The sequence below is a fragment of the Streptomyces sp. NBC_00376 genome (assembly GCF_036077095.1).
Classification (GTDB): domain Bacteria; phylum Actinomycetota; class Actinomycetes; order Streptomycetales; family Streptomycetaceae; genus Streptomyces.
Genome location: NZ_CP107960.1, coordinates 5,165,440 through 5,222,779, shown reverse-complemented (window position 1 = coordinate 5,222,779; position 57,340 = coordinate 5,165,440). Strand labels below are relative to the sequence as shown.

Genomic DNA, 57,340 nt, shown 5'->3' with positions numbered 1-57,340 from the left:
CGTGGTCGTCGCCGACGACGAACTCGGTGGAGCCGCCGCCGATGTCCACGACGAGATACGGCTTGGCGAGGTGGTCGCGGCCCGCGAGCTCCTTGGTGGCTCCGGTGAAGGAGAACTCCGCCTCCTGGTCACCGCTGATCACCTCGGGCTCGACGCCCAGGATCTCCAGCACCCCCCGGACGAAGTCGTCCCGGTTCTCCGCGTCGCGGGAGGCGGAGGTGGCGACGAAGCGGAGCCGCTGCGCCCCGTGCTCCTTGATCACCGTCGCGTACTGCCGGCAGGCCGCGAACGTCCGCTCCAGCGCCTCGGGAGCGAGCCGCCCGGTACGGTCGACGCCCTGCCCGAGCCGGACGATCTCCATCCGCCGGTCGAGCTCGACGAGCTCACCGGTGGACGGGTCGGCGTCGGCGACGAGCAGACGGATGGAGTTGGTACCGCAGTCGATGGCAGCCACGCGAGTCATGAAGCACTCCCAAATCAAGCAGACAAAGCCCCCGATTCAAGCCCCTCCGGGGATCGGGGAGCAGTTCAAGCCCCTCCGGGGACGAGGAGCCATTCAAGCCCCTCCGGCGATTGAGGAGCGGGGTTCGGGGGGCAGAGCCCCCGAACCAAGCCCCTCCGGCGATTGAGGGGCAGGGGTCCGGGGGCGGAGCCCCCGGGGAACGAACGGTCAGTCCTCGTCCGGCGCGCCGCACGGCGAAACGCACGGCCCCTTGCGCCACCACTCCGTCAGCATCGCGATCGCCTCGTCGCCCAGCGGATTCACCCCCGGCCCCGCGGCCAGTGAGTGCCCCACCAGGACGTGCAGGCACTTCACCCGGTCCGGCATGCCCCCCGCGCTCGGAAAGCCCTCCAGCACCTCGATCGCGTCGCGCCGTGCGATGTAGTCCTCGTGCGCGGCCCGGTACGCGGCGGCCAGCTCGGGGTCCGTACCGAGGCGCTCGGTCATCTCCTTCATGACCCCGTTCGCCTCCAGCGTGCCGATCGCGGAGGCGGCACGCGGGCACGTCAGGTAGTACGTCGTCGGGAACGGCGTACCGTCCTCCAGCCGGGGCTGCGTCTCGACCACGTCCGGGTTGCCGCACGGGCAGCGGTGCGCGATCGCGCGCAGACCGCGCGGCGGACGGCCCAGCTGCTGCTGGAACGCGGCGATGTCCGCCTCGGTGGGCGCGGTGGACTCGGTCTGGGGAGGGGGCGTTTCCATGCCTGCCTAGGTTCTGATCGGGCTGCTCGAACTGCGGTTCTGCAGATGGATGGAGAAAGTCAGTCGCGGTCGTCGCGGTCGGCGCTGTCCACGCCGTCCCAGAGGTTGGAGTGCCACGGCCGGCCGGACTTGTCCGTCCTGCCCTCGCGCTCCTTGACCGCGTCGGGGTCGATCACGGTGTAACCGGTCTCCCCGGGAAGAAGGTAGTGCAGGTGCGTGCGGGCCAGCTGCCGGATGTACGCGTCGTCCTGGAGGCGCGCCTTCTCGTCGCGCAGCTCCTCGGTACGGGCCTTGGCCTCCTGCGCCAGCCGCTCCTGGTCGGCGATCTCGTCCCGCTGCGAGACGTACTGCCGCATCGGGTACGCGAGCGCGACCACCAGCGAGCAGACGACGAGCGCGAGGAAGGCCGCACGGCCGGTGAGCCGTGAGCGGCGGGCCTGGCGGCGGTTCTGGGACCGGTAGACGCGGGCCGCGGTCTGCTCGCCGAGCAGCCGCAGCCGGGTCGCGGTGGAGAACCGGTCCCGGTCCTTCACGGCCATGTCCCCGCCTCCCCACTACGCACGTCCGTCCCCGCACACGGTACGGGACCGAGTGCGGGGACGGACGGAGGCCGGGGCACAAGACCCCCGCCGGGCTTGTCAGCCCTTGCTGTGCTTACTGGTTCGCAGAGCGAAACCGCGGGAACGCCGAGCGGCCCGCGTACACCGCGGCGTCGTCGAGGATCTCCTCGATGCGCAGCAGCTGGTTGTACTTGGCGACGCGGTCCGAGCGGGCCGGGGCGCCGGTCTTGATCTGGCCGCAGTTCACCGCGACCGCGAGGTCGGCGATGGTGACGTCCTCGGTCTCGCCGGAGCGGTGGGACATCATGCACTTGAAGCCGTTGCGCTGGGCCAGCTCGACCGCGTCCAGGGTCTCGGTCAGCGAGCCGATCTGGTTGACCTTGACGAGCAGGGCGTTGGCGGAGCCCTCCTCGATGCCGCGGGCCAGGCGCTCCGGGTTGGTGACGAAGAGGTCGTCGCCGACGATCTGCACCTTGGCGCCGAGCTTGTCGGTGATGACCTTCCAGCCGGCCCAGTCGTCCTCGAACAGCGGGTCCTCGATGGAGACCAGCGGGTACGCGGAGACGAGCTCCTCGTAGTACTCGGTCATCTCGGCGGCCGAGCGGGCCTTGCCCTCGAACTCGTACTTGCCGTCCTTGTAGAACTCGGACGCGGCGACGTCGAGCGCGAGCGCGATGTCCTTGCCCGGGACGTAGCCGGCCTCCTTGATGGCCTCGACGATGAGGTCGAGGGCGGCGCGGTTGGACTCCAGGTTCGGCGCGAAGCCGCCCTCGTCACCGAGACCGGTCGACAGGCCCTTGGTCTTCAGGACCTTCTTCAGCGTGTGGTAGACCTCGGCACCCCAGCGCAGCGCCTCGGAGAAGGACTCCGCGCCGATCGGCGCGATCATGAACTCCTGGATGTCCACGTTGGAGTCGGCGTGCGAGCCGCCGTTGAGGATGTTCATCATCGGAACGGGCAGCAGGTGCGCGTTCGGGCCGCCGAGGTAGCGGAAGAGCGGCAGGTCCGAGGCCTCGGAGGCGGCGTGGGCGACGGCCAGCGAGACGCCGAGGATGGCGTTGGCGCCGAGCGAGCCCTTGTTCTCGGTGGCGTCCAGGTCGAACATCGCCTGGTCGATCAGCCGCTGCTCGGTGGCGTCGTAGCCGACGAGCTCCGGGCCGATCTGCTCGATCACGGCGAGGACGGCCTTCTCGACGCCCTTGCCCTGGTAGCGGTTGGGGTCACCGTCGCGAAGCTCAATGGCCTCGAACGCACCGGTGGAGGCGCCGGACGGAACGGCAGCACGGCCCGTGCTGCCGTCGTCGAGGCCGACCTCTACCTCGACCGTGGGGTTTCCGCGGGAGTCGAGGATTTCCCGGGCTACGACGACGTCGATGGACGGCACGAGGCATCTCCTTCTGGGATATGACGCTGGTTGTGCAGGGTCGCTTTGGCCTTGCGACAAGAGCCTAACCGGCCCGGCCCGATCAGTCGGCCGACCGCCCGACCCCTGGGACGAAAAAGGACCCGGGGGCACACATTGCCGGACAAACGGTCAGATTTTTACCGGTCAGTAACTACAACAGTTGAACGGTCCGCCGCTCCCCCGAGCACGAATGGCAGGACCCCGGCCGGGCGCATACGGGGGAATGCGCGCCGGGCCGGGGTGGCACTCGGGGAGGAGCGAGCCGCGACTACTTCGTCAGGTGCAGCTGCTGACCCGGGTAGATCAGGTCGGCGTCCTTGACGATGTCCTTGTTCAGCTCGAACAGCTTCTGCCAGCCGCCCTTGACCTTGTGGTCGGCGGCGATCTTGCTCAGCGAGTCGCCGGAGGCGACCTTGTACTCGCCGTCGCCCTTCTTGACCTTCTCGCCGGTCGGCGTGGTGACGGTCTTCTTCGACTCGGCCTGCGGGGCGGCGGTGCGGTCCGAGCGGGAGGCGGCGGGGGCCTCGGTGCGCTCGGCCGGCTTCGGCTGGGCCTGCTGCTTCGGGGCGGCCGGGGCGCTCTGCTGCTCGGAGGCGCCGGAGCTCGCGGTCGAGTTGGAGGAGGAGTTCGAGGACGAGCCGGTGTCGACGCCCGGGTCGACGCCGTCGTTGGTCAGGTTGCCGGCGCCGGCACAACCCCAGGCACCGGGGCCCTGCATGTCGAGGAGCTTCTCGGCGGTGGCGATCTGCTGGGCCTTGGTGGCCAGGTCGGCGCGGGGGGCGTACTGCGTACCGCCGGCGGCGGCCCAGCTGGACTGCGAGAACTGCAGACCGCCGTAGTAGCCGTTGCCGGTGTTGATGGACCAGTTGCCACCGGACTCGCACTGGGCGACGGCGTCCCAGGTGGCGACGGAGGCGGCGGAGGCGCCGGTCGCGCCCATCAGGGGCACGGCGACTGCGGCACCGGCGACACCGGCGAGCGTGGCGATGCGGACGGCCTTGGACGGGCGGCGGTGCTTGCCCTTGCTGGAAAGCAGCATGGTTCTCCTCACCGACGCCTACGAGGTGAGCTGTCGGGTTCGGGCCAAGTGAGTTGCCCGGTCGCACGTCCTAGCACGCGACTTCACCCCAAGCCGGTCCTGATGCGTCTTTCGACGATCGGGCCCGGCGCTTACCTGGGTCCCCCGCTCCTGCCTACGGCGCTTTACGCGTCTGTTCCCTTCGACCGACGGCAGGATTCGGCGTGACGGTCGACGGGGCCCGCGGTGCGAGCGGTTCCGACCGTAAACATACGCAACCCTCACATTCAAAGATGGACATATCCGACAATCAACACGTAATCGCATCTGAAGAACTGCCGTTTCCGCAGGTGGGACCGGATGCGGAAGGGACCCCCAGGCGCGACACGCCAGTTGACGCAAAGAGACCCATGTCTCACTTACACATAAGTGGACATAGGTCCCTGAACTACCCCAGTTTTTGGGGCGCTTTTAGTCGATTATCAGACTTACCTCAGTTGGGTTTCACATCGAGATCGAGGCTCTGGCCAGGGAGGATGAGGTCCGGGTCGGCGCCGACGGCAGCCTTGTTGGCCTCGTAGAGCGCGGGCCAGCCGCCGGGAACCTTCTGTGCGTCAGCAATCGACCAGAGGTTGTCGCCGGCGTGGACGGTGTACGTGCCGTCGGCGGCCGGGGCGGCCGTGTCGCGCGCGTCCTTGCCGCCGCGCGATGCGTGACGGCCCGACTCGCGGCCGTCGGCGTCCGCGCCGCGCCCCTTCTCGGCGGCCGGCGCGCCGCGGTGCTTGCCGCCCTTGCCGCTGGACGCGTCGGGCGAGGCGGGCGCTCCGGGGGACGGGGTGGTCGAGGCCGAGGGCTTCGGGGACGGCGAGCTCTTCCCCGACGGCTTGCCGGACCCCTCCGAGCCGTCCGCGCCGTCCACGGCGTCCGTACCGTCCGAGGCGCTCCCGGAGGGCGTGGCGTCGCCCGACGGGTCCGCCGACGCGTCGTCAACCGGCTTCTCGCTCCCGGCCGGGTCGTCGGCGGGCACCGAGCCCGGGTCCACCCCCGGCAGCTTCCCGTCCACGGCCAGGCCGGAGATGACCGCGCAGCTGGGCCAGGCCCGCGGGCCCCGGTCGTCCAGCACCTTCTCGGCCACCTGTATCTGCTGCGCCCGGCTGGCGAGGTCGGCGCGCTCCGCGTACGCCTCACCGCCGTACGCCTTCCAGGTCTCCTGCGAGAACTGGAGGCCGCCGTAGTAACCGTTCCCGAAGTCGGCGCTCCACGCGCCGCCGCTCTCGCACTCGGCCACCCGGTCCCAGGTCGTGGCGTCGGCCGCGTGGGCACCGGACGCGCCGAGCAGCGGGATGGCGATCGCCGATCCGGTCACGCCCGCGGCGACGACGATGGCGGGTGCCTGACGGGGGCGACGGTGTTTGCCGTTCGCGGAGCCCATGGGGTTGCCTTCCGGGTAGCTGACGTGTGACTGGTGAGTCGAACGGTGAACCTAGCCGGGTTCGAACGGGAGTCACAAGTCGATGCAGCGCAGATCACGTGAAAGTCACAGAATTGACGGAGTGTCACTTTCTGCGTGGGCGGACCCGGGGGTGAACTCCACGGGAAGCGTGCGGAGTCCGCGCATGATGAGCCCGCCACGCCACCGCAAATCGGTAGGTTCCACCGCAAGTCGCAGGTCCGGAAGGCGGTTCATGAGCGTGGCGAGCGCGGTCTGTCCCTCCAGCCGGGCGAGCGGCGCGCCCAGGCAGTAGTGGATGCCGTGCCCGTATCCGAGGTGCTGATTGTCACGCCGTGCGAGGTCGAGCGTGTCGGGGTCCTCGAAACGCTCCGGGTCGCGGTCGGCCGCGGCGAGCACCACGAGTACCGGGTCCCCGGCCGCGATGTCCTGTCCGCCGAGCGTCAGCGGTTCGGTGGCGAACCGCCAGGTGGCCAGTTCCACCGGGCCGTCGTACCGCAGCAGTTCCTCGATGCCGGTCTCCAGCAGCCCGCTCTCCCCCGCGTCCAGGGAGAGCTGGAGCCGTTCGCGCTGCGCGGGGTTGCACAGCAGGGCGTAGACCCCGTTGCCGATGAGGTTGACCGTGGTCTCGAATCCGGCGAAGAGCAGGATGAAGGCCATGGCCGCGGCCTCGTTCTCGGTGAGGTGCTCGCCGTGGTCGCTGGCCCGGATCAGCCCGGAGATCAGATCGTCCCCGGGGTTCTCCCGCTTGCGGTGGATCAGCTCGGCGAGATACCCGCGCATCTTCTTCACCGACCTGGCCACCCCGCCGCGCGGGCCGCCGCCGTGGCGGATCATCATGCCCGCCCAGTCCCGGAAGTCGTCCTGGTCCTCGCGCGGAACGCCGAGCAGGTCGCAGATCGCGTAGATGGGGAGCGGGAAGGCGAAGTCGTGGATGAGGTCCGCCTTCCCCTCCGCGATGAAGCGGTCGATGAGGCGGTCCGTCAGTTCCTGTACGCGCGGTGCGAACTCTGCGACCCGGCGCGGGGTGAACGCCTTGGAGACGAGGCGGCGCAGCCGGGTGTGGTCCGGCGGGTCGATGTTCAGCAGATGCGTCATCAGCTCCGCCTTGCGCTCGCCCGGGATGCCCGTCTTCCCCTTGGCGTGCGCCGGCTCGGCGTGGTGCGCCGGGTTCTTGGAGAGCCGGGTGTCGGCGAGCGCCTGCCGCGCGTCCGCGTACCGGGTCACGAGCCACGCCTCGACGCCGCTGGGCAGCGCGGTCCGGTGCACGGGGCTGTGCTCGCGCAGCCAGGCGTAGGCCGGGTACGGGTCGGTGGCGAACTCCCAGGTGAAGAGTTCGGGGCCGCCGACGGGGCAGGCGGCGGGCGCATCGGCGGGACTGTCGGCGGGCTGATCGGCGGGGCGGTCGGCGGGGCTGTGGTTCACCCCCCGACGTTATCCGTCGCCCCCGGGCGCCATCCCCCGCCCTCCGGCGCACTCGTCTCCACCGGCGGTTCCCGTCGCCCTCCGGCGCTGCTCGGCTCCCTCCGGCGCTCCTCGTTCCCCTCCGGCGCCAGGCGTCGCCCCGGCGCTACTCGTTGCCCTCCGCCGCCCTGATGGCGTCCCGGTAGGCGCGGCCCGCGGCCCGCAGGGCGGCCTCGGGGTCGATGCCGTCCTGCTCGGCGCGTACGGCGAGGGCGAGGAGCTCGTAGCCGATGCCGTCGCCGGTGGGGAGCGGCACGTCGAGCTTCGCGGTACGGACCCGGCCGGCCAGCTTCGCCGCCAGCGCCAGGCCGGGCTGGCCGAGCGGGACCCCGTCGGTGACCGAGTCGCGCTGCTTCTCGATGGCCTTGGTGCGCAGCCAGTGCGCGTGGACGTCCTCCGGGGTCTCGGCGCTCTCGTCGCCGAAGACGTGCGGGTGGCGGTGGATCAGCTTCTCGACGAGGGTCGCGGCCACGTCGTCGACGGAGAACGGCTCCTCCTCGTCCTCCTCGGCGATCCTGGCGTGGAAGACGACCTGGAGGAGCACGTCGCCGAGTTCCTCGCGCAGCTCGTCGCGGTCGCCGTCCTCGATCGCCTCGACGAGTTCGTACGCCTCCTCGATGGCGTACTTGGCGAGGCCCTTGTGGGTCTTCTGCGAGGTCCACGGGCATTCGACCCTGATCCGGTCCATGACCTGGACCAGATCGAGGAGCCGGGCGCCCGGCAGGTCGTACGAGCCGGGCAGCAGCTCCAGGTCCGGCATCCGCACCCGGCCCGAACCGGCGAGCCGGGCGAGCCCGTCGGTCAGCGGCTGATCGCCCTCGCCGCCCGCGAGGACGACGACGGACCGGCCGCCCGCACAGGCGTCGACGAGCTCCTGCGCGGTGGGCGCGGCATGCTCGACGGTGACGCCCGCCTCGCGCAGATACGGCAGCTGCGGGTGGTCCGGCTCGGCGCAGAGCACCCGGTCGGCGGCGTGCAGTGCCTGCCAGGCGGGCCAGGACAGTAGTCCTGGCGCGACGCGGTGGCTGGCGGTGAGCAGAACGATACGGCCGGGGTCTTCAGCATTCACCGTTCGAATCTACTCCGGTCGCTCCCACCGCCCCTTCCGCGGCCGGTCAGGCCCCGGCCTCGGCGGCCGCACCGGCCGGCTTGGTGACCGGGTTGAGCCAGGGGGCCTTGTAGTCGGCGAGCTGGGTCTGCTTGTCGTCCCAGGTGCCGTAGCGCGGATTGACGTCGACCCGCAGGGCCTTCGACGCCTTGCCGAGCGCCTCGCCGACGGCCTGCTGGCCGGCGGGCTGCTGGAGGTCGGCGCCGAGCGCCTGGGCCAGCTTGGTCAGCTGGACCTGCTCGCGCAGGACGGCGTCGATCTGGCCGGGGGCTACCCAGCTCTGCTGGAGCATCGCCGTCCGCAGCCGCTCCTCCCCGCCGGACTGGGCGGCCGCCGCCTTGCGCATCTGCTGGATCTCGCTGCGGCTGACGGTCACGCCCGCGTCCTGTGCGGCCCGGTCCAGGACCCGGTCGAAGATCATGCCGTGCAGCTTGGCCCGGCCGAGCTGCCCGGACTTGTCGATGAGCTGGGAGGCATCCTTCGAATCGCGCTGCGCCTCGCGTACGGCGGCCACCTGGCTCTGCAGCGTGGAGACCTCGATCCGGTCCCCGCCGACGACGGCCGCGGCGCCCGGGTGGGCCTCGCTGCCGCAGGCGGTCAGGAGTGGGGCGCCGGCGAGCAGGGCGGCGGAGACGGTGAGCGCGGTGCGACGGCGGCGGTGCAAAGGAACCTCCCGGGGAGAGTTTGTGCATCAGTGCACAAGACCTTGCGGTGATCGATGTTAGGCAGTGGACACGGCTGGGGCCACCGATTCGACCAACGATTCGGGAGGAGTTGGGGATATGGCCCCGGCCGGGACGGCTCAGGGCACGCGCTCGGCCGCCGGGGCCGGGGTGTCCGGCCGCAGCATGATCGTGCGCGAGACGACGAAGGTGATCGGGATGGCCGCCGCGGCCGCGACCAGCGGCGCGTACCGGCTGCTGAACCCGGCGAGGTCGACCAGCAGATAGACACCGCCGGTCGTGATGACGAAGTTGGCGGCGTTGGTGAGCGGGAAGAGCAGGAACTTCCGCCAGGTGGGCCGGGTCCGGTAGGTGAACCAGGAGTTCAGGAAGAAGGAGCCGGTCATGCTCAGCGCGAAGGCGATCACATGGGCGGCGATGTAGGGCAGCCACATCAGCAGGACGAGATAGCAGCCGTAGTACGTGCCGGTGTTCACCACTCCCACGAGGGCGAATCGGGCCATCTGCGCGGTGACCGTCATCGGCGTACGAACTCCTGGGGTTCCCGCATCTGTCGCGTCTGTGACGTCTGTGGCGTCTGTGGCGTCTGTCGCGGTGCCTCGGTGTTGGTGGCCTTCACCAGGAAGTGCGGGCGTCGCTTCACTTCGTAGTAGATGCGGCCGACGTACTCGCCGACCACCCCGACCATCACCATCTGGACCCCGGCGAGTGCGGTGACCACGACGATGAGCGTGACATAGCCGGGAGTTTCCACTCCCTTCACCAGGGCGACGCCGACGATCCACGCAGCATAGGCGAAGGCCACCGAAAGCAGCAGCATGCCCAGGTAGAGCGCGGCACGCAGCGGTTTGTTGTTGAAGGAGAGCAGCCCGTCGAGACCGTAATTGAGCAGCTTTCCGAAGGTCCAGGCGGAACTTCCCTGTTCACGGACGGCATTCTCGTAGGAGAAGGTCGTCGTACGGAATCCCACCCAGGCGAAAAGGCCCTTGGAGAACCGGTTGTATTCGGTGAGTTCCAGTACCGCGTCGACGGTGCGGCGGGACAGCAGCCTGAAGTCCCCGACGCCGTCCACCAGCTCCACGTCCACCAGGCGGTTGATCAGCCAGTAGTAGGCGCGGGCGCTGAGGGTGCGGGTGACCCGGTCGCCCTTGCGGGTGCGGCGGGCGATCACCTGGTCGTGGCCCTGCTCGTGCTCCTGGAGCATCCGGCCCACGAGCTCGGGCGGGTGCTGGAGGTCGGCGTCCATGATGACCACGGCGTCGCCCTCGGCGTGCTGGAGACCGGCCAGCATCGCGGCCTCCTTGCCGAAGTTGCGGCTGAAGGAGACATAGCGGACCCGCGGATCGGCGGCGGCCAGTTCCTGGAGGATCACCAGGGTCCGGTCCGCACTGCCGTCGTCGACGAACACCAGCTGGAATTCATGTCCCAGCCCGGCCATTTCTTCCGTGACGCGTTCATGGAAGCGTTCGAGGATCTCTTCCTCGTTGAAACAAGGCACCACCAGCGAGATCAGCACGGAAGTACATCAGCCCGGCCAGATGTCGGAACCCGATGCAACACGTGACCGGTGGGCGTCCATTGCGTGAACTGACCCAATTCGGCCGGGGGTTGTACGTTCGAAGCTGGCATATTCCTGCGTATGCCGACTTTCCGTCCCCGCCTGCGCGCGGGCTCGCTCGCCGCGCTGCTCACCGTCGCCGCGGTCTGCGCGGGCGACGCCGTGGCGCGCGTCTTCCCGTTCGGGCCGCACACGCGCAGCGTCAACGACCTGGGCAATCAGTTCGTGCCGTTCCACGCCCGGCTGTGGGACCTGCTGCACGGGAACGCCGACGGCGGGCTGCTGCTCAACTGGTCCTCCGGGTACGGGACGAGCTTCCTGCCGGATCTCGGCACCTATCTGACCAGCCCGTTCGCCCTGCTCGTCGGGGTCTTCCCGCGTGACCGGATCGATCTCGCGGTCTATGTGGTGACGGTCCTGAAGATGGGCTCGGCGGCGGCGCTGATGGCCCTGTTCCTGCTGACGCTGCGCGGCGGGCGCTGGTGGGTGGCCGGCGCGCTCGGCGGTTCGTACGCGCTGTGCGGCTGGTCGGTCGCCGAGGCGTCGTACAACCCGATGTGGCTGGACGGCCTGGTCGCGCTGCCGCTGCTCTGCCTGGTCGCCGAGTGGGCCCGTACGGGACGGCACCGGATCGCCGGGCCGCTGCTGGTGGCGGTGGTGTGGGCGGCCAACTTCTACACGGCGTACATGGCGACGCTCGGTGCCGCTCTGGTGCTGGCCGTCCGGCTGTTCACCGAGCGGGACGACCGGCGGGCGGTGGTCCGGGGGCTGGTGCGGGCCGTCTGCACGGTCGGGGTCGGTGTCGGTCTCTCGGCGCCCGTCCTGCTCCCGGTCTATCTGGGGACCAAGCACGCCTACCCGGGCTGGGACCGTCCGTTCGCTCCGGCCGCCTGGCCCGATGTGCTGGCCCGGCTGCTGCCCGCCACGTACAGCTTCTTCACCCCGGCCCTCTTCCTCGGCACCGGCACCCTGCTGCTGGCCGTTGCGCTCGCCTTCCAGCGGTCCATGCCGGGGCGCGAACGGTGGGCGTGGGCGGGGCTGGTGGCCGGGGTCGCGCTGTCGATGCAGTGGGAGCCGACCCATCTGCTGTGGCACGCCTTCGCGACGCCCAACGGCAGCCCGTACCGGCAGACGTTCGTGCTGGCCGGGCTGGTGGTGATCGCCGCCTGGGTCTCGGTCTCGTACGGCTGGCCGGAGCGGCGGGCGCTGCTCGGCGGGGCCGCGGTCCTGGTGCTGCTCGCGGCCGGGGCCGGCCTCAGCGACCTGGTCACCGGGTGGACGTATCCGCTGTTCGCGATGGGGCTGGTGGCCGCGGCCTGCGCTCTGATGCTGGCCGGGCGGGGCCGGAGGCTCGCGGCGCTGGCCGCCGTTCTGCTGATCGGCGCACAGGCCGGGCAGGCCGCCGCGGCCACCGCGTACTTCGACCGGCAGCGGCTGAACCGGCTCGACGACTACGCGCCCTGGGGCGAACGGCAGCGGACCCAGGCGGCCGTGGTCGCGGGCGCCGACGGCTGGCCGGGCTACCGCACGGACCCCGGCCGGGAGCAGACCACCACCAACGATCCGCTGCTGGTGGGCGGGCAGGGGGGCGCGTACTACAGCAGCCACACGCCCGCCGTGCTGACCCGCACGATGCGGGCGCTCGGTGGCGGGTGGACGTCGAACGGCCGGGCCGTGCAGAGCCTGGACAACCCGGTCACGGACGCGGTCTTCTCGGTCGGCGCGCGGGTGCGCGGGCCGCGCGATCCGCACCAGGGGTCGAACGTCCCGGACGACCGGCCGGTGACGGTGAGCCGTGCCGAGGTGCCGCCGCTGGTGACGGTGCGCGGGACGGGCCGGCCTGGCGAGCCTGGCGGGCCTGTGCCGTACGGCCGTTCACCGTTCCGCAACCAGGAACAGCTGCTCGGTTCGCGGGTCTACACGGTCCCGACGACGGCGCTGCGTGCGGCGGACGGCGGCGCGGTGGCGGACAAGGGGGCGTACGACTACCGGGTGGGGCGCGGCACGTACACACTGACCGCCGCCTGCCCGGCGGGCAGCGAGGCGTATCTGTGGTCGCCCGACATGTTCGGCCGGGCGCGGCTCGACGACGGACCGGAGGTCGAGTTCAAGGGGCAGCTGCCGGCCAGGCGGGCCGCGATGCAGCGCCTGGGCACGGTCGGCGGGGGCGGGAGCGTGCGGGTCACGCTGACCCCGGTGCGCGCCGGGACCGTGCCGCACGGGGCGGTCGGCTGTCTGGACCGGGCCCGGCTGGCCTCGGCGGTCACCGGACTGAAGCGCACCGGCGCGACCGCCGTCCACGTCACCGGCCACGGCGTCCGGGCCGAACTGCCGCCCGGCACCACCGGAACGGTCGTGATCGCGGCGCCCCGGATCGCGGGCTGGAGCTGCCAGGGCCGCCCCGCCGACAGCTACCTGGGCCTGGTCGCCACCCCGGCCCCGGCCCGGGGCGGGGCCGTCGACTGCACGTTCCGGCCCCCGGGTCTGCGGGCGGGCGCGGTGGCCGGGGCGGGGGCGCTGGCCGTACTCGTGCTCGGCGGGTCGGCCCTCGCGTACCGGCGGCGGTCGGAGACCGGGCGGTCCGGACGGCCCGGCCCCGACCGCGCACCGCAGCCCGCCGGGGCCCCGGAGCCCGTGGAGGTCTGACCGGGGCCGGGCCCGGGGCCGGGCCGGGGCCGGTCGTCAGCCGCCCCGCACCTCCACCTGGCGGTCGAGCCGGCGGCGCAGCTCCACCGGCAGCGGGTGGTGGGGCCCGTAGGCCCGCTCTGCGTCGTACAGCAGCGCCTGGAGCTGGACGCGCGCCGTCACGTGGTCGCCGAGCGCGAGCAGCAGGTGCGCGATGCGGTTGCGGATCTCGAAGGCGCGGGCGGGGTCGCCGCCCGTGGTGCGGTGGTTCTCGAAGTACGGGAGGACCGCGCGGTACTCGGCGAGGGCGGCGGCCGGTTCACCGAGCTGTTCCAGGCACTGGGCCGCGTCGTAGCGGAACTGGAGCGTCTGCGGGTCGGCCGGACCGGCCTCCGCCGCGCGGTCGTCGGCGAGCCGGCGCAGCTCGGGCAGGGCGCGTCGGTACTGGCCGTCGTCCATCAGCGTCGCCGCGTACTGCTTGCGCAGGATGCGGACCACGGCGGAGTCCTCGCCGTGCTGTTCGGCGGCGACGGGGAGGATCGAGCCGAGGATGTCCACGGCCTGGGTGATCCGGCCCTCGCCGAGCAGCTTCTTGACGTCGTCGACGGCGGCGGCCACATCGGGCCGGGCGGCCGCGGCGGCGGGCGGGGCCGGTGCCGCGGGCTGGGGCCTGGTGGCGTTGCGGTCCGGCCACGGGGCGTGCGGGCGCAGGAAGGGGCGGGTCGGGTCGAGCGGTCCGACGGAGAGCCCGGTGCCCGGCGCGGGAAGCAGCGGGGCGAGGTGTTCGTACACCTCCTGGGCGCCGGACGGGCGGTACTGCGGGTCCTTGGCGAGCAGCCGCAGCACCAGCGCTTCGAGCGGCTCGGGGATCTCGGGCCTGATCCGGCGGACCGGGACCGGCGGCTCGTAGAGGTGGCGGTGGAGCACGCCGAGGGCGGTGGACCCGGCGAACGGGACGTCTCCGCTGAGCAGTTCGTGGAGGAGCACACCGAGGGCGTACAGATCGGTGTACGGGCCCACGGCGCCGCCCATCGCCTGCTCGGGGGCCATGTAGGCCGGGGAGCCGATCGGTGAGCCGGTGTGGGTGAGCCGGGTGGTGTCGGTGTCCAGGACGGAGGCGACGCCCAGGTCGAGAACGGTGACGGTGCCGTCCGGACGCACCATCACGTTGCGGGGCTTGAGGTCGCGGTGGACGATCGGCACCGCGTGCACGGCGCACAGGACGGCGCAGAGCTGGGCGGCGACCGCGACGGACCACTGCCAGGGGTACGGCTCGTGCTCGGCGAGGTGGTCGGCGAGGTCGGCGCCCTCGACGTACTGCATGACGAGGAACAGGTCGTCGCCGTCGCTGCCCGCGTCGTGGACGGTGACCAGGCCCGGGTGGTCGACCTGGGCGGTGACCCGGCACTCCCGGACGAAGCGGCGGCGCAGCTCGCCCGCGGCCTCGCTGTCGATGGGGCCGGTGACCCGGTCGGGGCGGAGCAGCTTCACCGCGACGCGGCGGTCCAGGCGCTGGTCGTAGGCGGTCCAGACCTGGCCCATGCCGCCCTGGCCGAGGATGGTCGCCAGTTGGTACCGCCCACCGATGAGACGCCCGCTCACCGGCCTTCCTCCTTGCGGAGGTAGTCGCTCAGCTCGTCGAGCTCGGCGCGGACCTGGTCGATGCGCTGGGGGTGGGGGTGCGAATGGGGCCGGGGTTGGGGTTGAGGTTGGGGCGCGGGGTTCGGCTGGGGCCGGGGTGACGGCTGGGGCTGAAGCTGCGGCTGTGGCTGTGGCTGTGGCTGTGGCTGGAGTTGGGGCGCTGCGGGCGGCTGCTGTACGGGCAGGGGCGGCGACGGCACGGGCGTGGGGGCAACCGCGGGCATGGGCATTGGCGCAGGAGCGGGCATGGGCATGGGCGCAGGAGCAGGCGTGGGCCTCCCCATCGGAACCGTGGGCGCGTACTGGTACCCGTAGCCGTACCCGTGTCCGTAGCCGGTCACCGGCTGCTGCCTGGTCAGCCGTTCGTAATGGCGGATGTCCCCGACCATGTAGTACGCGAACGAGCCCAGCATCGTCACCAGCAGCAGCGGTATGAGGGCGTAGTCGATGCCGGTCGGTTCGTCGCTGCCGTCCCGGCCGAGGACCGGCAGGAGCACGCAGACGAGCACGAACCCGGCACCGGTCAGCCACCAGTCGTACGCCCGGCGGCGCACGATCGCGAGCCGGAGCAGCGGAGCCCACAGCAGGATCCCGAGCGAGCCCACCGAGAGCACACCGAACAGCACCCGCATCGAGACGATCCAGGCCCGGCTGGGAACCCGGCGCGGCGGCGTCGGCGGATGACCCGGGGCGTACATGGCTGCTCCTGGAGACCTGGTCGTTGAACATCCGCGCACACGCTCCGTGCACGCAGATCCGAGCGTAAAGGGCGACACCGACAACCGGCCCCGGGTTGTACGGAACCGCTGTGGTTCAGCTCACTTCGGTTCAGCTCGCTTCCGTTCAGCTCACTTCGGCGCGACCGTGCCGTCCGTCAGCCCGTCGTACATCCCCTGCACGAGCTGTCCGCCGAGCCGGCCGGCCAGTCTGAGCGCGTCCTCGAACTCGGCCAGGGCACGGAACCGTTCCCCGTACCGCTGCTGCTCCGCGAGCGGCAGCCGGGGCAGTTGGAGGCGGCGGGCGTCCAGCCGGGTGGCGGTGGAGGCGTAGCTGCTGGCCTGGCGGTTGTTGGCGGTGCCGCGCAGGAATCCGGCCAGGAACCAGGGGTCGAGGGCGGCCGGATCGGGGCGCAGCAGCTGGAGGTTGCGGCCCAGCGCGGCGCCCGCCGTGGCGTCGTCGATGACGCGGGCGGCGGAACCGCCGCCGAGCACGGGGACGACGACATCGCCCGGTTCGACGAGGACCGGCTCCTCGGCGGGGCCGTCGGCGGGCAGGCTTCCCGAAGGGGCGGTGGAGCCGAGGACGTCGTGTTCGGTGAGCACGGGCCCATGGCCGGTGCCGGAGCCGCCGGTGCGGAGCTGGAGGGCTCCGGCGCGGGCGAGTTCGCCGACGGTGGTGAGGGGCCAGTGGGCCGGGTCGGTGAGGGTGACGGCGGGCGGGGTGAGGGCGCCGGCGCGGCCGAGCGTCTCGGCGAGCCGCTCCCGTACCCGGATCAGTTCGCCGGGTCCGCCCGCGGCGGCCGGCGGCGGCAGATGGCGGGCGGGGGCCAGGTCCACGTCGTCGTCGAGGAGTTCGATGACGGGGACGGCGCGGCCGGCACCGGGGCGGGCCCCGGCGGGGGCGGCGCCTTCGAAGGCCTGCCAGGCGTCGAGCACGGCGCCCTGCACCGCCTGCCAGTCGAGCCGGTCGCGCCCACCGGTTGCGGAAGCCTGCCCTCCCGGAGCCGGTTCGGCGGTCTCGGCGGTGTCGACGAGCAGCAGTTCGGGCGAGGCGGGCGAGGTGGGCGAGCCGCTGCCGGGCTTGCGGAGCACCCAGAGGTGGAGCGGGATGCCGTACGGGGGTGCGGCGCCGGCCGGGAGCGCGATGACGGCGCGCAGGGCGCCGCGGCGCAGCAGATCGGCGCGGATCCGGCGGCCGGAGCGCCGCGAGGCGGCGGCCGGGGGCATCAGCAGCACGGCGGTGCCGCCCTCGCGCAGATGGGCCAGGGCGTGCTGGACCCAGGCGAGTTCGGACTCGGTACGGGCCGGGAAGCCGTACTCCCAGCGCGGGTCGTAGGCGAGTTCGTCGTGGCCCCAGTTGCGTTCGTTGAACGGCGGGTGGCAGAGCACGGCATCGGCGGCGAGCTGCGGAAAGGCGTCGGCGCGCAGAGTGTCGGCGGTCCGTGCCGCCAGGGCGCAGTCGGGGCCGGTGTTCAGGGCGAGCCGCAGCGCGGTGAGCGCGGCGAGGTCGGGGTCGGCCTCCTGGGCGTACAGGGCGGCGGGGTTGGCGACGGCGCGCAGCAGGGCGCCGGTGCCCGCGGCCGGGTCGAGGACCGTACGGGCGGGCCGCTCGCCCGTCTCCACCAGGGCGGCCATCAGTTCGGCGAGTCCGGGCGGGGTGAGTGTGTACTGACGCGGGTTGGCGTCCAGCTGACGGCCGAGGAGGAACTCGAAGGTCTCCCGGGCCCCGGTCCCGGCGGCGAGTTCGGCGGCGGCGCGGAGCAGCGGAACGGACGGGAGCAGTTCGGCGGGGCTCGGGGTGTGAACGGCCCTCCCGCCTTCCGCCGCCGGTCCGAAGCGGGTGGTGAGCACCTTGTCGACGGCGAGGGAGAGCACGCCGGCCATGCCTTCGTCCGACACGGCGGTGATCTCCGGCCAGGCCCTGGGGCTGGTCCGCAGGAGCAGCAGGGCGCAGCCCGCGTGGACCAGGGCGGGGACCGCTCCGGCCGGGTGCCCGGCGACCTGCTGCCAGACCCGTTCGCGCAGCGGGACCTCGGCGAGTTTCCCCTGGTCGCGGAGCCATTGCTCGACCTCAGGCAGCGCGAAGGACGGGCTCGTCTCGGTGCCGCCGACGGGCTTGGGGAAGTCGGCGTGGCGGCGGCGCCAGTTGCTGACCGCGGCGCGTCCCACCCCCGCCAGCCGTGCGATCCCGGCCGCGGTCACCTCTGTCGAGTTCTCCGGCACTGACTGTCTCCCTGGCTGGTCCTGGCACTCGTCCCGGTACTGGTTGTCGGCGAGCATACCGACCCGGTTCACACGACATCGATTCACAGCGTGCATCAACTCATTCCCTGTGAACCGTGTTGACTCGGTTCACAAGCTCTGCTGTGATTGACCCATCGCCGCACAGGGCGATGCACCGGAGCGATGCACGGAACCGCTCCCCACCCATTTCTGCTTTCGCCGGAGGGCACAGCCATGTCCCAGTTCACGCAGCCGCCGCAGTCCCCGCAGCCCCAGCAGCCGTACACCCCGGCCCAGACGCCCGGCATGCGCCCGGCCCGTAACGGACTGGGCATCGCCGCCCTCGTCCTGGGCGTCATCGGCGCCGTGTCCGGCCTGATCCCGTTCCTGTTCTGGCTGGCGGGCATCCTCGGCCTCATCGCCCTGATCCTGGGTCTGGCCGGTCGGGGCCGGGCGAAGCGCGGCGAGGCCACCAACAAGGGGATGGCGACCTTCGGTGCCGTACTCGGCCTGATCTCGCTGATCCTCACGGTGGTGGGCGCGGTGATCACGTTCAAGGCCGTGGACGACGCCGTGAACGACCTCAACAAGGCGGTCTCCGACACGACGGCCTCCGCGAAGCCGAAGCCCGGCGGCGACTCCGCCAAGGGCGGGGGCGCGGAGAAGAAGAAGGAGACCGGCAAGGCGCTGGAGGCCGGCGACTCGGCCGTGTACGACGACGATCTGACGGTCACGGTCGGCGACGCCACCTCGTACACCCCGGACGCCTACGCCGCCGGACACACCAAGGGCCAGAAGGCCTACCGGGTCGCCGTCGTCATCGAGAACGCGGGCAAGGAGAAGTTCGATTCCACGCTCGTCAGCGTCTCGGCACGGGCCGGCCAGGACGGGGTGGACGCCGAGCAGATCTTCGACAACAAGGTCGGCACGGGCTTCAGCGGCACGGTCCTGCCGGGCAAGAAGGTCACGGTCCAGTTCGCCTTCGACACCCCGGCGGACGCCAAGAACCTGACGGTCGAGGTCAACCCCGGCTTCACGTACGACGCCTCGCAGTGGGACCTGAAGCTCTGACCGTCCTTCCGAGACCGGACAGAACGAACCGGAGAGACCGGAGCAGCTCGGCATGCGCCTTCCCGCCCGCGCCTCGGCAGCCGCCCTGAGTGCCGCGACCGCCCTCACCCTCGCGACGGCCTGCAACATGCTCCCGGACGAGGCACCCGACGCCACCGCCCCCTACGCCGGGCTGACCGCCCCCGAGGTCACCAACAAGGCCCTCGCGGCGACCCGCGCCGCCAAGTCGGTACGCATGACGGTGCGGACGACGACGCCCGAGGGCCCGGTGGAGGCGTACGTGGCCACGGACATCAGGGGCGAGTGCACGGTCACCCTCTCCATGGGCGCGGCGGGCACGATGGAGCTGGTACGGACGGACGGCACGGTCCGCACCCGCTCCGACGCCGCGATGCTGCGATCGGCCTCCCCGCCACAGGCCGAGAACCTCACCGGCCGCTGGGTGAAACCCGCCACCGCCGACCGGCACGCGAAGCTGGCCGAACGCTACTGCGACCGGGAGACGTTCCTCGGCGGCCTCGCACCGAAGACCGGAACGGCCCGCAAGAAGTGGACGAGCGCCACCGCCTCCGGCGCCCCCGCCCTGACCGTCACCGGCAGGACGGACGACGGAAAGTGGACGGCGGACATCGCCGGCGAAGGCAGACCCTTCCTGCTCAAACTGCGCCTGCCCCCGTCCCACCCACAGGGCGCACCGGAGCGCGACACCGCCCGCACCGCACCGGTGACAGTCGAATTCTCCGAATTCGACAAGCCGTTCAAGGCGACCAGGCCGAAGCCCTGACGCCCTGAACGCTCCGGGCCACAGAACCCGCCCCACCCCAGGGCGGGTTCTGCGTACACCGCCCCACCCCTGTGCTCACCCGCCGCACTGCTCCAGCATCGCCGTCTTGTCGGCGGCGGTGACCGGCAGTCCGTACTTCAGGGACACCTGCGCGAACCGCACCGCGTACGAGCAGCGGACCGGCTTGTACGGCGGCAGCCAGGAAGCCGGCCCCGAGTCGCGCTTGGCGTTGTTGGCCGGCCCGTCGACCGGGATGAGGTTGAGCGGGTCGTTGGCGATCTGCTGCCGCTTGGCCTCGTTCCAGCGCGAGGCACCCATCTGCCAGTCGTACGAGAGCGGCATGACGTGGTCGATCTGGACCTTGGTGGCCTGCTGCTTGCGCCAGTCGATGGTGGAGCCGGTGTAGGGGTCCTTGAGCGTCATCGACACGACCACGCAGTCCGAACCGGACCGGAACTTCAGGTCCTTGCCGTCCCTGGCGAGGAGGTCGTTACGGGTGTCGCAGCCGTTCCTCGCGAGCGGTATCCCGTCGACCGAGTCCTTCCACGCGTAGCCGAACTTGTCCCGCGCGTACCCGGTCTTCGGCCCCCGCCCCTTGGTCGCCACCTTCTCGATGACCTTCCGCCCGGCAGCCCGGTCCGCCTCGGACGTGAGCGGCGCGAGCCCCGGCTTCGTACCGTCGGCGTTGTCGAGCGGACTGGCCCCGAACCCGGTGACGGCCCGCCCGCCGCCCTCCCCCTCGGAGCGCGAGGGCTGCTCGGGGTCGCAGCCGGCCAGGGCCAGCACCGCCGCCACGCTGAGGGCGGGCAGCATCACTCGGTAAGCGCGGGGAGATATCACTCGGAACCGTCCTGACGGGGAGAAAGCCGAACCCCGGAATCCTACGGACGCCTTCCCCGCTGACGGGTGTTCATGAGCACCCCGCCGACCCGATGCGGCCGGAATCACACCGTCTGGTCACCCGCGCCGCTCACACCTTCCCGATCCCCAGCGTCGTCTCGGACGGCAGCATCCCGGAACCGATCACCGCCACCCAGAACGGCCCCAGCAGTTCGGCGAGCCGCTCCTGCCCCTCCTCGCCGAGCACCCGCCACGGGTCCGCCGCCGCTTCGTCCGTACGCCGCTCGACCTCGGCGCGCAACGCCCGCCCCGCCTCGGTCACCACACCGCCCCCGTCCAACAGCCCACGCTCCACGAGCCGTTGCCGGGCGGCCCGCCACTCCGCATCACTCCACCCCCGGCTCGCGAACACCTCCGGCCGCGCCGCACCGACGGCGGCGAAGGAGACCAGCGACTCGACCGGGTCGAGCCCAGCCTCGACGAGCGCCGCGAGATGACCGTCGCCCCGGTGCTCACGCAGGACAGTCGCCGCCTGCCAGAGCACGAGGTGCGGCTCCTCCGGCCAGGGCAGGGCGGCGTTGGCCGCGGCGAGCGGCCTGTCGGCGGTGTCGGCGGCCTCCGCGACGCGCCGCACGAGCGCGGCGGCCTCACGCAACTCCGGACCGTCGACCGCGTCCCCCAGCAGCTTCCGGTAGGCACGGTCGACCGCCCGGGTCCGGGCCGCGAGCACCGCACCGGGCGAGGCTACGGACCAGACGGCGGGCACGTACTCACTCACCATCGCCGGGCTGAAGCTGTAGAACGTGTCGGCCACCCGCCCCGCATCGGCCTCCCCGAGCGGCGCCGCGCGCCAGGCGAAGTAGCCGGGCCACCGCTCGTCGGTGCGGTATCCGAGCGCGGCGGCCTCCGCGACGGCCTCCGGCGCGTAGTACAGAACGGCGTGCAACGGCTCCAGCAGATGCCACATCCGTCGCACCCGCCCCAGCTTCTCGGACATGTCTCCGCCCTCCACGACGTCACCCATCTAGCCACTGACTAGATATCGAGATCCCCAGATTGCCGCCCCACCTTCGAACTTGTCAACGACTAGATTCCGCGTAATCTCCTGCCCATGACCAGCGAGCGCACCTACCACCACGGCGACCTGCGGCGGGCCGTCCTCACCGCCGCACTCGACGTCATCCGCACCGAGGGGCCGGGCGCACTGAGCCTGCGCGACCTGGCGCGCCGGGCCGGTGTCTCCCACGCGGCCCCCGCCCATCACTTCAAGGACCGCACGGGCCTGCTCACCGCCATCGCGACGGAGGGATACGAGCGGTTCGCCGACACCTTGGCCGACGCCCCTGACCTGAGGGAACGGGGCGTGCGGTACGTGCGGTTCGCCGTCGACCACCCCGCCCACTTCCAGGTGATGTTCCAGCCGGACCTCTACCGCACCGACGACCCCGGCCTGCTCACCGCGAAGGACCGCGCCTCGGCCGAGCTGCGCGCCGGCCTCACCGGCCTCCCCGCTGCCGGACGCGGCGACGACGCCCGGCTCGCGGGTGTGGCCGCCTGGTCGCTGGCCCACGGGTTCGCCACGCTGCTGCTGAGCGGCAACCTGGAGGCGGCGGTGGGCGCGCGGGACCCCGAGGCGGTCTTCCGGTCGATCACGGAGTTGTTGTTCGCGTCGGCGGATGAGCGGCCGGCGTCGGGCGGGCCGGAACGGGGTGGCGCGTGAGCCACTCCTGGAACTCGCGGTGCCGGAACTGGTAGGCGGCACCGGTCACCCGGATCAGTCCCACCGTCCGGGACCGCTCCGGAAAGCGACTCGGGCGGAACGGGGATCGGCCCCGCCGGACATCCGACGGGGCCGAGGCAGCAGACGTTCCGGGACTACGAACCCAGGATCGTGGTCAGGAACTCCCCCGTCCACGCCAGCAGTTCACGTCCCACGACCGGCTTTCCGCCGACCCTGGCGGTGGTGGGGCGGGGGACCAGGATCTGGTGGACGGCCGGCTTGATGACCGTCTTCGGGTACAGGCGCTTCAGGCGGAGCTCCTGCGATTCGCGCAGCTCCACCGGGGCGAACCGGATGTTCGGGCCCTGGAGGACGATCTCGCCGACACCGCAGGCGCGGGCCAGCATGCGCAGGCCGGCGACCAGGAGGAGGTTCTCGACCGGCTCGGGGAGCTTGCCGTAGCGGTCGGTGAGTTCCTCGCGGACGGCCCTGATGTCGTCCTCGGTGCTGGCGGAGGCGATGGCGCGGTACGCCTGGAGGCGCAGCCGCTCGCCGGGGGCGTAGTCGTGGGGGACGTGGGCGTCGACCGGGAGCTCGATCTTGACCTCCAGCGGCGGCTCCTCCTCCACGCCACCTTCGAGGGAGGCCCGGTAGTCGGCGACCGCCTCGCCCACCATGCGTACGTACAGGTCGAAGCCGACGCCCGCGATGTGACCGGACTGCTCGCCGCCCAGGAGGTTTCCGGCGCCGCGGATCTCCAGGTCCTTCATCGCCACGTACATGCCCGCGCCCATCTCGGTGTGCTGGGCGATCGTGGCGAGGCGCTCGTGGGCCGTCTCGGTGAGCGGCTTCTCCGGGGGGTAGAGGAAGTACGCGTAGCCGCGCTCGCGGCCACGGCCGACGCGGCCGCGCAGCTGGTGGAGCTGGGAGAGGCCGAAGTTGTCGCCGCGCTCCACGATCAGGGTGTTGGCGTTGGAGATGTCGATGCCGGACTCGACGATCGTCGTGGAGACCAGGACGTCGAACTTCTTCTCCCAGAAGTCCACCACCACCTGCTCCAGGGCCTGTTCGGACATCTGGCCGTGGGCCGTCGCGATCCGGGCCTCCGGGACGATCTCGCGGAGGCGGGCGGCGGCGCGGTCGATCGACTCGACCCGGTTGTGGATGTAGAACGCCTGGCCCTCGCGGAGCAGTTCGCGGCGGATGGCCGCGCCGATCTGCTTCTCCTCGTACGGGCCGACGAAGGTGAGGACCGGGTGGCGCTCCTCGGGCGGGGTGGTGATCGTCGACATCTCGCGGATGCCGGTCACGGCCATTTCGAGCGTGCGGGGGATGGGCGTCGCGGACATGGTGAGGACGTCCACGTTGGCGCGGAGCTTCTTCAGCTGCTCCTTGTGCTCGACGCCGAAGCGCTGCTCCTCGTCGACGATGACCAGGCCCAGGTCCTTGAACCTGGTCTCGGAGGAGAACAGGCGGTGGGTGCCGATGACCAGGTCGACGGAGCCCTCGCGGAGCCCTTCGAGGGTCGTCTTGGACTCGGACTCGGACTGGAAGCGGCTGAGCGCCCGCACGTTGACCGGGAACTGGGAGTAGCGCTCGGTGAACGTGCCGTAGTGCTGCTGGACCAGGAGGGTCGTGGGTACGAGGACGGCGACCTGCTTGCCGTCCTGGACCGCCTTGAACGCCGCCCGGACCGCGATCTCCGTCTTGCCGTAGCCGACGTCGCCGCAGATCAGCCGGTCCATCGGGACGGACTTCTCCATGTCCTCCTTGACCTCGGCGATGGTGGAGAGCTGGTCGGGCGTCTCCGCGTACGGGAAGGCGTCCTCCAGTTCGCGCTGCCAGGGGGTGTCGGGGCCGAAGGTGTGGCCGGGGGCCGCCATCCGGGCCGAGTACAGCTTGATCAGGTCGGCGGCGATCTCCTTGACGGCCTTCTTGGCGCGCGCCTTGGTCTTCGTCCAGTCGGCGCCGCCGAGCCGGTGCAGGGTGGGCGCCTCGCCGCCGACGTACTTGGTGACCTGTTCCAGCTGGTCGGTCGGGATGTACAGGCGGTCGCCGGGCTGGCCGCGCTTGGCTGGGGCGTACTCGACGAGGAGGTACTCGCGGGTGGCGCCCTGCACGGTGCGCTGCACCATCTCGATGTAGCGGCCCACGCCGTGCTGTTCGTGGACGATGTAGTCGCCGGTCTCCAGCGTCAGCGGGTCGATCGTCTTGCGGCGGCGGGCCGGCATCCGGCCCAGGTCCTTGGTGGCGGTGCGCTGGCCGGTGAGGTCCGTCTCGGTGAGCACGGCGAGCTTCAGCGCCGGGTCGACGAAGCCGTGGTCGATCGCGCCGCAGGAGACGTGGACGACGGACGGGGAGATCTCCGCCAGGTCCGGGTCCAGGCGGGCGGCGATGCCCTCGCCGCTCAGCACCTCGACGGTACGGGAGGCGAGGCCCTGGCCCTCGGTGACGTACACCGTGCGCCAGCCCTCGGCGATCCAGCCCTTGGTGTCGGCGAGCGCGCGGGCGGTGTCGCCGCGGTACGACTCCGGGGCGTGCATCGTGAACTTGAGGGTGTCCTCGTCGAGCTCGTCGTCGGCGGCGAACGGGGAGACCGACCACCACATCATCCCCAGCTCGCGGGCCCGGTCCCGGACGTCCGCGATGCCCCACAGCGAGGCCGCGCCCACGTCGATCGGGGCCTCGCCGCCGCCCGCGGTGGCCGCCCAGGACGCCTGGAGGAACTCCTGGCTGGTGGCGACCAGGTCGGCGGCCCTGGTACGGACCCGCTCCGGGTCGCAGACCAGCGCCATCGAGCCCTTCGGCAACACGTCGAGCAGCAGCTCCATGTCGTCGACCAGGACCGGGGCGAGGGACTCCATGCCCTCCACCGCGATCCCCTCGGCGATCTTGTTGAGGAGTTCGCCCAGCTCGGGGTGGGCCTCGGCGAGCGCGGCGGCCCGCTCCCGCACCTCGTCGGTGAGCAGCAGCTCGCGGCAGGGCGGCGCCCACAGCCCGTGCTCGGCGATCTCCAGCGACCGCTGGTCGGCGATCTTGAAGTAGCGGATCTCCTCGACGTCGTCGCCCCAGAACTCCACCCGAAGGGGGTGCTCCTCGGTCGGCGGGAACACGTCCAGGATGCCGCCGCGTACGGCGAACTCGCCACGCTTCTCGACCAGTTCCACCCGGGAGTACGCGGCCGCCGCCAGCGCCTCGACCGTCTTGCCGAGATCGGCGCTCTCGCCGATGCGCAGCGCCACGGGTTCCAGGTCGCCGAGCCCCTTGACCTGCGGCTGGAGCACGGAGCGGATCGGCGCGACGACGACGGAGACCGGGCCGGTCTCCGGGTCGTCCGCCCTCGGGTGCGCCAGGCGGCGCAGCACGGCGAGGCGGCGGCCCACGGTGTCCGAGCGGGGCGAGAGCCGCTCGTGCGGCAGGGTCTCCCAGGACGGGAACTCGGCGATCGTGTCCGGCGGCAGCAGGGTGCGCAGGGCGGCAGCCAGGTCCTCGGCCTCCCGGCCGGTCGCGGTGACGGCGAGCACGGTCCGCCCGGTCTCGCGGGCCAGTGCGGCGACGGCGAAGGGGCGGGCGGCGGGCGGGCCGACGAGGTCGACGTGCATCCGGTGGCCGTCGCCGGCGGCCTTCACCGCTTCGGAGAGTGCCGGGTCACGTACGACGACATCCAGCAGACCGTGCAGGCTCATGAAGGGCTTCCGTCCGGGTAACTAGGGCGAGGTCCGGCAGCCGGCTGCTGCCAGGGCGACACGTAGAGCAACGCGCAGGGCAACGCGAAGCGCCCGACACGTGCTGGGGGTGGCTGCTGGATCCTGCCGGATCAGGGAGCGAGGGCCGGTGCGTGCAGCTGCAAGGCGGAGGAGGGAGCCCACGCGGAGCGTAGGCGACTGACGACAACGCAGCAGATGTGCGCACCGGCCCTCGCGAGCCCGGCAGGATCCAGAAGCCACCCCCTGGCGTACCGGGGGGTTCCCAGCGTACGACTCCGCTGTGACAGCCGCGCCCGCAATCCACGCCCGGCGGGGTGTTCGGACACGGCGCCACGGTGGGGCGTCCCGCACGTACGAATCCGGCCCCGGGGTGTTTGGAGGAACACCCCGGGGCCGGATCAGGTCATCCTACGTCGGCCGTCGCCCGCGCTAATCGGTGGCGATCGCGTTCAGGACATTCATCCGGCCCGCCCGGAACGCCGGGACCAGGGCCGCGAACAGGCCGACGAAGGCGGAGGCGACGAAGACCGTGAGGATCGTCGGCCACGGGATCTCCAGGACGCCGAGGCCCTCCAGGGCCAGCAGCTTCTGGGCCGCCGTGCCCCAGCCCATGCCGAGGCCGAGGCCGAGCAGGGCTCCGAAGACCGCGATGACCACCGACTCCAGGCGGATCATCCGGCGCAGCTGGCGGCGGGAGAGACCGATGGCGCGCATCAGGCCGATCTCCCGGGTCCGCTCGACCACCGACAGGGCCAGGGTGTTCACCACGCCGAGCACGGCGACGATGATCGCGAGCGCCAGCAGGCCGTAGACGATGTTCAGCAGCTGGCCGATCTGGTCCTTGAGCTGCTGCTTGAAGTCGGCCTGGTTCTTCACCTCGTACTGCGGGTACTTGGCGAGGGCGTCCTTGAGACCGGCGTACGCCTCCTTCTCCTTGCCGTCCGCGGCCTTCGCGAACATGATCATGTTCTGCGGCATGGTGTCGGCGGGGACGTAGCGCTCGGCGGTCGTGATGTTGATGTACATCGCGCCCTTGTCGATGTTGACGTCGTCCGAGGTGATCGCGGCGACCTTCAGCTTCGCGGTCTCGCCGCCCTTGAACGCGACGGTGATCCGGTCACCGACCTCGACGTGGTGCTCGGTGGCGTACGTCTCGCCGACCGACATGGCGTCCTTGCCGTACGCGGCGGCCAGCTCGCCGGAGACCGTCTCGCGGCGGACGTCGTCCTTGTACGTGGGGTCGGCGGCGACCAGGCCGTCGATCTCGGTGGAGCCGTCGGGGGCGGTGAGCGAGGCGCTGACGGACTTGTACGAGGTGACGTGGTCGATGTCCCCCGCCGCCCGGACGGCCTTCGCCGCCTGGTCGACGATCAGCCCGCCGTCGCCACCGGCCGGCTGGACGATGAAGTCGGCGCCCACCGACTTGTCGAGTTCCTCGGTGGCCGAGGCGACCATGGAGGAGCCGACGACCGAGAGGCAGGCGACCAGGGCGAGACCGACCATCAGGGCGGCGCCGGTGGCGCCGGTGCGGCGCGGGTTGCGCAGGGCGTTGCGCTCGGCGAGCCGTCCCACGGGGCCGAACATCCGCAGCATGACCGCGCTCAGCACCCGGACCACGAGGCCGGCCAGCAGCGGGCCGATCACGATGAAGCCGATCAGGGTGAGGAGCACGCCCGCACCGAGCATGAGCGAACCCTCGGCCGACTCGTCGGCCCTCGTCGCGGCGAGGAGCGCGGCGCCGCCGGCCAGCGTGAGGACCAGGCCGATCGCGGCCCGGACCCGGCCCGCGCGGCCGTCCGCCGGGGTTCCGGCCTCGCGCAGGGCGGCCATCGGGGAGACCTTCCCGGCCCGGCGGGCCGGGAAGTACGCGGCGACGACGGTGACGACGATGCCGAGCACCAGGCCGACCACCGGGGTCGTCCAGGCGACGGTGAGGTCCCCGGTGGAGAGTTCCATGCCCATGGCGCCCATGAGCTTCATCAGGCCGACGGCGAGGCCGACGCCCGCGCCGACGCCGAGGAGCGAGCCGACGACGCCGAGGAACAGCGCCTCGATCAGCACGGACCGGTTGACCTGCTTGCGGCTGGAGCCGATGGCCCGCATCAGGCCGATCTCGCGGGTGCGCTGGGCCACCAGCATCGAGAAGGTGTTGACGATCAGGAAGATGCCGACGAGGAGGGCGATCCCGGCGAAGCCGAGCATCGCGTACTTCATGACGTCGAGGAAGGAGCCCATCGAGTCCTTGTTGGCCGCCGCCGCCTGCTCCTGCGTCTGGAGCTTGTACGCGGAGGTGTCGCCGAGCGCCGTGGCGACGTTCTTCTTCAGCTGCTCGTCGGGGACGCCCGCTTCGGCGGTGACGGAGACCATGCTGAAGACGTCGGGCGCGCCGAGCAGCTTCGTCTGGGCGGTGACGGTGTCGAAGTAGACGACCGCGGCGCCGGGGTTGGTGACCTTGAAGGCGGCGATGCCGCTGATCGCGGCCCTGATGTCGCCGCTGGCGGTGATGGTGCGCAGTTCGTCGCCGAGCTTCAGGTGGTGCTTCTCGGCGGTGTCGGCGTCGACCATCACCTCGGTCGGGCCGCGCGGTGCGTGGCCGGAGGAGATCTCCATCGAACGGAGGTCGTTCCTCGTCCAGTTGCCCGCGATAGTCGGGGCGCCCGAGGTCGGGCCCAGGTTCTTGTCGTGGCTGTCGACGACGGTGACGGACATGCTGGAGACCGCGCCCTCGGCCGCCTTCGCGCCGGTGGCCTTCGCGGCCCGCCCGACGGCGGACGCGGGGACCGTGGCGGGCTTGCCGTTCTCCGGGATCCCGTTGTTCTTCTCGGGGTCCTTCGGGGAGACCGTGACATCGGCCGCGGTCGCGGCGAAGAGCTTGTCGAAGGTGGTGTTCATGGTGTCGGTGAAGACGAGCGTGCCGCACACGAACGCCACCGACAGCAGGACGGCCACGGCGGAGAGCGCCATGCGTCCCTTGTGGGCGAAGAAGTTCCGCCGCGATGTCTTCCAGACGGTCATGACGTCCGCCCGCGCGAGTCGAAGTCCTTCATGCGGTCGAGGACCTGGTCGGCCGTCGGGCTGTGCATCTCGTCGACGATGCGTCCGTCGGCGAGGTAGAGGACCCGGTCCGCGTAGGAGGCGGCCACCGGGTCGTGGGTGACCATGACGATGGTCTGGCCCAGCTCGTCGACCGACCTGCGCAGGAAGCTCAGCACCTCGGCGCCGGCCCGGGAGTCCAGGTTCCCGGTGGGCTCGTCGCCGAAGATGATCTCCGGGCGGGCGGCGAGCGCCCTGGCCACCGCGACGCGCTGCTGCTGGCCGCCGGAGAGCTCGGTCGGCCGGTGCTTCAGCCGCTCGGCGAGGCCGACGGTCTCCACGACCTGCCGCAGCCAGGCGGCGTCGGGCCTGCGGCCCGCGATGTCCATCGGCAGCGTGATGTTCTCCAGCGCGTTGAGCGTGGGAAGCAGGTTGAACGCCTGGAAGATGAAGCCGATCCGGTCCCGGCGGAGCTGGGTGAGCTTCTTGTCCTTGAGCCCGGTGATCTCGGTGTCGTCGAGGAAGATCTGCCCCGAGCTCACGGTGTCCAGGCCGGCCAGGCAGTGCATCAGGGTCGACTTGCCGGAGCCGGACGGCCCCATGATCGCGGTGAACTGCCCCCGGGCGATGTCCACGTCGACATGGTCGAGCGCGACGACCCGGGTCTCGCCCGCCCCGTACGCCTTGACGACCTGCCGCGCCCGCGCGGCGACGGCCGTAAGCCCTCCAGTGTCCCCGTGCCTGGGAATGGTCACAGCCGTTGTCACGGTTTCTCTCCTATGTCGGTCATCGTCAGGAATGTGTCGGCGCGCATCGCAGAGTCTGGTGTCGGGAGCGGGTCCGGCGCACTGGTGTCCAGCGCAGTTCCCGGGTGGGGTTTTCCCCACCCCTCCCCCGCTGTCCGCCCGCTCCGGCGGTGGGATCCAGCCGCTTTCCGCGGTGCGGGAAAACGTTGCGGTGTAGGAAAAACGTTAAGGAACGGACCCCCGCCGTCACGTCCTCCGCCGGGAGGAACCGCCCCTGGCGAGAATTAAGGAGCTCCCCCTAGGGGTCTCGACCCCAGGGCGGAGACCCGTGTCAGGGGCTCCGACCAAAGGTGTACCGAGGGCCTCGCCGGAGGACCCCGTTCCCGCCCGGCCGCCACCTCCGGTTCACCCGGCCTCACGCAACTGAGCCATTACCGTGGGTAATTCAGGCCACCCCCTCCCCAACTGCCGTACTCACAAGTAATGTTCGCGCATCCGAACGCACCCGCACTCCTGCCTTGCCGCCCGCCCCAGGACCCGAGCCATGCAAGGAGCAGCACCCCGATGTCGCACGGAAACCCGCCCCCGGCCCCCCACTCCTCCTGGCCCGGACCGCTGCCGAAGCCGTCCCCTCAGCATCGGCCGCCGCCCCCGCACCACGCCGACTATCTGCTGCCCTGGCAGAGCTCCGACGCCCCCGACCCCGGCTTGCCGGGCACCCCCGACGCCTCCGATGCCTCCGGCGCCCCCGCATCCGCGCCCGGCCGCCACAGCGACCTGCGCCGACTGCGCACCTCGTACCGGGTCCTGCGGCGCACCGCGGCGCTGACCGCGCTCGGCTACTTCGTGGTCTTCCTGCTGCTCTCCGGATACGCCAAGGACCTGCTGGACCAGCCCCTGTTCGGCGGCCTCAACGTCGGCCTGGCCCTGGGGCTCTGCCAGCTCCCCGTGGCGCTGCTCGCCATCGCCCTGTACGAGCGGACCGCCCGGCGCACGGCCGATCCGCTCGCCGCCCGGCTGCGAAGAGCGGGAGCGGCCCGGTGAACGGATTCGACAACTCCGCGCAGTCGATGTCCCTGGTGGCCTTCCTCGCCGTGGGCACCGTGGCACTGCTGCTCTGCGTGATGACCGGCCCGGACCGTGACGACGTCGACGAGTTCTACACCGGTTCCCGCTCGCTCTCGCCCATGCAGAGCGGCTTCGCCCTCGCGGGCGACTACCTCTCCGCGGCCACGGTGCTCGGCACCACCGGCATCATCGCCCTCACCGGCTACGACGGGATGATCCTCGCCCTGAGCATCACCCTCTCGCTCGTCCTGCTGATGTTCCTGCTCGCCGAACCGCTGCGCAACGTGGGCGGGTTCACCATGGGCGACGTGTTCGTGCGCCGCGCCCCCGGCCGCGCGGTCCGCATCACCGCCTGCGCGGCCACCCTCGCCGCGCTCGTCCCGATGATGGTCGTCCAGCTCGCCAGCAGCGGCGATCTGCTCGCCTTCATCCTCGGGTTCGACACCTCCGGGTTCCGCACCGGCGCCATCATCGGTCTCGGCATCCTGATGATCGGCTACGCGGCGATCGGCGGCATGAAGGGCACCTCGCTGATCCAGATCGTGAAGACCGTGGTCCTCTTCGTGGCCGCCTTCACCATCGCCGTCATGATCATGAACAGGTTCGACTGGAACACCGACTCGCTGCTCTCGGCCGCCCGGCAGAGCAGCGGCGCGGGCGCCGAGTACCTGCGCTCGGGGCTCCAGTTCAAGGGCAGCGGCCTCGACATGGTCAGCTCCGAACTGACCGTGGTGCTCGGTGCCGCCTGCCTGCCGCACGTGGCCATGCGCATGTCGAGCGCCCGCTCCACACAGGCCGTCCGGCGCTCGATGTCCTGGGCGATATCCGTGGTCGCCGCGATCTGCCTGCTGCTCGTCGTGATCGGCTTCGGCGCGGGGGCCCTCGTCGACCACGACGTCATCACCGGTGCCGGGGCGTCCGGGAACAGCGCGATCCTCCAGATCAGCGGCGAGGTCGCCAACGGTACGCAGCTGGGGGCCCTGATCATCACGACGATGACGACGGCGATCTTCCTCACTCTGCTCGCCTCCGTCGCCGGAATGATCCTGGCCTGCGCCAACTCCCTCGCCCATGACCTGTTCGCGCACGGCCTGCACGGGGTGCGCGACCCCGACCGCAAGCCGCTGGCCGGCCTGTCCGAGATGCGTACGGCACAGGCCTCGGCGATCGTCGTCGGACTGCTCGCCACCACTCTCGCGGTCGTGGCCAGGCACTGGAACGTGCAGGCGCTGGCGACGCTCTCGTTCTGCGTCGGCGCGTCCGCGCTCGCCCCGGCGCTCCTCTACAGCATGTTCTGGCGGCGCTTCACCCGCACCGGACTGCTCTGCACCCTCGTCGTCGGCACCCTCACCACCCTGGTGCTGATCACCGGCACCAACCTGGTCTCCGGCTCCCCCACCTCGGTCTTCCCCGACCACGACTTCAACTGGTTCCCGTTCACCACCACCGGGCTCGTCTCCATCCCCGCCGGATTCCTGGCGGGCTGGCTGGGCACGGTCCTCCCCCGCCACACGGCCCCCGCGGCACGCCGCCTCTACCAGAGCGAGGAGCCCCGGATCCTGGCGGGCATCCCACCGACACGCCGTTGAACCCGGCCCTCGCACGATCCCCGGCGCCCTGTCGGCAGGCAGCACGACGACAGCCCCGCACACTCCGGATCAGGGGTGCGCGGGGCTGTCGTCGATGTGCGGGGCTGTCGTCGCCGCAGCGGGGTGCGGTCGCGGGAGGTCGAAGGGACGGAGCTCCGCCATATCGAACGGGGCGACCTGGAGCACGGTGTTCGGCAGCTCGGCGAACTCGATCAGCCGCGCCAGCTGTGCGTCCATGACAGCGGGGCCGCCCACGGGTCGGCGGAGGCAGCTCTCGTCCAGCACGACCAGGAACAACGGCGGATGCGTGCGGGCGAGTGCGGCCTGCCGCTCGGCGACGAGCGAGATCCGCTCCTTCGCCCGGTCGTTGGTGATCGCCCCGCGCCTGACGGCGCTCTCCGCGAGCGCTGTCGCGTACTCGGGCGTCTGGAGCAGGCCGGGCATCACACCCACTTCGTTCCGAGGGGTCGTCGGCCCGTACTGGGCGTTGCGGCCGGTCGGCGGTGGTGTCGAGTGGGAGGCCGAGCCGGAGTGGGGCCGCGCGCTCACACCCGCCGAGCGGCTGGGCGTCGAGAACGCGTTGCGGAACCTCAGGAGCAGTCGGGGCGGGCTGTGAACGCGGTGCCCAACCTGTCGGGCACGGTTCATGGTCGACGTGCACGCGGGTGATGCCCGGACGAATGCGCCCGCCTCGGCGGTGCGCTCGCCGGACACCCCTACCTGCGTTGCGAACGTGACACTTTGGTGGGTGTTCGACACGTTCCGCCGCTTGGTAGACGGTGCGCTCGCCGGGCACCCCTACCTGCGTTGCGAACGTGACACTTTGGTGGGTGTTCGACACGTTCTGCCGCTTGGTAGGGGGTGCCGCCGCCGCAGCGGGTCAGGCCGGGTCGGGTTCGCGGCAGGGGCGGCAGAGTCCGTCGCGGAATGCTTCGGGCCGCCCGGGGGCGCCGCACTCGGTGCACTCGACCATCAGACGGCGTACGGGAGTTCCCGGCGCGGCCGGGGATGCGGCGGGCAGGCGGGGCGGGAGCTTGTCGCGGAGACGGCGGCGGACGAAGCCGAAGGGCGAGTCGACGGACGCGGGGAGCCCGGCGGTCAGCGCGTGCGTGAGGTAGTCGGCGTCCACGCCACGCGCGAACCACTCGGCGGCCATCTGTTCCAGTGCCGCGCAGTCCGCCGCCGAGAGGGCCAGACGGGAATCGGCACGGCCGAGATGGGCCAGGGCCAGGAAGGCGGAAGAGGGACGGCCCGCAGTCGCCTGCGACACCGACACCGGATCCGGCACCGACACCAGCATCAGCACCGGCTCCGGCTCTGCGGTGCGTTGCTGCGGCACTGTCGTTACGAGCGGCTGCGCCGGTACGGGTACGGATGCGGGTACTTCGGGCGCGGAGGTCGCTGCGGCTTCTGCGGCCTCCTGCGGTGCAGGGTGGCGCTCCTCGGCGGTCAGGAAGGCGTTCCACCACTCGTTGTCGCGGGCGGTGCGGGACCAGAAGGTGCGGGTGACCCAGCGGACCTGTTCGCCGTTCTCGCCGCTCAGGCACCGGACATGCCGCAGATGACCGGCCACGCCCAGGGCCCGTAACGCGCTGCCGACGGCCATCTGCCCGTACAACGGCTGGCTCCTGGCCAGCGACTTGATGTCCATCGCCGCACCGTCGGGCAGCGCGTCGACGTAACCGGCGATATGCCGCTCACGCTCGGGCAGCAGCGCGAAGTCGCCCTCGTGGGGCGTGTGTTGTGCCGGGACGGAGCGCTTTCCGTAACCGGGCTTGGCCTTCGGATGGGCGCGCGAGGATGCGGACGCGCACGGGGCAGGGCTAAGGTCTGAAACAACCACGGGATCGCCTTTCGGGATCTTCGATCTTGGGGCCAGACCCCGGTCAGTGCGGCTAACACTGTGCCGGGGTCGTTCATTTGGCACCGTAAGCAGTCGCGACTCCGCGCCGCAAGTCGGTCACGACTAGTCATACTTGCTGGCCGTGACGGGTCCGGGAGGGTGGGGAGGTTTTCCCAACCCCCTTCTTTTCCCTACCGGTTGTAAGACACCGCTCGAATCCCGACGCCCGGATCCCGGCCCCCGGAGCCCGAAGCTCAAGACCCGGCCCCGAGCCCCTCCCCGTACCCACGAAGGAGTGAACAGGGCCTCTACGACGCTCGAAACCCGGCTCTCGGATCTCGGATCTCGATGCGAGATGTGTACCCCCTGGCACACACGAACGAGGTCGGCGATTCTGTCCGCATGCTGCTCCCGAACACCCACGAGACGGCCGAACTGATCGAGGTCGTCCGCATCACCGATCCGATCAGGCATTTCGGCGCCGACGACCTGACCGGCGACGAGGTCGCTCCGTGGGAGGCGCCTCAGATCGATCAGGTCCTGGCGCTGGTCGGCGATCTGCCGGACGGCGAGATGCGCCGCTGCTTCTCCACCACGACGGGGAGCGCGACGAGCAGCACCCGGGAGCGGCGACTGCGCGGCTTCTCGGGGACGGCGCCGGTCGTCCGGACATCAGGCAGGGAGGGCACCGCGGCGGGGGCGGGCGCCTGGGGCAGCTCCGGCTCGGGCTCCTCGGGCGGCGGGCTCGCCGCGAACGCCGCCCGCTCGGTGATCCGGTCGGTGACGGCCGGCGGCCACGGCGAGGTGACCGCGGCGGGCACCCGGGCAGCGGCGATCTCGAAGAGCTCGGCGGCCGTCGGCCGGTCCGCGGCGTCCTTGGCGAGACAGGACTCGACCACGGCGGCCAGGTCCGGATCGAGGTCCGGCAGCCGCCCGAGGTCGGGTTCGGTGTGCACGATGCGGTAGAAGAGGCCCGGTCCCGACCCGTCGCCGAACGGCGGGCGGCAGTTCGTCGCGAAGAGCAGCAGACCGGCCAGCGCGAACACATCCGCCGCACCGGTCAGATCCCGCTCGGCCATGGCCTGTTCGGGGGCCATGTAGGCGGGCGTCCCGATGACCATCCCGGTCCTGGTCACCCTGGACTGGTCGGCCGCCCGCGCCACCCCGAAGTCGATCAGGGTCACACCGTCGAGCGTCAGCATGACGTTGGACGGCTTCAGGTCCCGGTGCACCATCCCGGCCGCGTGCACCGCGCGCAGCCCGCCCGCCCCGTCGCGCAGCAGCCGCCACAGACTGTCCGCGGGCAGCGGGCCCTCGTTCAGCCGCAGCGCGTCGCTCAGGGTGACGCCGGGGATGTACTCCGTGGCGAACCACGGAGGCTTCGCCGTACGGTCACTGGCCAGCAACCGGGCACTGACCCCGGACGGCAGCTTGGCGAGATTGTCGAGTTCGTGCCCGAAGTGGGACAGGAAGTCCTTGTCCGCGGCCAGCACCGGCAGCACCTGCTTGACCGCCGCGTACCGCCCCGCCGCGGTACCGAGATAGACCCGGCCCATACCGCCGGTACCGAGGATGCCGAGCAGCCGGAAAGCGCCGATCCGCCGGGGGTCGTCCGGCTCCGTCGGCGTGGCCCCGCTGCCCTGCAAACGTGACACTTCTTCAGCTCCCCCGTGCATGGCGCCAGATTAGCCCAGCCCGAACGAACGCACGACAACTGCTGTGCCAGGCAAGCGACTTGAGAGAGGGATCGGTCGGTTCAGTCCTCCGCCGGTGCCACCCGTCCGGTGAGCGCCGCGAGCGAATTCCTTACGTGCGTCATGTGCGCCTGCACCTCGTCGCGGCCCTCCTCGTGCTCCCGCACGATCCGCTCCGTCTCCCGGACCACCCGCTCCTCGCTGACCCTGGCCGCCGCGATCAGCTCCGCGGCCCGCGCCTCGGCGTCCTCCTGACCGTGCCGGGCGGCCTCCTCCGTCTCCGCGAGCGCCCGCCGCGCCTCCTCCAGGCGGGCCTCCGCCTGCTCGGTCAGCTCGTCGTGGTGCGCCGCCTGCGCGGCCTCGGCCGCGGCCAGTTCGAGCTCGGCCGCCTGCCACCGCTCGGAGTGCTCCTGCTCCTGGTGCGCGAGGACGCTCTCGGTGCGGCGGCCCGTCTCCGCCATCATGGCCTGCGCCCGCTCCCGGACCTCCGCGGCCTCCTCGCGGGCCTCCGCGACGGCCTCGTCGGCCGCGCCCGTCGCCGCGGCCAGCGTCCCGTCGGCGTGGGACACCGCCGCCGCCCGCATGGCCTCGGTGTCCGCCCGCGCCGAGGCCCGGAGCTCCCGGCCCGCCTCGTCCGCCGCGTCCCGCAGCGCCTGCGCCGCCTCCTGGGCGGCGCCCCGCAGGGACTCCGCCTCGGTCTTGGCCAGGGCCAGGATCTGCTGGGCGCGCTCGCCCAGCGATTCGTAGTTCTGCGGGGCGAGCCCGGCGACGACCTCGCTCAGCCGGACCGACTCCGCCGACAGCTCCTCCACCAGCGCCGTCAGCCGGGACACCTCGTCCAGCGCCGCGTCCCGCTCCGCCGAAAGGCCGGCCACCGCGCGGTCCACCTGCTCCGGACGGTAGCCACGTCCCCGTACGCCGACGAAGCCATGCGCGGACACCGGTGCAGAACTCATCCTTGAAGCCTCTTTCCGACTCTCCGACCACCAGCAATACGTCAAGGATGCGGCAATTGACACAGAAGTCGGAATCGATCAGCTGCATTCCGGACGGAAGCGACAGGCATCACAGGCACCGCAAGCATCACGGACAACACACGACACACGGCACGGCGCCCGGCCCCTCTCGGTGACCGGGCGCCGTGCCGTGTGCCTGCCGGGTCAGATCAGCCCGTCCCACATCTGTTCGAGCAGTACCGACCACCAGCTCTCCGGCGACGCCAGCGCCGCCGCGTCCAACGCCACCAGCTGGGCCTGGAAGTCGACCGTCCAGCGGCCCGCCTGCTCCGGGTTGAGCCCGAAGCGCAGCCGCCACATCCGGCCGAGCAGCGCCATCGAACGCTGGAACTCCGGCAGCCCGGTGTTCACGAACTGCGGCGCCACCGACTGACCGCCCGGCCCCGCCTCGACCGGCACGGCCACGATGTTCGCGGTCCCGTACTGGACACAGATCGCCCGCCCGAAGTCGGACCCCATGACGAGGTACGACCCGGCGTCGGGGGCGGCCTGCACCTGACGCTGCGCGGCGAGCTCGCCCAGCGTGGGCACCACCGGCTGACCGGGCTGCGCCCAGAAGAACGGCCCGAAGTCGGCGGGCAGCCCCGCCCACACCAGCGTGCGCGCGACGGTCTCGGGCACACCCTGGCGGGAGACGGCCCGCTGGTCGAAGCGGCAGATGCCCTGCGGCCCGAAGGTCTGCAGCAGCTCGTCCGCGATGGCCTCCGGCGGCGCCGCCATCGCGGGCGGCATCTGCGGCAGCGGCGCCCGCACCGGCGCCGGACGGGCCGGCCCGTCCGCCACCTGGTGCAGCTCGCCCTGGTGGGTGAGCAGATGCTGCATGCCCTGCTGACGGCTGGCGTGATCGGTGCCGTACGGAGCGACGCTGGTGATCCGCACCTGCGGCCAGGTCTCACGGATCATCCGCGCGCAGTAACCTCCGGGCAGCTCACAGGACTCCAGCTCGGTGTGGAGCTCGATGACCTGCTGCGGCGGCACGTTCATAGCCCGCAGCTCGTGCAGCATCTGCCACTCGGGGTGCGGGGTGCCGGGCGCCGAACGCCGGATCAGCTGCTGCTCGCTGCCGTCGGGCGCGCGGTAGCGCAGCACGGCCTGGTAGCCGGGGCCGACGGTCGGCTGACCGGTCGGCGCCTGCGGGTACCCGTACGCCGGGGGCGGCGGGGTGTGCGGATTCGGCGGTACGGGGCCGGGGGCCCCGCCCTGCGGCGCTCCGGGCGGACCGGGAGGACCGGGCGGGCCCGGAGGCCGGGGCGCGCCGGGGCCGCCCATGCTCGGGTCGGCCAGCATCGTCGCGGCATGGTGCACCCCACCACCCGGCGGAGGCGTCGAACCAGGCGGCGGAGGCGGCACCGGAGCACCAGGAGCACCAGGCGGACCCGGAGGCCGGGGCGCGCCGGGGCCACCCATGCTCGGGTCGGCCAGCATCGTCGCGGCATGGTGCACCCCACCACCCGGCGGAGGCGTCGAACCAGGCGGCGGAGGCGGCACCGGAGCACCAGGAGCACCAGGCGGGCCGGGCGGGCCAGGAGGCTGCGGCGTACCAGGAGCGCCATGAGCACCAGGGGCCCCGGGGGGACCAGGGGGTGCGGGCGGCTGAAGCGGGCCCGAACCGCCCATGCTCGGGTCGGCCAGCATCGTCGCGGCGTGATGCACCCCGCCACCGGGCGGAGGCGTCGAACCAGGCGGCGGAGGCGGCACCGGAGCACCAGGAGCACCGGGCGGGCCAGGCGGGCCCGGAGGCTGCGGCGCACCAGGCGCACCGGGCGGCCCCACCTGGGGGGCGAGCTGCGTCGGCAGGTACCCGCCCGCCGGGGCACCGGGCGCACCCGGCCCCGAAGGCGGCGGCACGGGCGCGCCCGGCCTGGCGCCAGGGGTTCCGGGAGCACCGGGCGGCGGCGGGGTCGACGGACCGCCACCACGCGCACCGCGCGGCGGCACGACGGCCTTGCTGGTGGCCGCGTCCGCGATGTCACCGGCACCCGTGCCCGAAGCGCCGGGCGCACCCGGCGGAATACCAGGGATGCCAGAGCCACTGGAGGCACCAGGGACACCAGAGCCACCGGGGACACCAGGGGCGCCGCCCTGCGGGCCCAGGCCCGGCACGACCGCCGTACGCGGCAGCTGGCTGCCGCCCGACATCAGGGCCGTCGGCGCATCGGCCGGCACGATCGGAGGCGGGGTGCCGTCGTCGTCGGCGCCCGAGAGCGGCGGCGCGAACACCGTGGCCGGCAACGGCACCGCCCCCTCGTCGCTGTCCGAATTCGTGTCCGTACCCGCCCACGGGGTTGACCCGGCCGGCACGTTCGGCGGACCCGCCGGGACACCGTCGTTGGCGGTGGGCTCGTAAGCGACCTGCCCGCCGTGCGAACCCGGCGACGACTGACCGACCGGGGCGGCCGGGGCGGCGGGCGGCACAGAGAACGGCGGAGCCGGCGCGACCGGCGGGGCCGGCGGGGCCGGGGACGCCGGGGCGGCCGGAGGCGCCGCGTCCTGGGTCCGGTCCTCGCTCCGGTCCTGGCTCCCGCCCCGGCCCTCGCGGTGGTCCGGGATGCCCAGCTTGTCGGCCGCTTCCTGGAGCCACTCCGGGGGGCTCAACAGGAACGACGTCTGATTGAGGTCGATGCGCTGGGGCGGCTCCGGAGCGGCCGCGGCCGTCGCCTGCGCGCCGTACTCCTCCTCGTACCGCCGGATCACCTCGCCCACCGGCAGCCCCGGCCACAGGGTGGCCTCGCCGCTGTCCCGGGCGATCACCAGCCGCTGCCTGCCGCCGTCCGAGACGGGGCCCTCGGCGCGGTCCTCGCCCCACACCACGAAGCCCAGCTCGAACTCCCGCACCCGCACCTCACGGTGCTGGTAAGCGGGCACGTCACCGTTGATCCACTCGTCCGCGCGCTCCTGCGCCTGAGCAAAGGTCACCATCGCGCTCACCCCTCCACCGGGACGGCCCGCGCGAAGCCGCCGTCCACCATCAGGTTCGCCACGGTCTCCAGCTCCGGCGGATTGCCCGCCAGACGCTGCAGGAAGGCGTCGAAGTCACTGCCGCACGGCAGCAGCAGCCGGTCCACCCGCTCCTGCACGTTCCAGCCGTCCTGGTCCCGGGCGTCGTCGTACGCGCAGAACCAGACCGAGCCGATGCCGTTGCCCTTCACCTTCACCGCGACGATCCCTCCCTGGACGAAGCCGACGCCCAGGAAGTCCTTGGTGAGGTGGTCGCGCAGGCACTTGTTCACGTACACCAGGTCGTTCGCGGCGGCCTGCTCGCGCACCGTGAAGAAGGGCTGGTCGACCAGGAGCCCCAGCTCCGCGTCGAGCGCCGCACCGACCGGCGCCGAACCGCCCGCCGCCTTGAGGAACGAGCGGTAGGCACCCGGCAGCCGGTAGCCGAGGTCCTCCTCGACGCCCTGCACCTGCGCCTCGCTCACCGCCACGGCACCCTTCGGCAGCCGGAAGTGCGCGGGGCGGGTCTCCTGCAAGGGGCGGGTGCCCCGCTTGTCGTGGTCGACCGCCGTGGCGGCCAGGCCGCCGTGGTGCCGCAGCAGCGCCTTCACCTCGACCGGGACCAGCTCCATGCGCCGGCCGCCGGGCACGTGGTGCCACGTCCAGCCGTGCGGAGTGGCGACCGCCGGGATCGTGTCCCACAGCTCGTGGCCGCTCGCCGCCAGCGCCGCGTTGGCCGAGACGTAGTCGGTGAGCCGCAGCTCGTCGACCCCGAATCCCTGCGGCGGCTCGGCGATCTCGGCGGCCGCACGCGCGTACGGCGCGAAGTCCGGGCTGCCGTTCTCGTCCATGCGCACGCCGCCGGGGTGGCGGGACGCCCGGACCGGGTCCGGGAAATGCACGAGCTGCCCGGCGTAGGCCGCGTTCGGTGGCGCGGCTTGCTGCCCGAGCCGACCTGTCGTCATGGCGGTTGCCCCCTGCTGCGTCTGGCTGGTGAGGACCGGCCTGCCCAGGGGGCAGGCCGGTCCTGGCACAGCCTATGCGGTGGCGCAAGGGCCGGTCTCGCCCATGTGACCTGTCCTACGCCTCCCCCTCCTCATCCGTCACGAACCGTCACAACGGCGTGACGGACGAGCGACGCTCCCGACACGACCGGGCGACACGGAGACACGTTTCACTGCCCCAGCTTCCCCACCAGCCGGGACATTTGGCAGGCTGTCACCGCAACTCGGGGGGCGTGCACATCGCGCAGCTACCGCTGCGGGCACGGGAGGGAAAGCGCCATGCACACTGCACAATCAGTCACATCCGGGGATCCACGCCTCAGCTGGAGCAGCACCGGGACCGGCCTCGCACCCCGACTGCTCCACCGGCGCGACGGCATCCTGCCCGCGGTCGCGGCGGCACTGTCCGTCCGCGGCGAGACGCTGACGTGCACTGCGGGCAAGGGCGACCAGCCCCCCGTACTGCACCCGCTCGTCCAGGACTTCCTCGACACCCTCCCCAGCGGCCGGCGCGAACGCTTCACCGGCCGCTGCCCCGAGGCGATACTGCTCTCCCGGCAGCTCACCGCGGCGGAGGCGACCCGCTCCAAGCGCGCCCAGCGCAAGCCGCTGACCAACGGCGAGGCCCGGCGCGCCCTGAAGCACTCCCGGCTCACCGCACGGCGCATCCGTGAGGACGGCGACCCGATGCACGGCAGTTACGCGCCGCCGTGCCGCTCCTGCACGGCGATGCTCGCCCACTTCGGCGTACGTCCCGTCGACCTCACGACCACCGGGGCGGCGACAGCTGCCGAGAAGGGCTGACCACACGCCGATGCACGACCGAACCGACGTACCCGAACAGGCGGGCCCCGCGGACCGCGACCGGAACTCCTCCACCCGCTTCCCCGTCGCCGTGGACGCCGCCCTGCGCACCGCGGGCTGGCAGCCCGGCCGCTGGGACATCCGGCAGGCCGAGGAGTGGGCCGACGCACTGCGCTCGCACACCTCGCCCGCCGGCCACCAGCACGCGGTGTTCCCCGCGGCCGTGGAGGCGTGGGCCGAGTTCGGCGGACTCCACATCACCGCGTCCGCGCCGGGCCGCCAGATCGCACCCGCCCCGGTACGCATCGACCCGCTGAGGGGAGTCCACCTCGCCCGCACCCTCGGCGACCTCGGCCGCGCCCTGGAGACCGAGGTCAGCCCGCTGGGCGAGGAAGGGGACGGACAGGCGGTCCTGGCGATCGACGCCGAGGGCCGCGTCTACAGCATCGACCACACCGGCGACTGGTACCTCGGCCCGGACATCGACCAGGCACTGGCCACCCTGATCACCGGCATCCAGCCGGACCGCCTCGTCTCGGACTGACCCCTCGGGGCCGTGCCGGCGGCTCGCCCGGGGCTCCCGGATCACGCGGCCCCCCGGACGCGGACCACCGCCCCGCTGCCACCGAGCCCCCGGGTCACGCGGCCACTCGGCTCACGCGGCCCCACGGACACGGACCACCGCCCCGCTGCCGCAGAACCCCCGGCTCACGCGGCCCCTCGGCTCAGGCCGCCGCCCCCCGGGCCGGCAGCACCGCCGACACCCGGAAGCCGCCCGCGTCCGTCGGACCCGAGACGAAGACACCGCCGAGCCCCAGCACCCGCTCCCGCATCCCGACCAGGCCGTTGCCCCCGCTCGGCAGCCCCGCGTCCGCCGTGGCCGCGTCCGACGGACCGTTCTCCACCTGCATCGCGACCTCCGCGTCCCGGTGCGCCAGCCGCACCCAGGTCTTCGCGCCCGCCGCATGCTTGTGCACGTTCGTCAGGGCCTCCTGCACCACCCGGTACGCCGTCTGCTCGACCTCGGGCGGATACGTGCGGGCCTCGCCGTCCACCGACAGCTCCACCGTCATCCCCGCCGCCCTGGACTCCCCCACCAGGGTCTCCACCTCGTCCAGCCGCGGCCCGTCCTCCGTCGCGGCGGCCGCGGCGGCGGCAGCGGCCCGGCCGACCGAGGCCAGCGGCACCGGGGCCGGCCGGTCCGTCACCGACTCCCCCGCACGCAGCACCCCGAGCATCTCGCGCAACTCGGTCAACGCCTGCCGGCCCATGTCACCGACCAGCGCCGCGTTCCGCACCGCCTTCGCCGGATCCTTCGGCGCGACGGCCTGGAGCGCGGCGGCGTGCACCACCATCAGGCTGACCCGGTGGGCGACCACGTCGTGCATCTCGCGGGCGATCCGGTGACGCTCCTCCGCACGCGCCCACTCGGCCCGCTCCTCCGCCCGGTCGGCGAGCAGCGACAGCTCCCGCTCCAGCGAGTCCGCCCGCTCCCGCAGGCTCTCCATCAGCCGCCGCCGGGCCCCTATGTAGAGGCCGAACAGCACCGGCGGCGCGGTGAGCCCGAGCGACATGAAGAGGGACATCAGCGGTACGTACCAGTTGCCGGGCCCGAAATCGGCCTGCTCGTCGACGCTCTGCCGCAGCCGTACGTAGGTGACGATGAACGTCCCCGCGAAGGACATCCCCATCAGCACCGCGGTGATTCTCCGCGGCACCTCGGAGGCGGCCAGCGTGTAGAGGCCGACCAGGCCCATCAGGAAGCCCATCTCGGCAGGCGTCGTCGCGATCGCGACCAGCACCACGGCGATCGGCCACCGCCGCCGCACCACCAGCACGGCCCCCGCCAGCAGCCCGAACAGCACCCCCACCGGCACCGGCAGCCCGGTGTCCCCGGCGAACTCCACCCCTTCCAGTGCGCACTCCAGCGCCGACAGGAGCCCGAGCCCCACATCCAGGGCGACACTCCGCCGCCGCTCCCACCACCAGTAGCCGCGGGTGGTCGGTCCCGCCGCTTCCCGGTCTGCCCCCGTTGCGGTCATGCCATCCACCCTACGGGCGGTCGCACCTCATTTTCGGGCGACCTGGACCGCACGTACGCCTGCGAAACAGAGATGGAACGGCCACTTATCGCTTGAAATGGTGAATCGAGCAGACTTTCGCACCGAACGTCCGCATTCCGGCCGACGCTCGCCACATGACGGAAATCACGAGCAAGTACGCCGACTTCGAAGCCCTGCGCGAGCAGGCCATCGCCTTGCGCCGGGAGGGCCTCAGCCGCCGCCAGATCCGTGACCGGCTGTTCGTGGACAACAGCGACATCCTGAACCGCCTCCTGGAGGGCGAGCCCGCCCCGGAGTGGACCAAACGCCCGAACGCCAAGGACGACCTGCGCGCGAAGGCCCGGGAGCTGCGGCTCCAGGGCATGACGTACGACCAGATCCAGGTCGAGCTGGGCTGCTCGAAGAGCTCGATCTCGCTGTGGGTGCGGGATCTGCCCAAGCCGGAACGCAAGCGGACACGGGAGGAGGCATCCGCCATCGCGCGGCGCGGCTGGGAGATCACGCTTCGGCAGCGCGACGAGGAGCGCCAGGAGACAAAGAGACAGGCACAGAGCGAGATCGGCACCATGAGCGCGAACGAGTTGTTTCTGCTCGGCGTGGGCCTCTACTGGGCAGAGGGCTCCAAGTCCAAGCCGCACCGCGCTCAGGAGCGGGTTTCGTTCATCAACAGCGACCCGGACATGATCAACGTCTTCCTCGCCTGGCTCCGCCTGCTGAGAGTGGGCGACGATCGACTCCGCTTCCACGTGCACATCCACGAGACGGCCGACGTCGCGTCGGCGGAGCGGTTCTGGGCCGACCTGACGGGCGCCGACACGTCCGCATTCGGCAAGACGACGATCAAGAGCCACTCCCCCGAGGACCAACCGGAAGAACGTCGGGGAGGGCTACCGGGGTTACCTGGTGGTGCGAGTTCTGAAAAGCGCCGCCCTGTACCGTCGCATCGAGGGCTGGTGGTACGGCATAGTAGGGGCTGCCTCAGTACCCGATCATCAAATTCGGGCACAACGGACAATCTATCCCGGGTCGTCTAATGGCAGGACAAATGGTTTTGGTCCATTGAATGAGGGTTCGATTCCTTCCCCGGGAGCTTCATGACGGGCCCCGGCCTCCAAGGCCGGGGCCCTCACCCATGTCCGCTCACCAGCCCCCCGGTATCCTTCGGGTGTCCACCACCCGAAGCCGAAGGGCATTTCCGTGAGCTCCGAACGCCCGGCAGCCGTCGTCGTCCTCGCAGCGGGTGAGGGCACCCGCATGAAGTCGAAGACCCCCAAGGTTCTGCACGAGATCTCCGGGCGATCGCTCGTCGGACATGTCGTCACCGCCTCCCGCGAACTGGACCCCGAGCACCTCGTCGTGGTCGTCGGCCACGGACGCGAGCAGGTCACCGCGCACCTCACCGCCGTCGACGACCGGCTGCGCACCGCCCACCAGGCCGAGCAGAAGGGCACCGGCAACGCCGTGCGCGTCGGGCTCGACGAGCTCGGCGGCACCGTCGAGGGCACCGTGATCGTCGTCTGCGGCGACACCCCGCTGCTCTCCGGCGAGACGCTCACCGCGCTCGCCGCCACCCACACGGCCGATTCCAACGCCGTCACCGTGCTGACCGCCGAGGTACCGGACTCCACCGGCTACGGCCGCATCGTCCGCGACCCGGCCGACGGCGCGGTCACCGCGATCGTCGAGCACAAGGACGCCACCGACGCCCAGCGCGAGATCCGGGAGATCAACTCCGGGGTCTTCGCCTTCGACGGCAGGCTGCTCGCCGACGCCCTCGGCAAGCTCCGCACCGACAACAGCCAGGGCGAGGAGTACCTCACCGACGTCCTGTCCATCCTGCGCGAGGCCGGGCACCGGGTCGGCGCCTCGGTCGCCGGGGACCATCGCGAGATCCTCGGCATCAACAACCGCCTCCAGCTCGCCGAGGCCCGGCGACTGCTGAACCAGCGGCTGCTGGAGCGCGCCATGCTGGCCGGCGTGACCGTCGTGGACCCGGCGTCCACGCTGATCGACGCCACCGTCACCTACGAGCGCGACGCGATCGTGCACCCGGGCACCCAACTCCTGGGCACCACGCACCTCGGCGAGGACGCCGAGGTCGGCCCGAACTCCCGGCTCACCGACACCGTCGTCCACGCGGGCGCGCGGGTGGACAACACGGTCGCGGACCGGGCCGAGGTCGGCGAGGGCGCGACGGTGGGTCCGTACGCCTATCTGCGGCCCGGCACCAGGCTCGGCGCGAAGGCCAAGGCCGGTACGTACGTGGAGATGAAGAACGCCACGATCGGCGAGGGCACCAAGGTCCCGCACCTGAGCTACGTCGGCGACGCGACGATCGGTGACCACACCAACATCGGTGCCGCGAGCGTCTTCGTGAACTACGACGGCGTGGCCAAGCACCACACCACGATCGGCTCCCACTGCCGCACCGGGTCGGACAATATGTTTGTGGCGCCTGTCACGGTCGGGGACGGCGCATACACCGCGGCCGGCTCGGTCATCACCAAGGACGTACCGCCCGGTTCGCTGGCCGTCGCCCGCGGCCAGCAAAGGAATATCGAGGGTTGGGTGGCTCGCAAGCGTCCGGGGAGCGGCGCCGCGCAGGCGGCTCAGGCCGCCACATCGGGGCGTGACAGCGAAAGCTGACCGGAAACAGGTACGCCGCGCACGGCGTACCGTGATAGATGCTCACCCCATTTCGGCTGGCTCGTTGCACATCGGGACACATGCGTGCAGCGCCAGGAACACGTCTGAGGAGACTGTGCTGTGACCGGGATCAAGACGACCGGCGAGAAGAAACTGATGCTCTTCTCCGGCCGCGCCCACCCCGAGCTGGCCGAGGAGGTTGCGCACCAGCTGGGTGTCGGCCTCGTGCCGACGAAGGCCTTCGATTTCGCCAACGGTGAGATCTACGTCCGCTTCCAGGAGTCGGCCCGTGGCGCCGACTGCTTCCTGATCCAGAGCCACACCGCTCCGATCAACAAGTGGATCATGGAGCAGCTCATCATGCTGGACGCGCTGAAGCGCGCCTCGGCCCGCTCCATCACGGTGATCGTGCCGTTCTACGGCTACGCCCGCCAGGACAAGAAGCACCGCGGCCGCGAGCCGATCTCGGCCCGTCTGGTCGCGGACCTGATGAAGACGGCGGGTGCCGACCGCATCCTCACCGTCGACCTGCACACGGACCAGATCCAGGGCTTCTTCGACGGCCCGGTCGACCACCTCTTCGCGCTGCCGATCCTGGCCGACTACGTCGGTGCCAAGGTGGACCGTTCGAAGCTGACGATCGTCTCCCCGGACGCCGGCCGCGTCCGCGTCGCCGACCGCTGGTGCGACCGTCTGGACGCCCCGCTGGCGATCGTGCACAAGCGCCGTGACAAGGACGTCGCCAACCAGGTGACCGTCCACGAGGTCGTCGGCAATGTGAAGGGCCGGGTCTGTGTCCTGGTCGACGACATGATCGACACCGGTGGCACCATCTGCGCCGCCGCCGACGCCCTGTTCGCGCACGGTGCCGAGGACGTCATAGTGACGGCGACACACGGTGTGCTCTCGGGCCCGGCCGCGGACCGGCTGAAGAACTCCAAGGTCAGCGAGTTCGTCTTCACCGACACCCTGCCGACCCCGGGCGAGCTGGAGCTCGACAAGATCACGGTGCTCTCGATCGCGCCGACGATCGCGCGCGCGGTGCGTGAGGTCTTCGAGGACGGCTCGGTCACCAGCCTCTTCGAGGAGCAGTAGGAACAGCCCTCTTCGAGGAGCAGCAGGGGCAGCAGGAGCAGCGGAACAGCGGCTCCGAAGATCCACTTTGGGGGCGGCCTCCCCGCCGGGTAGACTCACCGAGTTGCTCGGCGAGGGAGGCCGTACTCATATGTACGGCGGTCCGTTATCGACGCGCTCTTCGTAGCAGGCCTGTCGTGGGCCGGGTGACCGTCCGAGTTCCGTCACCCCACGAGGAGTGCAGTCATGGCTGAGGTCAAGCTCGCCGCCCAGGTCCGTACCGAGTTCGGCAAGGGCGCCGCCCGTCGCACCCGCCGCGCCAACCTGGTCCCCGCCGTCATCTACGGCCACGGTGCCGAGCCGGTCCACGTCACCCTGCCGGGCCACGACCTGATGATGGCGCTCAAGACCGCCAACGTCCTGATCGGCCTGGAGATCGACGGCAAGGACGCGCTGGTCATCCCGAAGGCCGTGCAGCGCAACCCGCTCCGGGGCGACATCGAGCACGTCGACCTGCTGACCGTCAAGCGCGGCGAGAAGGTCAACGTCGAGATCGCCGTGCACGTCGAGGGCGACCTGGCCCCGGGCGGCAACCTCCTGGAGTACGTGCAGAACACCCTGCTCGTCGAGGCCGAGGCCACCCACATCCCGGAGTCCGTCACGGTCTCCGTCGCGGGCCTGGACGCCGGTGCGTCCGTTCTCGCCAAGGACATCCCGCTGCCCAAGGGCTCCGTGCTGGCCGGTGACGAGGACGCCGTCGTGCTCCAGGTCGTCGCCGCGCAGGCCGAGGAGCCGGCCGCCGAGGGCGCCGAGGGTGAGGGCGCGGAGGCCTGAGCCTCGCCCGCACTGCTTGACTGACGGGGTGGCGGTTCCTTGTTCGAGGACCCGCCGCCCCGTTTCCCTGTATCCGGGCCGTCCGGAACCATCCGTACACGAGGAGACCGAGCGCAGATGTCCGACGCCACCGACCCCTGGCTCATCGTGGGCCTCGGCAACCCCGGTCCCGAGTACGCCGCGAACCGGCACAACGTCGGCTTCATGGTGGCCGATCTCCTGGCCGAGCGGATCGGCGGGAAGTTCAAGCGCGCGCAGAAGGCGCAGGCGCAGGTCGTGGAGGGCCGCATGGGTCCGCCCGGACCGGCGAACCGGCGGGTGATCCTGGCCAAGCCGATGTCGTACATGAATCTCTCGGGCGGCCCCGTCACCGCGCTGCGCGACTTCTACAAGGTGCCCACGGACCACATCGTGGCGATCCACGACGAGCTGGACATCGACTACGGGGCGCTGCGGCTGAAGTTGGGCGGCGGCGACAACGGGCACAACGGGCTGAAGTCGATGACCAAGGCGATGGGGTCGGACTACCACCGGGTCCGGTTCGGGATCGGGCGGCCGCCGGGGCGGATGCAGGTCGCGGACTTCGTGCTGAAGGACTTCTCGTCCACCGAGCGCAAGGAGCTCGCTTATCTGGTGGACCGGGCGGCGGACTCGGTGGAGTGCCTGCTCGCGGAGGGTCTGGAGCGGGCGCAGAGCGCGTACAACTCGTAGCGCCCCCGCTGCTCGTACAACTCTGACATTCCTGTCGCTAACCCGGCGTTTTCCGGCCACGAGTTGACCAGTGGTGCCGGTCTGCCCAAGGATCGCTCCCCATGAAGCGGAGCTCCTCACACCGCGCCCTGGTCTACGCCCGCAACGCCGCCATGGGCTGTGTCGTCCTGTTGCTGCTGGTGGCGGGTGCGCTGTCCTCCTGGGACGAGGCACAACACATCGTTCTGGCCAAGGGCCGTGAGCACGGCACGATGACCGTGACCGGTTGTGGGGCCGATGTCTGTACAGGGCCCTTCACGCCGTCGGGGCCGGCTGCCGCACGTGCCCGGGTGACGATCGAGAAGTCCGTCGCGGCGCGGCGGGGTGAGCGGTTCCCCGTGGTGGTCAAGCCGGGTACGGACGATGTGGTGCGGACCGGGACGCCGGGTTTTCTGCATGCCTGGGTGCCGCTGGGCGGCGCGCTGTTGCTGGCGGGGCTGGTGATCGGTGGTGGTCTGCGGCTGACCCGGACCGGCTGGGGCACCGCGATCGCGGGCACGGCCCTGCTCGTGGCGACGTTCATCGCGCTGTGAGCAGGGCCGCGGCCGTTCCGGGGTGTCTCAGCCGGTGTTGCGCAGACCGGCCGCGACACCGTTCACGGTGAGCAGCAGGGCCCTGGCGAGCAGCGGGTCGGGCTCTTCACCGCGTGCCGCGGCTTCGCGCTGGCGGGCCAGCAGCGATACCTGGAGGTAGGAGATGGGGTCCAGGTAGGCGTCGCGGATGGCGAAGGTCTGCTGGAGCACGGGGCTGGTGCCGAGCAGTTCGGTGGAGCCGGTGACCTTGAGGACTTCGCTCACGGTGAGTGCGTGCTCGGCCTCGATGTCGGCGAAGACGTGCTTCAGTTCGTCGGGGACGAGTGTGTCGACGTAGTGGCGGGCGATCCGCAGGTCGGTCTTGGCGAGGGTCATCTCGACGTTGGAGATGAAGTTCTGGAAGAAGTGCCAGTGCTCGTGCATTTCTTCCAGGACGATGTCGAGGCCGGCCTCGCGCAGTGCCTTGAGCCCGGAGCCGACGCCGTACCAGCCGGGGACGATCTGGCGGGACTGGGTCCAGCCGAAGACCCACGGGATGGCCCGCAGTCCGTCGAGCGAGACGCCCGAGCCGGGGCGGCGGGAGGGCCGCGAGCCCAGGTGCAGGTCGGCGAGCTGGTCCACCGGTGTGGAGGCGAGGAAGTACGTCGGCAGGTCCGGGTCCTCGACGAGCTTGCGGTACGCGGCGTGCGCGGCGTCGGAGACGGTGTCCATCGCGGCGTCCCAGCGGGCCAGGGCCTCGTCGGACTGGCGGGGTGCGGTGTGCAGGGCGGAGGCCTGGAGGGTGGCCGCGACGGTCAGTTCCAGGTTCTCCCGGGCGAGTGCCGGGATGAGGTACTTGTCGGAGATGACCTCGCCCTGCTCGGTCACCTTGATCTCGCCCTCCAGGGTGCCCCAGGGCTGGGCGAGGATCGCGTCGTGCGAGGGGCCGCCGCCGCGGCCGACGGTGCCGCCGCGGCCGTGGAAGAGGCGCAGGCGTACGCCGTAGCGGTGGGCGACGTCGCGCAGCCGGCGCTGGGCGCGGTGGATCTCCCACTGGGAGGTGGTGATGCCGCCGAACTTGGAGGAGTCGGAGTAGCCGAGCATGACCTCCTGGACGTCGCCGCGCAGGGAGACGAGGCGGCGGTAGGAGGGGTCGGCGAGCATCTCGTCGAGGATGACGTCGGCGGCGCGCAGCTCGTCGGTGGTCTCCAGGAGCGGCACGATGCCGATCTTGGCCCAGCCGCCGTGCAGGTCGATCAGGCCGGCTTCGCGGGCCAGTACGGCGGCGGCGAAGACGTCGTCGGCGCCCTGGCACATCGAGATGATGTAGGACTCGATGACTTCGGGGCCGAAGCGCTCGAAGGCTTCCTTGACGGTGTGGAAGACGCCGAGGGTCTTCTCGCCGGCGGCGTCGAGCGGGGCCGGGGTCGGGGCGAGCGGGCGGCGGGAGCGGAGTTCCTTGGCGAGGAGCTTCTGCCGGTAGTCGCGGGGCATGTCGGCGTAGCGCCAGGATTCCTCGCCGAGCCGGTCGAAGAGCTGACCGAGTGCGTGGTGGTGGGCGTCGGCGTGCTCGCGGACGTCCATGGTGGCGAGCTGGAGGCCGAAGGCGGAGAGCGTACGGATGGTGCGGTCCATCCGGCCGTCGGCGAAGAGTCCGCCGCGGTGCTCGCGCAGTGAGGTCTGGATGAGTGCCAGGTCGGCGATGAGTTCGGCGGTGCCGAGGTAGTCGCAGCCGGGGCGGTGCGGGGTGCCGGAGGCGAGGCGCTCGCGGGTGTTGACGAGCTTCTGCCGGATGCAGGTCGCCTTGAGGCGGTAGGGCTCCTCGGCGTTCAGCCGCTTGTAGCGGGGGCTGATCTCGGGGAGGCGTTCGAGGTCGGCTTCAAGCGAGGTCAGCAGTTCGTCGGTGGCACCGGTGTAGCGGATGGAGTTGGAGAGCAGTCCGCGCAGGTGGTCGATGAGTTCGAGGGCGTCGGTGATGCCGTGCTCGTGCTGGAGGATCAGCACTTCCCAGGTGACGGCGGGCGTCACGTTGGGGTTGCCGTCGCGGTCGCCGCCGATCCAGGTGCCGAAGGTGAGGGGGCGGGTGCCCGCGGGCAGCTCGACGCCGACGCGTGCGAGTTCGGCGGCGAGGTCCTCCAGTACGTCGCCGACGGCGTTGGCGTGGAGTTCGTCGAGGTAGTAGATGGCGTTGCGGGCCTCGTCGGCCGGCTCCGGGCGGACCACGCGCAGTTCGTCGGTCTGCCAGATGAGGTCGATGTTCTCGGCGAGCCGGAGGTCCTGGCGGCGCCGGTCGGCCTCGACGACGGGGGTCTCCAGGAGCGCGGCGATGCGGCGGAGCTTGTTCAGCACGGAGCGCCGGGCGGCCTCGGTGGGGTGCGCGGTGAAGACGGGCCGTACGTTGAGGTTCTTGACGGTCTCGCGCAGGTGGACGGGGTCGGCGTCCTTGAGCCGGTCGGCGGTGCGGGCGAGGAGCCCGCCCTCGGCGGCCCGGCGGTCGCGCATCTCGTGGGCGCGGTGGACCTGCTCGGTGACGTTGGCGAGGTGGAAGTAGGTGGAGAAGGCGCGCACGAGCTGCGCGGCGGTCTCCAGGTCCGTGTCGCCGAGGAGCTGGGCCGCGGCCTCGCCGTCGGTGCGGGTCAGGGCGCGGACGCGCTCGACGAGGTCGAGGAGTTCCTGGCCCTCCTGACGTACGAGGGTCTCGCCGAGGAGGTCGCCGAGGCGGCGGATGTCGGCGCGCAGCTCGGGGCTGGCGGCAGGTGTCTGGTCGGCACTGCTCACGGTGTGCGGCTCCTTGCAGTGGTTGAGCACGGGTTTCTCCCGGGGCCGCGGCAGGCAGCGGCCACAGGGGTCTCCGGGGCCGCGACAGGCAGCGGTGCCGAAGCCACCCCGGGAAAGCAGAGTGCGGACCGCGCTGTCCGACCCCACCAGGATAGGTGTCCGCTCCGTCGGCGCCGCTCGCGGCCCGATCGGGTTTCCCCTCGATGGGAGGCCCGCCGCGCTCTCGTGCGACGGACCGTTCCGCTGCCATACTTACGTTGCCGTAGGTTACGGATGCGTAGCCAGAGCTATCCGTCGTATTCCTCATCTTCCTCATCCCCAGGGGACCCCCCATGAACACCAGCCCCGCTGTGATCGCCGACGCCCAGCCGTCGGCGGCCGACGATCGGGCCCTTCCCTCCGCCACGCTCGGCGGGGACAACAAGCGGTCGATCGAGCAGCTCGCCCTGCTGCTGTTCATCGTGGTGCCGTTCGTGGCGCTGGTCGCGGCGGTGCCGCTGGCCTGGGGCCGCGGTGTGAGCTGGCTGGATCTGGGCCTGCTCGTGGCGATGTACTTCATCGGCTGCCACGGCATCACGATCGGCTTCCACCGCTACTTCACGCATGGCTCCTTCAAGGCGAAGCGCCCGCTGCGCATCGCGCTGGCCGTGGCCGGTTCGCTGGCCGTGGAGGGCCCTCTGGTGCGCTGGGTGGCCGACCACCGCAAGCACCACCGCTTCTCCGACGCGGAGGGCGACCCGCACTCGCCGTGGCGCTTCGGCGAGAGCCTGCCCGCCCTGATGAAGGGCCTGTGGTGGGCCCACATCGGCTGGATGTTCGACGAGGAGCAGACTCCGCAGCAGAAGTACGCCCCCGACCTGATCAAGGACCCGGCGCTGCGCGGCGTCTCCCGCCACTTCATGACCCTCACGATCGTGTCGCTGGCGCTCCCGCCGCTGGTCGGCGGCCTGGTGACGATGTCGTGGTGGGGTGCGGCGACGGCCTTCTTCTGGGGCTCGCTGGTCCGGGTGGCCCTGCTGCACCACGTCACCTGGTCGATCAACTCGATCTGTCACGCGGTCGGCAAGCGGCCCTTCAAGTCGCGTGACCGGTCGGGCAATGTGTGGTGGCTGGCGGTCCTGTCCTGCGGCGAGTCCTGGCACAACCTGCACCATGCCGATCCGACGAGCGCCCGGCACGGTGTGATGCGCGGTCAGGTCGATTCGAGTGCCCGGCTGATCCGCTGGTTCGAGAAGCTGGGCTGGGCGCACGACGTGCGCTGGCCGGACTCCGCCCGGATCGAATCCCGCCGGGTCGAGTCCCGCGGGATCGGCTCCCGGCGCGACCCCGAGCGTGCCGACGCGGCATGATTGACGACGTGGCGACCGACTCCAGCACCAGCAACGAGAAAAACCGTCCTTCCTCTTCCACCCGGCGTACCCGCCGGGTGCGGATGACCGGCAAGGAACGCCGCGAGCAGTTGCTGGACATCGGTCGCACGCTCTTCGCCGACAAGGGCTTCGAGGGCACCTCGGTCGAGGAGATCGCCTCGCGCGCCGGTGTCTCCAAGCCGGTCGTGTACGAGCACTTCGGCGGCAAGGAGGGCCTGTACGCCGTCGTGGTCGACCGCGAGATGCGCCAGCTCCTGGACATGGTCACGAGCGCGCTGACCGCGGGCCACCCCCGCGAGCTCCTGGAGCAGGCCGCGTTCGCCCTGCTCGACTACATCGAGACGTACACGGACGGCTTCCGCATCCTGGTCCGCGACTCCCCCGTGGCCCAGTCGACCGGCACTTTCGCCTCCCTCATCAGCGACATCGCCACCCAGGTGGAGGACATCCTGGGCCTGGAGTTCAAGGCCCGGGGTTTCGACCCGAAGCTGGCCCCGCTGTACGCGCAGGCGCTGGTCGGCATGGTCGCCCTGACCGGCCAGTGGTGGATGAACGCCCGCAAGCCGAAGAAGTCGGAGGTCGCCGCCCACCTGGTGAACCTGGCCTGGCACGGCCTGGAGAACCTGGAGTCGAAGCCGAGGCTGGTAGGGCACCGCAAGAGCTGAGGGCCGGCGCCCCGGTCAGGGGTGCATCCGGGCGCCCTTGAGCACCTTGTCGACGCCGTTGCGCGGTCCGTACACGGCGAGGCCCACCAGATCCAGCCGGTCCTTCGCCACGGCCCGCACCGCCGCGCGGTTGTCCCGGTCATTGCCGGTGGCGAAGAGGTCGGACGTGAACACCGACCGGGGAAGCGAGCGGGACAGCGCACGGCCGTGCGCCGCGGTCAGTGTCTCCTTCGTCCCCTCGAAGACCAGGACGGGCTGGCGGAACATCGGCAGATACGCGGTGCCGTCGGCGTCCGCGTACGGTTCGCCGATCACCTCGGGCAGCTCCGGGCCGAGGCCGCTGACCAGGAACGCGGTCACGTTCAGCCGCTGCCAGGTCTCCAGGTCCTCGCGCAGCAGTACGGCGATCTTGGTGTCGAAACGTACGGGGGCGTTGTCGGTCGTCATGTGCCGAGACTGCCGAACCGCCTGCCGGACCGTCTTGTACATTCCTTGCATGGTGGCCCGGCAGCAGGTTTCCGCGTGGCGCCCGCAGGTCCCGGGTGTCGTGGAGGTCTTCCACGCGCATTTCACCGAGCACGCGTACCCGATGCACGTCCACGACGTCTGGACCCTGCTCATAGTCGACGACGGTGCGGTCCGCTACGACCTGAACCGCCACGAGCGCGGCACCCTGCACGACACGGTGTCCCTGCTCCCGCCGCAGGTGCCGCACAACGGCTCGCCCGCCACCTCGCACGGCTTCCGCAAGCGGGTCCTCTATCTGGACCTGACCCAGCTGGACGAGAGCTTCATCGGCCCGGCGGCGGACGGCCCCGACCTCGTCGACCCGCTGCTGCGCCGACGTGTCGGGCAGTTGCACGCCTCGCTCGCGGACAGGGGCGACGAGCTGGAAGCGCAGAGCCGCCTCGCCCTCATCCGCGAACGGCTCCACGCCCACCTGCGGCCCCGGCCCGTCACCCGTCGGCGGGTGACGGATCGCGGTGTGGCCCACAGCCTGCGGGACCTCCTCGACGACCGGCTGCTCCAGGGGGTGCCCCTGGACGAGGCCGCGCAACTGCTGCACGCCCACCCGACGCACCTGGTACGGGCGTTCAGCGGCGCCTTCGGCATCGCCCCGCACCAGTACCTGATGTCCCGTCGGATCGACCGCGCCCGACGGCTGCTGCTCGACGGCCGGCCGCCCGGAGAGGTGGCTGCCGCGACCGGCTTCTACGACCAGTCGCACCTGAGCCGGCATTTCAAACGGCTCGTCGGCACACCCCCCGGACGGTTCGCCCGCGAGGGCGCCGCGGCTGCGGTGCGACTGCCGTGACCAGCGGGTCCTCGCCGGGCCGGAGACCGACACGGAACCGGCGTCACTCTTTGTAATGACGCTCTTTGATTCCGGCCGCTACCGTGAGGGAGCAGAACAAGAATCCCGTCCATGGGAGGAATCATGGCCGCCGAGCCGTTCACCGCGCACAGCTCCCGCTGGCCGGTGCCGCCCCAGGACGGATACACGGTGGACGACCTGTTCACCCTGCCCGATCTCCCGCCGCACACGGAGTTGCTCGACGGGAGCCTGGTTTTTGTGAGTCCACAGCGCTTTTTCCACAGCTGCATGATCGACCTGTTGGTTCGCGGTCTGCGGAGCTTCACATCGCGCGAGGTCAGGACCGTGCGGGAGATGGCGGTCGTCCTCGACAGCCGCAACGTGCCCGAGCCCGACGTCTCCGTGGTCCGCTCCGACGCGGTCACCGGACCCGAGCAGACCCGCTTCCAGGCTGCCGACGTCCTGCTCGCCGTCGAGGTCGTCTCGCCCGACTCCGAGGCCCGCGACCGCGACACCAAGCCGGGGAAGTACGCCTCGGCCGGTATCCCGAACTTCTGGCTGGTCGACATGGCCGGCACCGACCGGCACCCGGTGGTGCGGGTGTACGAGTTGGACCCGGTGTCCAAGGCGTATGCGCTGACGGGAATCCACCACGACCGTCTCAAGGTGAGCGTGCCGTTCCCGATCGACATCGACATCACCCAGGAGGCGCTGGACGCGCTGTGACGGTCAGCCGTCCGTCCGCTCCAGGAACTCCAGCCGGTTCCCCACCGGGTCGTGGCCGAAGAAGCGCCGGTGCCCCGGCAGATCACCGTCCCAGCGCACCTCGGCGCCCCGCCCCTCCAGCCGGGCCGCGTACGCCTCGATGTCCGTGACGCGCAGCCCCGGGTGGGCCTTCTTCGCCGGGTGGAAGTCCTTCTCGATGCCGAGGTGGATCTGGACCGGGCCCGCCCGGAACCAGCAGCCGCCGCGGGCCGCGAGGGCCGGGGGCTTGGCGATCTCCGTCATGCCGAGGGTGTCCGCGTAGTAGGTGCGAAGGGCGTCCTCCGAACCTGGCGGGGCGGCGAGCTGGACGTGGTCGAGGGCGGTGATCATCGCTTCTCCTTGCGGGCGACGGCGAAGATGCGGCGGAACGGGAAGACGGTGCCGTGCGGGCCCTGGGGGTAGGCGGTGCGCAGCAGGTCGCGGTATTCGGTGAGGAAGGCGTCGCGGGCCCCGGGGTCGTCGGCGAGGGCGGTCAGGACGGGGCGCAGGCCGGTGCCCTTCACCCAGTCGAGGACCGGGTCCTGGCCGGGCAGGAGGTGCAGGTACGTGGTCTCCCAGACGTCCGCCGTGATGCCGGGGGCGGTCAGCGCGTCGAGGTAGGCGGTGGGGGTGAGCACCGCGTCGGCGTGGCGCAGTTCGCCGGCGAGGCGGGTACGCCAGCGCGGGGAGGCGGCGAGTTCGCGCATCAGGACGTGGCTGGGCTGGTCGAAGTTGCCGGGGACCTGGAAGGCGAGGGTGCCGCCGGGGGTGATCGCGTCCAGCCAGGCCGGGAAGCGGGCGGCGTGGTCGGGGACCCACTGGAGCAGGGCGTTGGAGACGATCAGGTCGTGACGCTCGGCGGGGGTCCAGGTGGTGGCGTCGGCCTCGGCGAAGTCCAGGTGGGGGCCGGCGTGGGCTCGGGCCCGTTCGAGCATCTGCGGGGAGTTGTCGTAGCCGGTGATGCGGGCCCCGGGCCAGCGGTCGGCGAGCAGGACGGTGACGTTGCCCGCGCCGCAGCCGAGGTCGGCGATCCGGGGTGCGGGGGCGGCCGGGAGTTCGGGGATGCGGGCGAGGA

46 protein-coding genes, 1 tRNA gene, 2 pseudogenes and 1 riboswitch (2 of these 50 running past the window's edge) are annotated in these 57,340 nt (G+C 71.5%); of the genes and pseudogenes, 19 read left to right on the top strand and 30 right to left on the bottom strand.

The genetic code is table 11. The features are described from left to right. The 11 genes from OG842_RS23640 to OG842_RS23590 all read right to left on the bottom strand — a co-directional run. Positions 1-463, bottom strand: partial view of a Ppx/GppA phosphatase family protein gene (locus tag OG842_RS23640; protein ID WP_266732371.1) — the 5' end (the start) only. The gene continues 479 nt to the left of window position 1, outside the view; only the first 463 of its 942 coding nucleotides appear in the window; it begins with the start codon at positions 461-463; the stop codon falls past the left edge of the window. Between the two features lie 207 nt (positions 464-670). Continuing rightward, the gene (locus OG842_RS23635; RefSeq protein WP_266732369.1) at positions 671-1,204 is read right to left on the bottom strand and encodes a DUF501 domain-containing protein; all 534 of its coding nucleotides are present in this window, start codon (positions 1,202-1,204) and stop codon (positions 671-673) included. A gap of 59 nt (positions 1,205-1,263) precedes the next feature. Then, complete coding sequence (locus OG842_RS23630; protein WP_266732367.1) at positions 1,264-1,743, bottom strand: FtsB family cell division protein; 480 nt, start codon at positions 1,741-1,743, stop codon at positions 1,264-1,266. 115 nt (positions 1,744-1,858) lie between these two features. After that, positions 1,859-3,148 (bottom strand): phosphopyruvate hydratase, encoded by a 1,290-nt coding sequence (gene eno, locus OG842_RS23625; RefSeq protein WP_266732365.1) that lies wholly within the window; start codon positions 3,146-3,148, stop codon positions 1,859-1,861. Between the two features lie 289 nt (positions 3,149-3,437). After that, the gene (locus OG842_RS23620) at positions 3,438-4,208 is read right to left on the bottom strand and encodes a transglycosylase family protein (protein ID WP_266732363.1); all 771 of its coding nucleotides are present in this window, start codon (positions 4,206-4,208) and stop codon (positions 3,438-3,440) included. After that, positions 4,209-4,380, bottom strand: a riboswitch (cyclic di-AMP (ydaO/yuaA leader). 300 nt (positions 4,381-4,680) lie between these two features. Further along, positions 4,681-5,619: a transglycosylase family protein gene (locus OG842_RS23615; protein ID WP_266732361.1), complete on the bottom strand. Its 939-nt coding sequence runs from the start codon at positions 5,617-5,619 to the stop codon at positions 4,681-4,683. Positions 5,620-5,724: 105 nt separating this feature from the next. Continuing rightward, entirely contained in the window at positions 5,725-7,062 is a 1,338-nt protein-coding gene (locus tag OG842_RS23610) for a cytochrome P450 family protein (protein WP_266732359.1), read from the bottom strand. Positions 7,063-7,207: 145 nt separating this feature from the next. Then, entirely contained in the window at positions 7,208-8,170 is a 963-nt protein-coding gene (locus OG842_RS23605) for a nucleoside triphosphate pyrophosphohydrolase (RefSeq protein WP_266732357.1), read from the bottom strand. A gap of 46 nt (positions 8,171-8,216) precedes the next feature. Then, positions 8,217-8,873 (bottom strand): SurA N-terminal domain-containing protein, encoded by a 657-nt coding sequence (locus OG842_RS23600; protein WP_266732355.1) that lies wholly within the window; start codon positions 8,871-8,873, stop codon positions 8,217-8,219. A 138-nt stretch (positions 8,874-9,011) separates the two neighbouring features. After that, a complete protein-coding gene (locus OG842_RS23595) occupies positions 9,012-9,413 on the bottom strand; it encodes a GtrA family protein (RefSeq protein WP_266732354.1) in 402 nt (133 codons plus the stop codon). Next, positions 9,410-10,408, bottom strand: coding sequence for a glycosyltransferase family 2 protein (locus OG842_RS23590; RefSeq protein WP_266732353.1), 999 nt, complete (start codon positions 10,406-10,408; stop codon positions 9,410-9,412). The genes OG842_RS23595 and OG842_RS23590 overlap by 4 nt, the downstream gene beginning before the upstream one ends. Positions 10,409-10,531: 123 nt before the next feature. On the opposite strand from OG842_RS23590, the gene OG842_RS23585 reads away from it, so the two are divergent. Continuing rightward, positions 10,532-13,096: a YfhO family protein gene (locus tag OG842_RS23585; RefSeq protein ID WP_266732351.1), complete on the top strand. Its 2,565-nt coding sequence runs from the start codon at positions 10,532-10,534 to the stop codon at positions 13,094-13,096. Positions 13,097-13,132: 36 nt separating this feature from the next. Here OG842_RS23585 and OG842_RS23580 read toward each other — a convergent pair whose 3' ends face one another. From OG842_RS23580 to OG842_RS23570, 3 genes are all read right to left on the bottom strand, one after another. After that, positions 13,133-14,677, bottom strand: coding sequence for a serine/threonine-protein kinase (locus OG842_RS23580; RefSeq protein WP_266732350.1), 1,545 nt, complete (start codon positions 14,675-14,677; stop codon positions 13,133-13,135). Beyond that, the gene (locus tag OG842_RS23575) at positions 14,674-15,414 is read right to left on the bottom strand and encodes a hypothetical protein (RefSeq protein WP_266732348.1); all 741 of its coding nucleotides are present in this window, start codon (positions 15,412-15,414) and stop codon (positions 14,674-14,676) included. The genes OG842_RS23580 and OG842_RS23575 overlap by 4 nt, the downstream gene beginning before the upstream one ends. Positions 15,415-15,564: 150 nt before the next feature. Then, positions 15,565-17,658: an N-6 DNA methylase gene (locus tag OG842_RS23570; RefSeq protein WP_266733777.1), complete on the bottom strand. Its 2,094-nt coding sequence runs from the start codon at positions 17,656-17,658 to the stop codon at positions 15,565-15,567. A gap of 234 nt (positions 17,659-17,892) precedes the next feature. Between OG842_RS23570 and OG842_RS23565 the strand changes: the two genes are divergently transcribed. Together OG842_RS23565 and OG842_RS23560 are read left to right on the top strand one after the other, a co-directional pair. After that, a complete protein-coding gene (locus OG842_RS23565; RefSeq protein ID WP_266732346.1) occupies positions 17,893-18,729 on the top strand; it encodes a DUF4190 domain-containing protein in 837 nt (278 codons plus the stop codon). A 52-nt stretch (positions 18,730-18,781) separates the two neighbouring features. Next, complete coding sequence (locus OG842_RS23560) at positions 18,782-19,513, top strand: hypothetical protein (RefSeq protein WP_266732345.1); 732 nt, start codon at positions 18,782-18,784, stop codon at positions 19,511-19,513. Between the two features lie 75 nt (positions 19,514-19,588). On the opposite strand, the gene OG842_RS23555 is transcribed toward OG842_RS23560, so the two are convergent. Further along, on the bottom strand, positions 19,589-20,326 hold the full coding sequence (locus tag OG842_RS23555) for an HNH endonuclease family protein (protein WP_266733775.1): 738 nt from the start codon (positions 20,324-20,326) through the stop codon (positions 19,589-19,591). 157 nt (positions 20,327-20,483) lie between these two features. Continuing rightward, positions 20,484-21,350: an SCO6745 family protein gene (locus OG842_RS23550; protein WP_266732343.1), complete on the bottom strand. Its 867-nt coding sequence runs from the start codon at positions 21,348-21,350 to the stop codon at positions 20,484-20,486. Between the two features lie 114 nt (positions 21,351-21,464). Here OG842_RS23550 and OG842_RS23545 point away from each other — a divergent pair, with 114 nt between their 5' ends. Beyond that, the gene (locus OG842_RS23545; protein WP_266732342.1) at positions 21,465-22,073 is read left to right on the top strand and encodes a TetR/AcrR family transcriptional regulator; all 609 of its coding nucleotides are present in this window, start codon (positions 21,465-21,467) and stop codon (positions 22,071-22,073) included. Positions 22,074-22,228: 155 nt separating this feature from the next. On the opposite strand, the gene mfd is transcribed toward OG842_RS23545, so the two are convergent. From mfd to OG842_RS23530, 3 genes are all read right to left on the bottom strand, one after another. Then, complete coding sequence (mfd, locus tag OG842_RS23540) at positions 22,229-25,759, bottom strand: transcription-repair coupling factor (RefSeq protein ID WP_266732341.1); 3,531 nt, start codon at positions 25,757-25,759, stop codon at positions 22,229-22,231. Between the two features lie 450 nt (positions 25,760-26,209). Then, positions 26,210-28,795, bottom strand: coding sequence for an ABC transporter permease (locus OG842_RS23535; protein ID WP_266732340.1), 2,586 nt, complete (start codon positions 28,793-28,795; stop codon positions 26,210-26,212). Next, positions 28,792-29,580, bottom strand: a complete 789-nt coding sequence (locus OG842_RS23530; protein ID WP_266732339.1) for an ABC transporter ATP-binding protein — start codon at positions 29,578-29,580, stop codon at positions 28,792-28,794. The genes OG842_RS23535 and OG842_RS23530 overlap by 4 nt, the downstream gene beginning before the upstream one ends. A 543-nt stretch (positions 29,581-30,123) precedes the next feature. Here OG842_RS23530 and OG842_RS23525 point away from each other — a divergent pair. Together OG842_RS23525 and OG842_RS23520 are read left to right on the top strand one after the other, a co-directional pair. Further along, a complete protein-coding gene (locus tag OG842_RS23525) occupies positions 30,124-30,603 on the top strand; it encodes a DUF485 domain-containing protein (protein ID WP_266732338.1) in 480 nt (159 codons plus the stop codon). Then, complete coding sequence (locus tag OG842_RS23520) at positions 30,600-32,216, top strand: sodium/solute symporter (protein WP_266732337.1); 1,617 nt, start codon at positions 30,600-30,602, stop codon at positions 32,214-32,216. Before OG842_RS23525 ends, OG842_RS23520 begins: the two co-directional genes overlap by 4 nt. A 132-nt stretch (positions 32,217-32,348) precedes the next feature. Here the strand turns inward: OG842_RS23520 and OG842_RS23515 are convergent. The 6 genes and pseudogenes from OG842_RS23515 to OG842_RS23490 all read right to left on the bottom strand — a co-directional run. Then, positions 32,349-32,672: pseudogene (locus OG842_RS23515) on the bottom strand (Scr1 family TA system antitoxin-like transcriptional regulator); the annotation flags it as partial. Positions 32,673-33,096: 424 nt separating this feature from the next. Beyond that, positions 33,097-34,059, bottom strand: a complete 963-nt coding sequence (locus OG842_RS23510) for a MarR family transcriptional regulator (protein ID WP_266732336.1) — start codon at positions 34,057-34,059, stop codon at positions 33,097-33,099. A gap of 533 nt (positions 34,060-34,592) precedes the next feature. Continuing rightward, positions 34,593-35,714, bottom strand: coding sequence for a serine/threonine-protein kinase (locus OG842_RS23505; protein ID WP_323185774.1), 1,122 nt, complete (start codon positions 35,712-35,714; stop codon positions 34,593-34,595). 101 nt (positions 35,715-35,815) lie between these two features. Next, entirely contained in the window at positions 35,816-36,709 is an 894-nt protein-coding gene (locus OG842_RS23500) for a cellulose-binding protein (RefSeq protein ID WP_266732334.1), read from the bottom strand. 204 nt (positions 36,710-36,913) lie between these two features. Then, entirely contained in the window at positions 36,914-39,688 is a 2,775-nt protein-coding gene (locus tag OG842_RS23495) for an SUKH-4 family immunity protein (RefSeq protein ID WP_266732332.1), read from the bottom strand. 5 nt (positions 39,689-39,693) lie between these two features. Further along, positions 39,694-40,671 carry an SMI1/KNR4 family protein gene (locus tag OG842_RS23490; RefSeq protein WP_266732331.1) on the bottom strand — a complete coding sequence of 326 codons (978 nt, stop codon included), beginning with the start codon at positions 40,669-40,671 and terminating at the stop codon, positions 39,694-39,696. A gap of 318 nt (positions 40,672-40,989) precedes the next feature. Here OG842_RS23490 and OG842_RS23485 point away from each other — a divergent pair, with 318 nt between their 5' ends. Further along, positions 40,990-41,514 carry a YwqJ-related putative deaminase gene (locus OG842_RS23485; RefSeq protein ID WP_266732329.1) on the top strand — a complete coding sequence of 175 codons (525 nt, stop codon included), beginning with the start codon at positions 40,990-40,992 and terminating at the stop codon, positions 41,512-41,514. 10 nt (positions 41,515-41,524) lie between these two features. Next, positions 41,525-42,058 (top strand): SUKH-3 domain-containing protein, encoded by a 534-nt coding sequence (locus tag OG842_RS23480; RefSeq protein WP_266732327.1) that lies wholly within the window; start codon positions 41,525-41,527, stop codon positions 42,056-42,058. Positions 42,059-42,239: 181 nt separating this feature from the next. Here the strand turns inward: OG842_RS23480 and OG842_RS23475 are convergent, their stop codons facing one another. Further along, complete coding sequence (locus tag OG842_RS23475; RefSeq protein WP_266732325.1) at positions 42,240-43,556, bottom strand: sensor histidine kinase; 1,317 nt, start codon at positions 43,554-43,556, stop codon at positions 42,240-42,242. A gap of 155 nt (positions 43,557-43,711) precedes the next feature. Between OG842_RS23475 and OG842_RS23470 the strand changes: the two are divergent. From OG842_RS23470 to OG842_RS23440, 7 genes and pseudogenes are all read left to right on the top strand, one after another. After that, positions 43,712-44,567 (top strand): annotated as a pseudogene (locus tag OG842_RS23470) (hypothetical protein); the annotation flags it as partial. A 29-nt stretch (positions 44,568-44,596) separates the two neighbouring features. Next, positions 44,597-44,667, top strand: a tRNA-Gln gene (locus OG842_RS23465). A 107-nt stretch (positions 44,668-44,774) separates the two neighbouring features. Continuing rightward, positions 44,775-46,223 carry a bifunctional UDP-N-acetylglucosamine diphosphorylase/glucosamine-1-phosphate N-acetyltransferase GlmU gene (gene glmU, locus OG842_RS23460; protein WP_266732323.1) on the top strand — a complete coding sequence of 483 codons (1,449 nt, stop codon included), beginning with the start codon at positions 44,775-44,777 and terminating at the stop codon, positions 46,221-46,223. A gap of 120 nt (positions 46,224-46,343) precedes the next feature. Then, positions 46,344-47,318, top strand: coding sequence for a ribose-phosphate diphosphokinase (locus OG842_RS23455; protein WP_030976866.1), 975 nt, complete (start codon positions 46,344-46,346; stop codon positions 47,316-47,318). A gap of 225 nt (positions 47,319-47,543) precedes the next feature. Continuing rightward, the gene (locus OG842_RS23450) at positions 47,544-48,131 is read left to right on the top strand and encodes a 50S ribosomal protein L25/general stress protein Ctc (protein ID WP_266732321.1); all 588 of its coding nucleotides are present in this window, start codon (positions 47,544-47,546) and stop codon (positions 48,129-48,131) included. Between the two features lie 117 nt (positions 48,132-48,248). Continuing rightward, positions 48,249-48,842, top strand: coding sequence for an aminoacyl-tRNA hydrolase (gene pth, locus OG842_RS23445; protein ID WP_266732320.1), 594 nt, complete (start codon positions 48,249-48,251; stop codon positions 48,840-48,842). A gap of 101 nt (positions 48,843-48,943) precedes the next feature. Further along, positions 48,944-49,414, top strand: coding sequence for a hypothetical protein (locus tag OG842_RS23440; RefSeq protein ID WP_266732318.1), 471 nt, complete (start codon positions 48,944-48,946; stop codon positions 49,412-49,414). Between the two features lie 27 nt (positions 49,415-49,441). Here the strand turns inward: OG842_RS23440 and ppc are convergent, their stop codons facing one another. After that, entirely contained in the window at positions 49,442-52,171 is a 2,730-nt protein-coding gene (gene ppc, locus OG842_RS23435; protein ID WP_266732317.1) for a phosphoenolpyruvate carboxylase, read from the bottom strand. A gap of 332 nt (positions 52,172-52,503) precedes the next feature. Here ppc and OG842_RS23430 point away from each other — a divergent pair, with 332 nt between their 5' ends. After that, a complete protein-coding gene (locus OG842_RS23430) occupies positions 52,504-53,520 on the top strand; it encodes an acyl-CoA desaturase (protein ID WP_266732316.1) in 1,017 nt (338 codons plus the stop codon). Continuing rightward, positions 53,517-54,206: a TetR/AcrR family transcriptional regulator gene (locus OG842_RS23425; protein ID WP_266732314.1), complete on the top strand. Its 690-nt coding sequence runs from the start codon at positions 53,517-53,519 to the stop codon at positions 54,204-54,206. The genes OG842_RS23430 and OG842_RS23425 overlap by 4 nt, the downstream gene beginning before the upstream one ends. 15 nt (positions 54,207-54,221) lie before the next feature. On the opposite strand, the gene OG842_RS23420 is transcribed toward OG842_RS23425, so the two are convergent. Continuing rightward, the gene (locus OG842_RS23420) at positions 54,222-54,653 is read right to left on the bottom strand and encodes a DUF2000 domain-containing protein (RefSeq protein ID WP_266732313.1); all 432 of its coding nucleotides are present in this window, start codon (positions 54,651-54,653) and stop codon (positions 54,222-54,224) included. Between the two features lie 49 nt (positions 54,654-54,702). Between OG842_RS23420 and OG842_RS23415 the strand changes: the two genes are divergently transcribed. Together OG842_RS23415 and OG842_RS23410 are read left to right on the top strand one after the other, a co-directional pair. After that, positions 54,703-55,521 carry a helix-turn-helix transcriptional regulator gene (locus OG842_RS23415; protein ID WP_266732311.1) on the top strand — a complete coding sequence of 273 codons (819 nt, stop codon included), beginning with the start codon at positions 54,703-54,705 and terminating at the stop codon, positions 55,519-55,521. A 123-nt stretch (positions 55,522-55,644) separates the two neighbouring features. Beyond that, positions 55,645-56,247: a Uma2 family endonuclease gene (locus tag OG842_RS23410; RefSeq protein WP_266733773.1), complete on the top strand. Its 603-nt coding sequence runs from the start codon at positions 55,645-55,647 to the stop codon at positions 56,245-56,247. Between the two features lie 3 nt (positions 56,248-56,250). On the opposite strand, the gene OG842_RS23405 is transcribed toward OG842_RS23410, so the two are convergent. Both OG842_RS23405 and OG842_RS23400 read right to left on the bottom strand, forming a co-directional pair. Beyond that, positions 56,251-56,616: a VOC family protein gene (locus OG842_RS23405; protein WP_266732309.1), complete on the bottom strand. Its 366-nt coding sequence runs from the start codon at positions 56,614-56,616 to the stop codon at positions 56,251-56,253. Then, positions 56,613-57,340, bottom strand: partial view of a trans-aconitate 2-methyltransferase gene (locus OG842_RS23400; RefSeq protein ID WP_266732307.1) — the 3' portion only. Its footprint extends 73 nt past the window's final position; the window shows 728 of its 801 coding nt (coding positions 74-801); the start codon falls outside the window, past its right edge; the stop codon is at positions 56,613-56,615. The genes OG842_RS23405 and OG842_RS23400 overlap by 4 nt, the downstream gene beginning before the upstream one ends.

What these genes read in the sequence shown, in the direction of transcription:
- OG842_RS23415 (WP_266732311.1), top strand. Translation starts at nt 54,703, where the DNA reads ATGGTGGCCCGGCAGCAGGTTTCCGCGTGGCGCCCGCAGGTCCCGGGT.
- OG842_RS23585 (WP_266732351.1), top strand. Translation starts at nt 10,532, where the DNA reads ATGCCGACTTTCCGTCCCCGCCTGCGCGCGGGCTCGCTCGCCGCGCTG.
- pth (WP_266732320.1), top strand. Translation starts at nt 48,249, where the DNA reads ATGTCCGACGCCACCGACCCCTGGCTCATCGTGGGCCTCGGCAACCCC.
- OG842_RS23425 (WP_266732314.1), top strand. Translation starts at nt 53,517, where the DNA reads ATGATTGACGACGTGGCGACCGACTCCAGCACCAGCAACGAGAAAAAC.
- OG842_RS23450 (WP_266732321.1), top strand. Translation starts at nt 47,544, where the DNA reads ATGGCTGAGGTCAAGCTCGCCGCCCAGGTCCGTACCGAGTTCGGCAAG.
- OG842_RS23405 (WP_266732309.1), bottom strand. Translation starts at nt 56,616, where the DNA reads ATGATCACCGCCCTCGACCACGTCCAGCTCGCCGCCCCGCCAGGTTCG.
- OG842_RS23595 (WP_266732354.1), bottom strand. Translation starts at nt 9,413, where the DNA reads ATGACGGTCACCGCGCAGATGGCCCGATTCGCCCTCGTGGGAGTGGTG.
- OG842_RS23620 (WP_266732363.1), bottom strand. Translation starts at nt 4,208, where the DNA reads ATGCTGCTTTCCAGCAAGGGCAAGCACCGCCGCCCGTCCAAGGCCGTC.
- OG842_RS23545 (WP_266732342.1), top strand. Translation starts at nt 21,465, where the DNA reads ATGACCAGCGAGCGCACCTACCACCACGGCGACCTGCGGCGGGCCGTC.
- OG842_RS23635 (WP_266732369.1), bottom strand. Translation starts at nt 1,204, where the DNA reads ATGGAAACGCCCCCTCCCCAGACCGAGTCCACCGCGCCCACCGAGGCG.
- mfd (WP_266732341.1), bottom strand. Translation starts at nt 25,759, where the DNA reads ATGAGCCTGCACGGTCTGCTGGATGTCGTCGTACGTGACCCGGCACTC.
- OG842_RS23560 (WP_266732345.1), top strand. Translation starts at nt 18,782, where the DNA reads ATGCGCCTTCCCGCCCGCGCCTCGGCAGCCGCCCTGAGTGCCGCGACC.
- OG842_RS23630 (WP_266732367.1), bottom strand. Translation starts at nt 1,743, where the DNA reads ATGGCCGTGAAGGACCGGGACCGGTTCTCCACCGCGACCCGGCTGCGG.
- OG842_RS23525 (WP_266732338.1), top strand. Translation starts at nt 30,124, where the DNA reads ATGTCGCACGGAAACCCGCCCCCGGCCCCCCACTCCTCCTGGCCCGGA.
- OG842_RS23565 (WP_266732346.1), top strand. Translation starts at nt 17,893, where the DNA reads ATGTCCCAGTTCACGCAGCCGCCGCAGTCCCCGCAGCCCCAGCAGCCG.
- OG842_RS23410 (WP_266733773.1), top strand. Translation starts at nt 55,645, where the DNA reads ATGGCCGCCGAGCCGTTCACCGCGCACAGCTCCCGCTGGCCGGTGCCG.
- OG842_RS23475 (WP_266732325.1), bottom strand. Translation starts at nt 43,556, where the DNA reads ATGACCGCAACGGGGGCAGACCGGGAAGCGGCGGGACCGACCACCCGC.
- OG842_RS23575 (WP_266732348.1), bottom strand. Translation starts at nt 15,414, where the DNA reads ATGTACGCCCCGGGTCATCCGCCGACGCCGCCGCGCCGGGTTCCCAGC.
- OG842_RS23550 (WP_266732343.1), bottom strand. Translation starts at nt 21,350, where the DNA reads ATGTCCGAGAAGCTGGGGCGGGTGCGACGGATGTGGCATCTGCTGGAG.
- OG842_RS23485 (WP_266732329.1), top strand. Translation starts at nt 40,990, where the DNA reads ATGCACACTGCACAATCAGTCACATCCGGGGATCCACGCCTCAGCTGG.
- OG842_RS23535 (WP_266732340.1), bottom strand. Translation starts at nt 28,795, where the DNA reads ATGACCGTCTGGAAGACATCGCGGCGGAACTTCTTCGCCCACAAGGGA.
- OG842_RS23500 (WP_266732334.1), bottom strand. Translation starts at nt 36,709, where the DNA reads ATGAGTTCTGCACCGGTGTCCGCGCATGGCTTCGTCGGCGTACGGGGA.
- OG842_RS23440 (WP_266732318.1), top strand. Translation starts at nt 48,944, where the DNA reads ATGAAGCGGAGCTCCTCACACCGCGCCCTGGTCTACGCCCGCAACGCC.
- OG842_RS23420 (WP_266732313.1), bottom strand. Translation starts at nt 54,653, where the DNA reads ATGACGACCGACAACGCCCCCGTACGTTTCGACACCAAGATCGCCGTA.
- OG842_RS23555 (WP_266733775.1), bottom strand. Translation starts at nt 20,326, where the DNA reads ATGCTGCCCGCCCTCAGCGTGGCGGCGGTGCTGGCCCTGGCCGGCTGC.
- OG842_RS23495 (WP_266732332.1), bottom strand. Translation starts at nt 39,688, where the DNA reads ATGGTGACCTTTGCTCAGGCGCAGGAGCGCGCGGACGAGTGGATCAAC.
- OG842_RS23480 (WP_266732327.1), top strand. Translation starts at nt 41,525, where the DNA reads ATGCACGACCGAACCGACGTACCCGAACAGGCGGGCCCCGCGGACCGC.
- OG842_RS23615 (WP_266732361.1), bottom strand. Translation starts at nt 5,619, where the DNA reads ATGGGCTCCGCGAACGGCAAACACCGTCGCCCCCGTCAGGCACCCGCC.
- OG842_RS23490 (WP_266732331.1), bottom strand. Translation starts at nt 40,671, where the DNA reads ATGACGACAGGTCGGCTCGGGCAGCAAGCCGCGCCACCGAACGCGGCC.
- OG842_RS23430 (WP_266732316.1), top strand. Translation starts at nt 52,504, where the DNA reads ATGAACACCAGCCCCGCTGTGATCGCCGACGCCCAGCCGTCGGCGGCC.